Source organism: Actinotignum vesiculae, assembly GCF_051267215.1.
Classification (GTDB): Bacteria; Actinomycetota; Actinomycetes; order Actinomycetales; family Actinomycetaceae; genus Actinotignum; species Actinotignum schaalii.
In genome coordinates this window covers 1-57671 of sequence record NZ_JBOZGG010000012.1, presented here as the reverse complement: position 1 = coordinate 57671, position 57671 = coordinate 1, and the positions used below count along the sequence as shown (strand labels likewise).

Sequence of the window (57671 nt, the reverse complement as noted above, 5' to 3'; positions counted from 1 at the left end):
AAATCCTGGAGCGCCGCCACGAACTTTTCTTCTTCTTCGATTTTGCTTTTCTTAGAACGGCGCTTCTGTTCAATAAAGGATCCGATGGCGATCACCGGGGAGAAAAGCGCGATGAGGGCGAAGCGGAAGGAACCGAGCACCGCCACGAGCACCACGGCCATGAAAATCGGAGCCAGGATCGCAGCCCAGGAGAGACGTCCGGGTTTTTCCGGCATTTTCTTTTCCGGCGCTTCGAGTTGTTTGGGGTGTGCGGGCAGGGCTCGGCGCGGGGGCCGGTTAAAAGCGACCGTAGACACGGCGGTGAGCACGCCGTGAGCGGCGTCGTCGTTCTGTTGAGAAGTCTCCTCATCACGCCGGACCGCTTCGAGGTAGAAGGCCCCGATGCCGATCACGTCCCCGGGATGCACTTCGGTGGCGCCTTCCTCCCCTTTCAGAGCCGCGCCGTCCAGAATGGTGCCGTTCGAGGAGTTATCGTCACTGACCCACAGGCCGTCATCGCGCACTTCCACGAGGCAGTGCGACCACGAAACCGTAGGGGAATCAAGGTGGATATCGGCTTGCGGACTGCGGCCGATGCGCAGAGTACGGCCCGCGGGAAGGGAGATATAGCGCCCAGTATCCGGTCCCGCCGTGATGATGAAGCCCCATTCTTCGGCGGGCTGTTCCGGTTCGACGGCGGAAATGACGCTTCCCTCGTGCACCCCAGCGCGAGCCAGGGTGGTTGAGGGGGTGACCGCCACGCCGTCCACCCACATGGTGGCCCATTCGCGCCGGTCGAGGTGGGCGCCGTCGAGGATATCCCCGACGCGCGTCTCTTCTGTCACGTTTGTCAGAGAAAACAACCGATCCGAGTGATCGCTCCTAATGACAATACGCATATCGTTTTCCGCTGTGCCTTTACCTTCAGGGGCCGCACCTGGGGTGATGCGGGCGGCCCGCTCCGCTTTTTTCGGGGTGTTCCTTAGTGGGCACCCTCAGAGGAAATCCATTCGACGCGCCCGTCCACGATGGCTGCTTGCACCGGGCACGGACCGTCGCCCGCGCTGCCTGCGCCACTGCCACCGCTACTCCCGCTAGCAGCGCCGCCACCCGTGCTACCCGCGCTTCCCGCGCCGCAGCGCGCCACCCGTTCGGCTCCCGATACCGCAGCGTCGCGCGCTTCGGGGGTGGTGAGGGCCTGCATGATCTTGGCCGGGTCGGTGGAGTCGGCTACCGCGGCGGCGGCCACGAAGCTGAGCACCGCATCGTGGCTGAGGCCGTCGGCGTACTGCCAGCGCTCGCTGAACTCGGTGTCATCCCGCAGGGAGGGAAGCGCGCCGTTGGTGCGCATCACCTCCACGGCCTGGAGGAAACCGCCGGCCGGCAGCCCGCTGGCATCCGGTGACGTGAGGGATACTCCGCCCGGGGTGGGGAATCCGTAACTGTAAATACCGGCAATCGGGGTGCGTGCATCGGTGAGGCCCGTGCTGAGCACGCCGTTGAAAGCTTCCGGTCCCACGAGGATCGGGCCGTCGTATCGCGCCCCGCGCAAACCGGTGATTTGCTGGGCGATCGTGGATGCCGGAGCGTCGATAACCACGCAGGGATTGGGCCGCCCCAGGGTGGCTTCCAGCACCTGAGCACTCACGGTGGCCGGTTCGGCTAGGCCGATATGGGCATCGACCCCGCGCACGCCCCGCACCCCGTTGGCGAGCTCCCCGCCCACCGAAACCACGGTGGAACACTGGAGGTCACCGAGCTGGTTGGTCAGCCCGGTGATCCAGCCACCCGCCGTGGGAAGCTGGTAGTGCGCGCCCTCGGGAACATTGGTGGAGGGCTGGAGCTGGTAGGGGAAGATAATGGGAAGCCCGGCATCTGCGGCCGCATTCGCGAGCGCCAGGGTGTGGCTACCGGTAGTGAGGGCAATGACTCCGGAAACATCGCTATCGGATAATTCGGCGATGGCGGCGCGGGCGCCGTCGTCACTACCCTGATCGGAAACGGTCACAAGCTCCACCGGGGTACCACCCTGCGCGAGGCGCCATTGCGCTACTCGCACGCCTTCACCGCTGAGGTCCCAGCCCGGGCCCTGGGTGAGATCTTCCGTATAAGATACGACGACGCCGAGCTTGAGGCCCTCGGGCACATTCTCCACGGCGAGCTCCACGGAGGCCGGCGGGAAAGCCTCAAAATCGGGTTCACTGGCCGTCCGCGCCTTTTCTGATTGGTACCGGAAGAACCAGATCACGGCCGCGAGGAGGGCGATCAGCAGAAGAGCGGCAAGAATACCGAGTGCGGTACGGCGCTTATCGCGAGCGGGCTCGCCGCCCGCCGGATAGGCCCCGGAGGATTGAGTTTCGGCCTCGGTGTGCTTAGCGGATTCGCTCACTTTTCCTCCTCAGTAGGAATGACGTGGAAGGAGTACATTCCGATTTCCGCGTTGCCGGATGCCGGGAGTGTGGGCAGCTGTTCGAGGCGGGCCAGGGAAGCGCGCAGGCGCGCGGCCCCGAAGGCGTCCGCCCCGAGTGCTGAACGGTACCCGGATTGAATGGTTGTGGTGGTCGCGGTGGAATCGCTCAGCTTGGCATCGGCAATTCCAAGGTGGCCTTCGGAGGTCTTCATAGCTCCGAGTAGGCCGCCGCCACCGGGGGTATTGGTTCCGATATCCGCGAGCACGTTGACGAGGTCCTGCATAATGAGCGCGGACACGGCATCCGAATTGGTGATCGCGTTGCGGCTGGTTGTGCTCACGGTTGCGCTGTTCTCATCCATGAGCTGGTTGGTTTCCGCGTCCAGGGTGTTATTCGCGTCCGTAATCAGTCCGGTGGTGCTCCGCACCGCGCTGGATCCGGTAGTGCGCAGGTTTTCAGAGAATACCGTCAGCTGATTGGAGACGCTATCGAAAATCGCGCTGGAGGAACGTTCGGTGCGGTCCCGTGCGGTGGAAACCCCGGTGTAGAGGCGGTTGCGATTGGTAGTGCCCGTTTCATCGGTGCGGGTCTTCGATTTTCCAACGAAGCCGTCCAGTTCCGCGGCGAAGGCATCCAATTCACCCACCACGTCACGGGCCAGCGGGGCCAGATCCGCGTAAATATCAACGGTGGTGGCGATGTTCTTATTGAGTTCGTCAACCATCTGCGCGAGTTGTGCGGTGCGATCCTTGCGCTGATCATCGAGGCGTGCACGTTCAGCATCCAGGTCCGTGAGGATCTGCTGGGATTGCGTGAGGCTCTCGCGTAGCTGCGCGAGCCCGGCAATGGCCTCCGGCTGATTTTCTCCGCTCACCGATTGGCTTGCTTCCATAATCGAGGTGATGTGATCGCGGGTTTCCTGCCCGAGGAAACGCACGGATTGGCGATATTTACCCGCGCGGTTACCGATCATTCCCGCGGTATGCGGGCATTCGGCCCCGGTGAGATCACGAACAACCTCCCGCACTGCCTTTTTATCAAGCTTGGGATTGGCAATTGGTTCCTCGGAACCAACCTCGCGGGTCAGGCCCGCGTCAATACACATGGATTCCGTGATCTCGGTGAGGCGCTTATCCTGAGCCTGGTTGCGTTCAAAAGCCTTTCCGGCTTCTGCATTGACTCGGGCGAATTCCTTGTCCAGTGTCCCCACGAGCTTGAGTGCGGCATCGAAACGCTTCTTGAGTTCATCAATATAGGGCGTCATGGGCGCGCTGGAATCTACCGTTTCTGGCGGGATCTCTTGGGGAGCACCCGTACTGGACCCCGTGCTTGGCTCCGCAGTGGGCGCCGCGCTCGGTTCAGGCGAGCCAGAAGGTTCGGTTCCCGCGCTTGGGTCGGGCGCACCGGAAGGCTCGGTTCCCGGCCGCGGCGGGAAGCTCGGAGAAAGCCCCGGCGTGGGTTCCGGCTGCGGCAAGCGGCCCTCGTGCTGGTAGATCTGGAGGTCTTTCGCGAGGGTGTTCACGCTGCGCAGGGCGCCATCCAGTTGCTCAACCGTATCCAGGTTCTTGTGCTGGGAACCGCCACGCAGCTGCGTGACCAGCTCTTCACCTTCGGAACGCACCTGGTTGCTTAGCTCATTCAAATCGTGGTGAGCGCTGAGAACCGTGCAGGTCAAAGTGGTGGCAACAGCCGGATTCGCGCAGTCTTCCGGGGAGGGATTTTGCGGCCCGAGGATGCTGTCCAGATCGGAAAGAATATGTTCCTGGCAGCGGGTGGTGGTGGCGCTCAGCGCTTCCAAGCGGGCGGAGAGGCCGTTGATAACCCCGTACACCCCGCCGGCCGGAATCACTTCTTCCGGGTTGGTGACGGTGGGCAAGTCATCGCCCGCCGCCGGGCCGCTGGGTTTGGGCGCCGGCGAAAGCGTGGCCATGGGAATGGAGCTTGCCGTTGGCCTGGGGCTGGGATCCCCGTTCGGGAGGGTGGGCCACGGCGAAGGCGCGGCACCCGTACCCGCAGAAGCAGAAGGCGAGGGAGCTGGGGATGCCGGCGCGCTCGGCCCCTCCCCCGGGCTGGGAGCCGCCGGGGTGGGGGCCGCCGGGCTCGGCGTAGCCGGCAGGTCTTCCTCCAGACCGAAGTTGATTTCGCAGGTATCGGGGTTGATATCGATACGCGGCCGGGGAGCATCCGGGTTCCCCAAAAGGGTGCGCACAGTGGCGGTTGTTTCTGCCAGCGAGCTGGACATGGTGGAGCCCGTGCTGGCGAAGAGGCTATTGAGGCGCGATTCCAGGCTCTCCAGCGTGGATGAGACGGACTGCGCCGAATTCTCAATGCGCCCGCGCGACATCTCCAAATCCCGGATGGTGCGCGAACCAATGGAACCACCCGCATTGGCGAGCATGGCACGCGCATCCTCAAGGGCGGTCCCCGAATCCGCGAGGATATCCGCAGATTCTTGCAGGGTACGGATGGTTTGGGAAACGAGAAGGGTTTCCTCACGTTGATCGCGCGAATCCGGGTTAATACCGAATCCGGGCTGCGTCGCAATATTAATAACAGGCGTGACGAAATCCTGCGCCTCAACAACCAGCGTGAAATGCAGGAGCGAGGTGGTGGACCCTACTCCGGTGAGTCCAGCCCACTGCACCGTGGTGGTACCGCGGTCATTAACGGCGACGACGCCGTTGGTTGCTATGCCTTCACCGCCGGCCTGGGGAGTCCGAACAGCTTCGGGGGCGATACCGGGCAATTCCACACCGGCAGCAACCGACATCGGGGTGGCCACGAGCACCTCGTGACTAACCGCGCGCCCGTCAATATCCGCGTTCACCCGCTCCAATTTGCCTGTGATATTTTGCACAGTGACATCAATGCGAACCGGGCCGGTAGCCCCGGCAACACTGCTGGCATCTGAAGTGGTGACCCCGTTAAAGGTGTAGGAGGTAACCACCCGGATGGGGAGCTCCCCACCGGCGGCTGCCGGATCAATACGGTGACCATCACCGCCGGCCATTGCGGTAATGGCTCCGTCACCGCCCACCTGGATCGTGACAACTCCAGGGTCGGCCTGAGCCGGGACGGCCACGGCAACTCCGGCCACGGCCAGAGCGGGAACCGCCAGAACCAGAAGCGCTGGCCGGCATCGCTTCACAAAGTTGCGGACAGGAAACATTGGGCGCCTTTCGTACTGTGGTGAGCGCATGACGGCCACACCCTATCACCCTGCGATGACGGATTTCCGTGGCTTAAACCGCGCCAGATAGCCGTTTCCCGGGAATTTGGTTTTTATTTACCTTGGGGGCACATACTATGCGGATTTACCTTCGTTTCACGGTCCCGCGCGGCCGGAGAAGCGCCGTCGTCGTATATTCCACCGTGGCGCAGTCAAGCCCGCCGCAAGGTTAACGCAAGCCCTCCACCACCCTCGTAATTGTTATCAATTTGTAATATTTCACGTTACGGAGTATTTACCCGGGGTCAGTAGCGTCGAAGGCGTCGATGGCTAGACATGACAATGTCGCCCTGTCGGCACTGTCAGAACTCTTCTCTACCCAATAAGGAGACCAATCATGGCTCGTGTACTTACATCCAGTGAAGCCAAGCAGGCCATTCAGCAGATGCAGTCCATTATTAACGGTGGGCTGACCGATCAGATTTCGCAGCTTGATACCCAGGGGCAGACCCTCTCGGATGCGAATGTGTGGGATGGTCCGCTCGCTCAGCAGTTCCGTGGTGATGTGTGGCCGCAGACCAAGTCGGCTCTGGACAAGGCCAAGCAGGAACTCGAGGACCTGCGTAACCAGCTCGACCAGATCTCGACCAATATCTTCACCGCCGGCGGCGGCGAGTAAGCACCACACCACCACCAGTCCGATTTACGCGCAATCCGGGCGGTTCACCGCATTTGCGTGTCACCCACGCGGCGAACCGCCCGGATCTTGCGTTTCCTTGTATTTCATTTCTCCTCTATGACTTCTTCATCGCCCGCCCTGTCTCGCCTCGCCACCACAGCACACCGTCACGTGCCCCGCGAGGCGCTCACACTGAGCGCGCGAAACACAGCTTGCCCAGCCCGGATGTCGACTCATAACGATAGGTAGTTCCCATGCCAAGACCCAACGTATATACCGGTTTCGAAGCCGGTCTCGCGAGCAATTTAAAGAGCGCTATCACCAATGCGATTGAGGCGCTGAACTCCGCCCAGACCACTCTCAACGGCGGCATCGCCTACGCACAAATTGACTTCGCCGGGCGGTTCGCGGAGTTGTACGCGCAGAATATGGATATCCAGCGTGCGGATAAAGAGATGCTGGTCGCGTCTTTGCAGGCGCTGGAATCGGGTGTTACCGAACTGGAAGAAGCCGCGCGTGCCGAACAGAAGATGATCGACATCTTCAACGCCTGGGAAGCAGACCATAACCGCTGGCGCGCCCGGCGGCCCATGGATCCGGAGCTCATACCGCTGTGGTTGGCCAATGAACCGCGCCTCATCCCTCCGAGCGCGCGTTACCCGGGTACCCCGCCGGCGCGTTCCATCGAGCAACCTTCCTTACCCCAACACGACACCCCCATGCCGGGTAGCGGCGGTGGCGGCTCAGGCGGGCGTTCCTCCTGCTACCCCGCGAATCTGTACGAATACGTGCTAGCGGCCCGTTCGGCGCATGACATTCTTGAAAGTCATCCGCGTGCTTTGCAGACTGCCGTCAGTTCCTTTGTGAGCGGCTGGAAGTTCGGGAATCTTTCCGGTGGGGAAAGCATCGCGTGGGGCATCAACGATTACATTCGTAATAACGATAACGATGCCGAGTGGATTGACGTAGTACGCCAGGCTTTCAAGGAAGCCGGCGAGGGCGGTCCGGTACTTACGTTGCTGGATTCGTATATCGATGCGGTGCTCGATAACGCTGGTGTGGATGCGGGGCGTAAGGCTATTGGGGTGGCGTGGCCGGTTTTGACTGGTCAGGTTGTTCATTCGGCTTTGGTGTCTGATCCGGTTAATAGTGCGACGGGTAATTTCCTGGAGCCGGAGTTGGATATTAGTTTCCCGGACGGTTCCCAGGTGGGTGGCTTGTCGCGGGTGTATAACTCGATTCTGGCTCATATGCAGCTCGCGGGTAGTGATGATGCTCCCGTGCGGGGTGTTTTCGGCACGGGGTGGACGAGTGTGCTTGACCAGTGCGTGGTCGAGCGTGCTGATTGCCTGGTGTGGATGCGTGAGGATGGCCAGCATGTGTATTTCCCCGTGGATACCACCACGTTCGGGCTTGATAGTGCCCCGGTGCGTGCTGAGGGAGAAAATTTCTGGGTCCGCGCGGTCACCTTGCCTGACGATAGCGAAGGAGTGCTGCGCTGGGAAGTTTCGGATAATACTAGCCAGCGTTGGATCTTCACCCGAGGCGGGGCCTGGCTTGAAGTGTGTGGGCGTGAAGGTTTCGGGGTAAGCGTCGAGCGTGATCGCGATGGCCTGGTTACGGCTTTGGTCAGTGAGCGTGGCCGGCGTATCGAGGTGGAGTACCTGGATGGCCGGGTGGTTGTGGCTCGTGGCTGGGATGGTACCCGTTTCGAGTATCTTTACGAGGGCGAGCATTTGGTAGGCGCGAGTGGCCCGCATGGTACCCGGCGTTACGAGATTGATGATGCTGGTCTAGTTGCCCGCGTGGTTGCGGCAACAGGCGTGGTTGAGTGCGTGAATGTTTACGACGACGCAGCTCGCGTGGTCAAGCAGACCTCCGAGCATGGGCGGGATACTCGTTTTGCTTATCTACCGGGCCGGGTCACGGTGGTCAGTGATGTTGATGGTTCGCGTTCGAATACGTGGGTGGCTGATAGTCGGGGTCGTACTATCGCAGCCCAGGACTGTGATGGTAACCGCCAGACCATGTCTTATGACCGGCACGGGAACCTGTTGCGGTCCCGGGACCGGGATAATAAAGTAACCACGCATTTTTATGATGAGCGTGGGCACGTGGTTCGCACGGTTTCCCCCGCGGGTGGGGAACTAACCACCACTTATGACGGTCTGGATCGCCTGGTTGAGGCAGTGGGGCCTACCGGCCTGGTAGCCCGCTATGAGTATGAGGGCGAGAGTCGTAACCCGAGCCGTTTCATTGATGCGGCCGGCGGCATCACCACACTGGATTGGGAGGGCGGGCTCTTGGTGAGAGCCACGGACCCGATGGGAGTATTCCAGACTATTGGCTATAACGATGCCGGTGAGGTTATTTCCTTTGCTGACGCGTTGGGGAATACGTATCGCCTGGATCGTGATAGCGCGGGCCGTGTGGTTGGGATGGTCACGCCGCTTGGTTTGACTACCCGGCTTGTTTATAACACGGATGGTACGCTGTCTCGCCGTGTTGATCCGGATGGGGCTACCACCACGATTGATTACGATGCTTATGGGCGTCCGGTTGTGGTCACTGACCCGGGCGGGGCGAAAACAACGTTGGTGTATAGCGAGGTTGATGGCCGGGTAGAAAAGATTATTGACCCGCTGGGCCATAGCCTGGCTAATGATGTGGATGACTTGGGTAATCTGCGTTCCATCACTATGCCCGATGGGGATGAGTTCACTTTCGTTTTTGATGCTCTCTCGCGCCTGCGCGAGGTTGCTGACCCGGTGGGGCATGCGTGGAAGTTTGAGTATGACGCTGTTGGGGATCTTTCCACCGTGATTGACCCGGCTGGGGTTACTACCCGGACGGTTACGGATTCTAAAGAGCGTACTGCTACCGCAGTTGATAGCCATGGTCATGGTGCGGTTGTGCAGTTTGATGAGTTCGGGCGTCCGGTGGCTAGTTATGACACCGCGAAGAACGCTTCCGTGGTCGCTTACGATATCCGGGGTAATGTCACGGAAATGTTGGACGCTGATGGTGCTCTGACAACCCTGGATTATGACGCGGCCGGGCGTGTGGTGCGGATGACTAGCCCGGGAGGGAAGGTTACGGAGTATGCGTACGGGCCCTCGGGGCGCCTGGACGAGCTTACTACCCCGGAAGGCGTGACGCGTTTCGAATACGATGCTGACGGGCGTGTGGTTGCCACGGTGAATACTGCCCTAGAGCGTTCGACTTTCGAGTATGACTCGTGTGGGAGGTTGCTGCGGGCTAGGGTAGCCGGGCGGGGCACTTCCGAGTTCCGGTATGACGCGTGTGGGCGGGTAATTTATTCGCGGGATATCCTCACCGGTGTTCGTTATTTCCGGTACGACGCGGCGGGGAATCTTATCTCGGTGCGTAACGGCCTGGGCGGTATCACGCGTTATGAATACGATGTGCGTAACCGCCTGGTGCGGGTAGTTGACCCGGCCGGCGGGGTGACGGAACGCGTGTATGACAGTGTGGATAACCTCCTCTCGGTCACTGATCCGCTCGGGCGTAGCGTGTCGGTGTCTTATGACGAGCTGGGGAATCCGCTCTCGCGCACGAGTGCTGATGGGACCGTGACGAGTTTCGAGTATGAGGATGGCATGGTAAGCCAGGCTCGTATCGACGGCCGGGAAGCCTTCCGTTCCGAACTTGATTATGAAGACCGGACCCTTACCCTCACCGATGGTGAGGAGAATCGGTATGTGTTCACGTATGACCGCCTAGGCCGCCTGGTTTCCCACAACAGTATGGTGGCAGGAGCGGGGCGGTGTTCTACCTGGACGTACGGGAAAGACGGGGAGCGGACCTCTTATACCCCGGCAGGCGGGGCCACCTACCGTTATGGGTATGATGCGGTTGGTCATCTTGCCACGATCACGCATCCGGACCTGGATACGGTCCGTTTTGGTTACGATCCGATGGGCCGAGTCACCCTCATGGTTGCCGGTGAAGATACCCACCAGTGGTCCTATAGGGATGGTTTCGTCTCTCACCATACGCATACTCGTGATGGTGTGGAGGAAACTACCCGTGTTGAGCATGATTCGTGGGGTCGTGTTATCTCGATAACCACCAGGAGCGAGAAAGTCTCTTACGAGTACGGTGAGGACGGCCAGCTTACTGCTGCTATCTCAACCAGTGGTGTAAAGAAGACGTGGGAGTATGACGAGGCTGCTCGTATTATCCGCTTCACCGACGGTGATACGGTCAGTGAATACACCTATGATCAGGCGAGCCAGCTTGTTGAGCGTCGCCTCACTTCCCCGCAAGGCACGAGTCAGACGGTTTACGGCTATGACGCGGATGGGTATCGGGTTAGCCAGACCGTGGACGGGAAGCTTACACGCCGGTTGCGTTGGGATACGAGTGGGAGCCTGGCGGGTATTACTGACGTGGTTGATGGCCGTGAACGCGAGCTGACTATCACTCTGGACGGGTTGGGTAACCCGGTCAGTTTCGGGGATGAGACTCGCCTTGAGTGGGATTATGCTTCCCCTATCCCCACGGTCGGGGCGATGAATGGTAGCCCGTTCGTGCCTCTTCCTGGTGGTGTGATGCTCAGCGGCCAAGGTATTCAAACTCGGTCTGATACGAGCTGGCGGGCCGGGCGTGGGACCGACCCGATGGCCCCGTTCGCTAGCCCGGGCGTCGTGGCGGGTTTGAGTGAGTCTTTACCTGAGGGTGTTGACGTGCTCGGGACTGGGGCGTTGCGTGTTGGTGGTATGGAGTGGATGGGTGAGCGCCTGTATGACCCGGCTACTCAGGCGTTCTTGTCCCCGGACCCGCTCCCGGCACCGGCAGGGACGTCGTATCAGACTAATCCGTATAACTATGGTGCGAATAACCCGCTCGCGCTCATGGACCCACTCGGGCTGACCCCTGCTACCGATGGTTTCTTTGCGAGGCTGGGTAGAGGGTTTGATGCTGCGTTTGATGGTATTGGCAAGGCTTTGCGTACTGGGTGGGATTGGACCCGTGATAATATCCTCAAACCAGTCGGCAACTTCCTTAAGAATGGATGGAACTGGCTCAAGGGAGCGTTCAACGCAACTGTCAACTGGGTAAAGGTCCATTGGGAAGACATCAAGCGCGGAGCGCTCATTGTTGGTGGAATCGCTCTCGTTGCAGCCGGTGTTTTTCTAGCGCCCGCTGTATTTGGAACTGGGCTCGCAGCCGCAGTTATAGCGGGAGGAGCGGTAGCTGGCGGCGCTAATATGACCACTCAAGCGATATTCAAGCCAGCTAATCAATTTAGTTTATCGGAATTCGCCCTCAGTACTGTGGTCGGGGGAGCAACCGGAGGTTTAGGAAAATGGGTCGGAGACCTTGGTATCGTCAAGAACTTCGCCGGGCGTTTCGGTGCAGCCGCTCCAGATAAAGTCAATGGCGTAATTTCAGGAATGAACAAACTAGGACAACGATTCCTCGGTAAAACATCTCTCGCTAAAAACGCTATTCCGGACCTTTCTGCGGGCGGACGAGAGTTTGTTACTAACGTAGCTACAAATGGAATGAAGAGCTTCGCATCCGACGGTGCAAAAGAAACTGCATCCTGGTTCATGAACGGAACGTTTGAAACCTTTGCCGAGACCGGACAGTTCAAACCCAATTACGATGTCGGAAAACTTGCGGGAAATCTCGCAAAATCGGGCCTCGGAGCCACGGGAAGCGGCTTAGTCAAAACCAAGGGCCTGGACAAGATTGGTATTGACAAGCTTCCACAGAACCCCAAACTGAAGGATCTCGGCCAACGGGCGCTCAACGGTAGCGGACAGTTCGCGGTAGAAATGACCTCGAAGGAGATCAAGAACTTCGGTGGATACGTCCAAGATAGATTCCTGGACGGGGATCCTGCGATTAATAAACCGGAGTCACACGCCGAGAAGCAGATCAAGGCTGTTGGCGACTCACTATCGAAGATGACGCAGAAATAAGGACCATCTATGTAATCAATAAATTACCCCAGGTGGGAAAACGGTGGGTGGGATCATATACACGATTCCACCCACCGCTCTACCTTCTCAAACGTCAATATTTCTTGAAAGGAAAAGACCCGTGTCAGTTACATTCGCTCCATTCGCAGGATTTGTTACCGGCGCAATACAGTCCCCGTTGCAACGCCGCATCAGGAAGATGAGCGAATACCCGCGCCAAGAGCGAGTTTTCTCGATAGCCAAGCGGGCAGCTCCTGTCGGCGGCGTTTTCCTAGCAATCGGAATCCTCGGTCTTCTCGGCACCCTCATCGTGTCATCGGGAGCGGACCTTGGTGACTTTATCCCGGAACTCGTGGGATTTTCGATCAGTTTTATTATGGGTTTGCTACTGATATGGGTAGGTCTAGCTCGCCGATACGGCGTTAATCAGGTAAGCGTGTGGTCCCATCTGACCCCGTTTTTCCATCACGACATCCCATACTCTCAAATCACCAGTATCACCACTGCCGGCAATGACGGCTGGAAGGTTTATGGGAACAGCACCCAACTCACCCTCTCCAAAGATGTTTTCGATTACACCCTTGCCTACCTACGGATCCTTGAGGAACTCAAGTACCGCCGTTTCACCGCCAACCATGTTGAACCCCACGACCCGCGTTGGCCCGAAGCCGCACAAAACCTACGTTACGAACTAGCCGCGGAAACCTACCGCAACCACCAGAAGTACTACAACAGCCACCCGGCAGAATTACAAGAACTCATCGCACTGTCCGAGGGACGTTAGTCACCAAACCCCGCTCCCCTTGGTAGAAAAGGATTCCCCTGATGACTAGCTTTATCGGACCAGCGGCCAGTTTCACCGCGGGTGTTGCAGCACCAACTATCCAGCGGCGATTCCGAAAGATAAGCAAATACCCGCGACAACCAAGAGTATTCTCTCAAGCACCGCTTCTTTTGCCGCTTGGTGGAGTGATGACCTTTGCCTCAGCGTTGGGGTTTGCATCGCTGGTATTCGAACCACCGTCAGAACGCCCCGATGACGCAATTGTCGGAATCGTCATGTTTGCAATCATGCTTCCCATTAGTTTGCTCATAGTGTGGATGGGATTCGCGCGCCGGTTCGGCGTTGATAACCACAAGCTGTGGTCCCGTTTCACGCCGGTCTTTTATCGAGAGATTTCATTCACACAAATCACCAGAGTCACTATGAACGCTGCGGGCTTTCGCTTATACGGTAGCCATAAGCCGCTCGGAGTAGCCATCAACCGTTTCGATTACACCCTCGCTTACTTGCGAATCCTTGAAGAGCTGAAGTACCGCCGTTTTACGGTGGGCGACGTCGCCCCGCACGACCCGCGCTGGCCGCAAGCCGCACAGGAACTACGCAACGCGCTAGCCGCGGAAGCCTATCGCAACCACCAGAACTACTACGACACACATCTCGTCGAACTCCACGAACTCACTTCCCTCGCTCAAGGACGCTAGTCATCACCGTTTCCGCGGAAGGAGCCGCTGCCATGTCCATACCTTTTGTCTCCGCTGCCGGACTCGCCACCAACGTTATGCAATCCTCGGTACAACGCAGACTCCGGAAGATGAGTATGTACCCGCGTGAAGGACGCATCTTCTCTCAAGCGAAATTGGCTCTTTCTCTTGGCGGCATCATAACTAGTTGCTCCGCCTTGGGTCTTCTTGTCCTTTCTGTTGTGGATCCAGAAGAGCGAACTTCCAATTTCACCAGTCTCATCGCTATTCTCGCCGCCACGTGTTTTATCGGATTGCTTTGCCTATGGCTGGGAATCGGGCGCCGTCTTGGTGTGGACAATTATAGAATGTGGTCGCGCTTTACTCCCATTTTCTACCGCGAGATACCTTTCGCGAACATCACTCAGATAACACCTGCGGGGAATAATGGATGGCGCATTTACGAAGGTAATTCCCGTCTCGTGATCGACAAGGCGCGTTTCGATTACACCCTCGCTTACTTGCGAATCCTTGAAGAGCTGAAGTACCGCCGTTTCACGGTGGACGACGTCGCCCCGCACGACCCGCGCTGGCCGCAAGCCGCACAAAACCTACGTTATGAACTAGCCGCGGAAGCCTATCGCAACCACCAGAACTACTACGACACACATCCCGCGGACCTTCAGGAACTTATTGCGCTTTCCGAGGAACGCTAAAAGCCCACGGGATAACGGCCTAGCGCCAATGCGTTCAATTCTTCTAATTCGGCGGGGTGGGAATCATAGTAATTTTGGTGGTTCCGGTATGCCTCGGCCGCCAACCGATTACGCATGTCCTGCCACGCCTCCGGCCACCGCGGATCATGGGGCTCGATTTTCCCAACCGTGAACCGCCGGATCCGCATCTCCTCCAGGATCCGCAGGTAGGCCAGGGTGTAATCGAAAACGTTAATGGCGATTCCAATGGTGTTCTTTTTCTTGGCGAAGAACTTACTCTTCTCGCCGGCGTAAAGCCCAAAAGAAACTCCGGTATAAACGATCCGCGTTATATCAGCGAAGTAGACCTCTCGATAGGGAAATGGCGGGAACCTATACCAGGTCTTTTCATTATCCACACCCAGCCGCCGTTTGTACCCCATCCACAGGAACCAAAAACAAAAAACCATCATGCCGGAGCAGCAAATGATTCCGAGGGTGGCGTCATCGGGACGGCTTTCCTCATCAGCGGTTGCCAACGCAATTATGGTCACCGCCATTACGATTTCGCCTGTCCACCCAAATGTAAGGCCTATCTTTTTGTGCGAGAACACCCGCGGCTCGCGCGGATACTTGCTCATTTTCCGCAAACGGCGCTGGATCGAGGGCGCCGCAGCAGTAAATGCACCAACAGGAAGGGACATAGAAACCTCCATAACCAGGAGCCGCTGCGGCTACCGTGTTTCAGTCGAATGATCGATTGGACGTGGCTACCGATGCCGCGCACCATCCACCACTAACGGTACGATGCGAAGCTTCTCCCGCGCTACCCCGTTTTGCCACCTACTATTCACGCGCTGCCCCGCGCACCACCGCCAGATCACCTACTCACAAGCCACTGACCTGCATCTTTACACATTTTATTATGCAAGCGCCCGTTTCGTCCGTTCCATCGAACTCATTTACTTCTACGCAGCTACGTCACACAAACAGCTACTTCACGCGGATGGTGTTTCTGAAATATGTATTACATCGGAGCCCCCGGCAGGACTCGAACCTGTGACCTGCTGTTTACAAGACAGCTGCTCTACCAACTGAGCTACGGAGGCAATTCTTGCCCGGCACACCCGCCGAGCAAGGAACCAGAGTTTATCATGCCAGAATCCCCCCTCTGGAACAAATAGGGATCCCGGGAGCTAGCACCCAGCGGGGCGGCGCGAAGCGACCGCCCCGCTGCGGCGTCGTCGTACCGAAAGGGCACGCGACGCCGAGGCCAGCTTTACTTGAGGGCGTCGAGTGCGGCGCTGAGCTTGCCGTCAGTCCAGTCCGCCACCTGCTTGCCGTTGAGGAGCACGGTGGGGGTGCCGGTGAAGCCGTCGGCGCTGAACTGCTGGAGCGACTGGCCCAGCAGCTCGGAGTACATGGCGGGCTTGCCGTCCCCAACGGCGATATCCGCGATCATTTGCTCGGCTTCGGCATCGGTGAGGCCGGCCTTCTTACCGAGTTCGGCCAGCTGCGCGGTTTGCGGCACCGGCACCTTTTCCTTCGATTCGAAGAGCGGGGCCGTCATCGCGAAAATTTCGTTGTGGTAGGCCGCGAAAACATCGGGGCGATGCTCGGCCACCCACAGCGCCGAAGCGGAAGCCGTGTGGGAGAATTCGTACTGGGATTCCACCACGAGCGGGTGGTAGACCAGCGTGATTTCGCCGTTCTTCGCGCGCTGGGTGAGCTCCTCCGCGTAGGAGGTTTCCAGGCGGTTGCACCACACGCACAGGTAGTCGAAGTAAATATCAACAACCGGCTTACCTTCGTTCACGGTGCCGGCCGCCAGCGAGCTCCCCACGCTCACCCCCACATCCGGGGTCACGTTTTTCGGCAGCTGCGCGGTGACCTTCGGGGCGGAGCGCTCGGCCAGCGCGGTAGCCGGCGCACTCGGGTACGCGGCCGCGGAACTTTCCTGCGTGGCCGGGGCGCCCGCATCATCCTTCTTATTCGAGAGGATGAACCACACGGCCGCCGCGATGAGCGCCACCACCACAACAGCCGCCACAACCGCGAGCGCGCGATTGCGCCGCGCCCGCTTCTTTTCCTGTTCCTGGAGCCGGGCCGCCGCCGCGCGCGCGGTTTCACGCCGCTGCGCCGCGGAGCTTTGCCGGTTATTCTTCTGAGTCTGTGCCATTCACTTTCCCTCGGTTACGACGACGCGCCTGCGGCCAGCCGGCCACTGCGCCTTTCACCCTGACTTTAACATGTCAATTATCGCCGCTTTCCCTGGGAAAAGTGAGGGCCGGCCGGGTGACATTGCCCGCGCGGGCGGTTTGGTGGCGGTTTGGTGGGCTGCGCTGGCGGTTTGGTGGGCTGCGCTGCCGGGTGCGCCGGCCGTTTAGCGCCCCGCGCCGCCCACAATATCCTTGACCATCGTGACCAGCGGTTCGCCGAAGTACCCGAAGCTGAGCGGGGTATGCGCGGGTACGCTCAGCACGCCGGAGAGCGCCAGGAGCGCGAGTGCGGCCGCGCCGGCAGCCAACACCACGACCCAAAAGGCCCGGTAGGGGCGGGTGGGGGCGAGCTTGGCGAAGATGACCACGCTGCCGCCGCGCGCTACCCGCCCACTCGGGCCGAGCCAGGAGATTCCCACGCCCGCGAGGGCCGCTACGGCTCCCGCGCCCGGCCCGGTGAGCCCGCCCAGCCGCGCCGCAACAAAACCGAGCGTAACCGCGAGGAGCCCGACGCCGTGTAGCGGAATCACGCTGAGGGCGCTTTCCGCGAGGGTGAGCGGAGCGCGCAGAATTTGCCCCAGGTGTTCGCCGCGGAACGGCCCGCCTTCTTCTGCACGACGCCGCCGCAGCCGCGCCGCGTTCTTCTCCGCGAAGGCCAGGCACACCGTAACGAGCGCATATCCCACATATCCGGCGATCTGCCCGGCAGCCACCAGCGCGCATAGCAACCCGCCCAGCACGAAGCTGAGGACCGGGGTGCGCCGAGGCGGACGGGCCCACAGCGGGAGCGGGGCGGGTTCTAGCGGTGCGGCATCCGGATAGGGCGCGGCTTCCGGATAACCGCCGGCTTGCGGGTAGGGAGTGGTGGCGGGCGCCGCAGCACCCGGCCCCGCTTGCGAATAAGCAGCAACTTCCGGGTAGGGCGCCGTGGCCGATCCTGCGTAAATGGGTTGGGGCCAGGTTTCCGGGAACGCACTGGGAACACTATCCGTGGCGTTATAACTCGGCGCCTGGTTATAACTCTGCGTTGGATTACTGCTCGGCTCGGTGTTGTGACCCGGCTCTGGGTTGTGACCCGGCTCTGGGTTATAGCCCAGCACTGTGGTCTCCGGTTCCGACGCCGCCGCCCCGGGAAGGGCCGCCGGCACGGTTGCATCCAGCTGGGTGGGCAGGGCGCGGGGTGCGGTAGCGGCGTCGTCGTACCATGAAACCGGATCCGCGAGGGCCGCCACCACCTCATCAATCCCCCACCGCTGCTCCACCGGCTCGGCAAGCGCGGCGCGCAGGGCGTGGGCGATACGCGGCGGCACGCCGGTCACGTCCACGTCCCCCTCCAGGACGCGACGCATGATCACCGCCGGGTTCGCGCCCGGATAGGGATCGTGACCGGTGGCGGCGAAAGCGATGACCGCGGCGAGCGCCCACAGGTCAGCGGCTTCGTCCGGGGCGTGGCCGCGCAGCACCCGCGGGTCGAGGTAGCCGGGAGTGTGGGTGACCGCGCCGGACATAGTCAGGCGGCTATCGGCGCCCGTTTGCGCGATGCCGAAATCGATGAGGACCGGGCCGTTCGCGCCGAGCATGACGTTCGAGGGTTTGAGATCGCGGTGAAGCACCCCGAGGCGATGCACGGAGGTGACCGCGGCGTGGAGCTGGCGGGCAAGGGTAACTAATTCCGCGGGCGGGTAAGGGCCGTCCACACGAACGTCTTCCGCGAGAGTGGGGCCTTCCACCAGTTGGGTGACGATAAAAGCATCCTCGTCATCCGTTTCGGCATCGAGGACTTCGGCAACGTAGGGCCCGCGCACCCGCTGCAACATCGCAACTTCGCGGCGCAGGCGTTCGCGTCCGGCCGCCCCATCCACGGCCGCCGGGTGGAGGAGTTTCAGGGCCACGCGGGTGCCGGCGCCGTCCACCGCCTCGTAGACCGTGGACATGCCGCCGAAGCCAATGCGCCGCACCAGCCGATAGCCACCAATTTCCTCCCGCATACCTCAAAAATACCGAAGTGTGCCGGCCCGCGCATTTTTAGCGGGAATTCACTCTCGTATTCCCGTTCCTGACGTGGCATAATAGTGGATGAGCGTGTCAATGCCGACCGCTATAACTGATGGAGAATTCCCATGGCTTCTGTGTCACTCGTCAATGCGACACTGTACTATCCCGATGCGCCTGCGCCAGCGGTGGACCACGTGAATCTCCATATCAACGACGGCGAATTTTTCGCCCTCACCGGCCCGGTCAGCTCCGGAAAATCCACGGTTTTACGCATGATTGCGGGGCTGGAGGATGTGGATTACGGGGCGGTGCTGCTGGACGGTGAAGATGTGACCGCGCTGCCGCCGTCCATGCGCGATGTAGTGATCGTATTTCAGAATTACGCCCTGTATCCGCATATGACGGTCGCGGATAATATGGGCTTCCACCTGAAAATTGCCGGGGCGGACCCGGATGATATCGCCGCGCGGGTGGCGCAGGCGGCAGATATTTTGGAACTCACCGAGTTTCTGGACGCGAAACCCGCCCAGCTCACCCGCGCCGAACGCCAGCGGGTCTCCATGGGACGGGCGGTGGTGCGCCGGCCCCGAATTTTCCTCATGGATGAGCCGCTGAAAAATATGGATGTGGAAATTCGCGATGAGATTCGCGAACAGATTGCCGTGCTCCAGGAGCGCACCGGCATCACCACGGTGTACGTAACAAACGATCCGCGCGAAGCTTTCAGCTGCGCCCATCGGGTGGGCGTCATGGTGGATGGCGCCCTCCAGCAGGTGGGGACCCCCGCGGAAATTCTAGCGGATCTCACCCCGCCCGTGCGGGCTTTCCTGGAGGAAGCCGGGATGGTGGAGGCGGGGGCGCTGGTTGATGGTGCACCGGGCTCTCGAGCTTTCGGCTACGATTAAGCCGCAGCTACTCCCCGGAAAGGACACTCATGCGATCCTCGCTATCCATTATGGCGGCTAGCGTTGAACCTGATCTCCTCAATCTGCCGTGGAACGTGGCGCTCGAAGAGTGGCCGCGTGATCTCATCGCTGCGCTCCCGCGCGGTATTTCCCGCCACACCGTGCGTTTCGTGCGGCTCTCCGGGCGGATCATCGCCATTAAAGAGATTTCCGAACTGGTGGCGGTACGCGAATACGAACTGCTACGCACCCTCAAGCGCCTCGGGGCACCCTCGGTGGAACCGGTGGCGGTGGTCTCCAAACGCACCGACGCGGAAGGCAATGCCCTCAACGCCTGCCTCATCACCGAGCACCTCCCCTTCTCCCTGCCCTACCGCGCGATTTTCGGGCAGCAACACCGGCGTGCCACCATCGCCCAGCTCATCGACGGGCTCGCTGTGCTGCTGGTGCGCCTCCACCTCCTCGGATTCTTCTGGGGTGATGTATCGCTGTCGAATACCCTCTTCCGCCGCGACGCGGGAACTTTCGCCGCGTATTTGGTGGACGCGGAAACCGGAGAACTTTACAGCCCCATCACCCAGCGCAAACGCGAATACGATATCGACGTGGCCCGCACGAATATTATTGGCGAGCTCATGGACTTGCAGGCCGGCGGGGTACTTCCCGAAGATTTCGACACCATCGGGGTGGGCGATACGTTCTCGGATCGCTACTTCGAGCTGTGGGAGGAAATCACCGCGCAGGTGGCCATCGGCCCGGATGAAAAGTGGAAGGTGACGGAGCGGGTGCGCCGCCTCAACGACCTGGGCTTTGACGTTGACGAGATCGCCATCGATTCCGGCCCGGACGAAGACCGCCTCCTCATCCAACCGAAGATCGTGGAAGCCGGGCACTATTCGCGCAAGGTGTGGCGCCTGACCGGCCTGGATGTGGAAGAAAACCAGGCCCGCCGCATCCTCAACGATATTGACGAATACGCCGCCCTCCATAACAAGAGCGGCAAATCCGATATGATGATCGCCCACGATTGGCTCGCCGATGTTTATGAACCGACCGTGGCCGCGATCCCGCCCGAGCTCACCGCGAAACTGGAGCCGGCCGAGCTTTTCCACGAAATCCTGGAACACCGCTGGTTCATTTCCGAAGACCAGCAGCGCGATGTGCCGCAGGCCGAGGCCGTGGCCTCCTTCGTGGAGAAAGTGCTGCGCCACCGGCGTGACGAGTCCACCTTCCTGGACGGGGAAACCGGGGAGATCCCCGCGGTCACGGCCACGCCGGAATAAGGCGCGCTTATTGCGCAGGTCCCGCCCACTGCACGGGCGCCGTAGCCGCGCGCTTATTGCGCAAGTCGCGACTGCTGCGCCCAATGCCGCCCCCAGCAGCTAGGCCGCGCTGTTCTCCGTGAGCTCCTTGATGACCAGCTCCGCGAGCTGAATGGTATTGAGGGCCGCGCCCTTGCGCAGGTTATCCGCCACGCAGAAGAAGGCCAGCCCGCGCCCGCCCGGCACCGAAGGATCGCGGCGGATGCGCCCCACGAAACAGGCATCCTTCCCAGCCGCATCAAGCGGATTGGGCAGGTCCACCACTTCTACACCGGGAGCGTCTTTAAGGAGCTCGATTGCAGCTGCGACGTCGACCTCCTTCTCAAATTCCGCGTTGACGGACATCCCGTGCGCGGTGTACACCGGCACGCGCACGCACGTCCCGGCTACCGCGAGGTCCGGGATGCCGAGGATTTTGCGCGATTCGTTGCGTAGTTTTTGTTCTTCGTCGGTTTCGCCACTGCCATCCTCAGCGAGGTTCCCGGCAAAAGCGACCGCGTTGAAGGCGATGGGCGCCCGGTACACCTCAGGTTCGGGCAGTTCCACGGCGTGCCCGTCCAAGGCGAGGGCTTCCACGTCACCATCCAGCGCTGCGCGCACCCCGGTGGTCAGCTCGTGCACGCCCCGCACCCCGGACCCGGACACCGCCTGGTAGGAGGAGGCAATCAGGCGAGTGAGCCCGTAGGCATCGTGCAGCGGCTTGAGGATGGGCATCGCGGCCATGGTGGTGCAATTCGGGTTGGCGATAATGCCCTTGGGGCGGCGCGCGATATCCTGCGGATTGACTTCGGAGACGACGAGCGGCACGTCCGGGTCACGGCGCCACGCGGAAGAATTATCGACGACGACGGCACCTGCCGCAACGAACTTCGGCGCGTAGGTGCGCGAGGCATCCCCGCCGGCGGAGAACACCGCGATGTCAATACCGGCCAGATCAGCGGTGGCAATATCTTCCACCACGATGCTTTCGCCCCGGAAGGGCAGTTCGGTGCCGGCTGAGCGCGCCGTCGCAAAGAATCGCACGCGGTCCACCGGAACGTCGCGTTCTTCCAGCAGGGCGCGCATAACCCGCCCGACCTGCCCGGTTGCTCCCACTACTGCCAAGGTGATGCTCATCTGCCTGTCCCTCCGTAAACGATTGCTTCTTCGCTGGCGTCCAGCCCGAAGGCGGTGTGGACCGCGCGGGCGGCCGCGTCCAGCACATTCGGGTCCACCACCACGGAAATGCGGATTTCCGAGGTGCTGATCATATCCACGTTCACGCCGTTATCCCCCAGGGTTTTGAACAGTTTGGAGGAGACGCCGCTGTGGGAGCGCATGCCCGCGCCCACGATGGAGAGGATACCGATTTCCGAGGTGACGGCGATGTCTTCGAAACCGAATTCGGCCTGGTTGGCGCGCAGCGCGGCGACGGCGAGGTCCACCTGGTCACGGGGAACCGTGAAGGAAATATTGCTCAGGCCCACCCGGGTAAGCGCGGTGTTCTGCACGATCATGTCAATATTGCAGTCCGCTTCGGCCACGCAGGAGAAGATTTTCGCGGCGGATCCGGGAAGATTGGGCACGCCCGTGACCGAGATTTTGCCCTGGTTGCGGTCGTGTGCCACTCCGACGACGACGGCGTCTTCATATCCGCCCTGTTTCGCGGTTTCTTCCACTATCCACGTCCCTTCGTTCTCGGAGAATGATGATCGTACGTGCAAGGCCACATTGAATTTCCGGGCGAATTCCACCGCCCGCAGGTGGAGCACTTTCGCTCCGTGTGCCGCTAATTCTAGCGTTTCTTCGTAGCTGAGTTCGCGGCGTTGGCTGGCCGCGGGGACGATGCGCGGGTCCGCGGAGAGCACGCCATCTACATCCGTGTAGATTTCGCATACATCCGCGCCGAGGGCGGCGGCGAAGGCCACGGCGGTGGTATCGGAGCCGCCCCGCCCGAGGGTGGTGACGTCATTGGTGTCGTTCACGCCTTGGAATCCGGCAATAATGGCGACGGCGCCGTCTTGCACGGTCCGGAAAATGCGTTCGGGAACGATCCCGGTGATGGAGGCATTGCCGTAGCGCGCATCGGTGTGGAGGCCGGCTTGCTGGCCGGTGAAGGAGTGCGCCGCGACGCCTTCATCATTGACGGCCATGGCGAGGAGGGCCATGGAGATGCGTTCCCCCGCGGTGAGGAGGATATCGAGTTCCCGCGCGGGCGGGTTGTCGGTGACATTGTGGGCGAGGTCCAAGAGGTTATCGGTGGTGTCTCCCATGGCGGAAACCACAACGACGACTTTGTTTCCGGCTTTGCTGGTCTGGGCAATTCGTTTCGCCACTCGTCTGAGTCCGACGGGATCGGCGACCGAGGATCCCCCGAACTTCTGCACGATGAGTGCCACATTAACTCCTATTTTTCCGAGACTTACTAATGGTATCTGGAAGCGCGGGGCCGCCTGCGGGGCATTCCGAGATTTTCAGGTGAGATTGTTCTCCTGCTCGGTGCTCATGTATGCGAGGCAGCGCATTATGCGAAGTGTCGCTTTATGCGAAGTACCGCTCTGTGCGAGGTGCCTCATTGGGGCGGGGCGCTGTGCTTTACGGTGATCCCGGACTGAGCTGTTTAGTTGTGCTCGCCGTGCGTTTCCGCGACTGGGGCGGAAGGCGTGGTGCCCGGAATCACCGAGGGCATTCGTCCCGTGTCTGTCATGCCTGTTCCGGGCGTGCTCATGGTTTCCGTGCCCGTGCCGGGTGTGTTCGTGGTACCCGTGCCGGTGGTTTCTGTACTTGTGGTGGTGCCGGTTTCTGTACCGGTGGTCATCGTATCCGCGGGGATGGTACCTGTGCCGGCGCCAGTGGTGGTGGGCGCGGTGGTGCCGCTGGTAATGCGGGTGCGGCCTTCGAAGGCGCGCGAGAGCGTGATTTCGTCAGCGTATTCGAGATCTCCGCCTACGGGGAGTCCGGAGGCGAGGCGGGAGAGTGCGACTCCGATGGGGGTGAGAAGGCGGATGAGGTAGGCCGCTGTGGCATCGCCTTCAATATTGGGGTCGGTGGCGATAATGACTTCGGTGACGCGGCCATCCTGGAGTCGGGTGAGGAGTTCACGGATGCGCAGGTCTTCCGGGCCGATACCTTGGATCGGGTTGATGGAGCCGCCTAGCACGTGGTAGCGCCCGCGGTATTCGCGGGTGCGTTCGATGACCATAATGTCTTTGGCTTCTTCGACGACGCAGATCACGGCATCACTACGCCGGGTATCTGAGCACAACGAACAGATATCGGCTTCGGTCACATTGCCGCAGATCTGACAGAAGTGAACCCGTTCCTTAACACGAAGCATGGCTTCCGCGAGCGCCCGCACTTCAGGTTCTTCTTGTTCGAGGAGGAAGAAGGCGATGCGTTGGGCGCTTTTCGGGCCGATGCCCGGCAGGCGCCCGAGCTCATCAATGAGCTCCTGCACGGCGCCGTCATACACCCCCGCCACTACATTCCTCCTTGTGCGGTATCAATTTCTTCAACGATGGTTCCCGAGAGCATTTCCACCACAACTTGCAGCCCGACAACATTGCTCTGCTCGATTGTGGGATCGTCTAAGGAGACATCATCCTCCTCAGTAGAATACCCCACCCCCGCCTGCGGCGCGGAATTACGCGGGCTGTTCGGACCGTCTGGCACGGGGCTGGCCGGCACGGTGGGTGCATTGACACTGGGCCCAGGACCCACGGCTCCCCCACCGCCGGACATGCTCCCTGCGGGCGCGTTACCACCCGCTGCTCCGTGACGAAGCTGGCGCAGGTGTTCCCGGGCATCATAGGTGGGGACTTCCTGGGTGCGCTGCGGCGGGCGCGGGATATGGAAATCCTGCGTGGGCTCAGGCGCGCCTGGCTGCCCCGCAGCGGGCTGCCCCGCAGCGGGCTGCCCCGCTGCGGGCAGGCTTGCGCCCGGTGCCGGGCTTCCCGGAGATACCGGCATATCGCCCGGGCCGGCGAAAGGCTGCGGCATGGGCATGTTTTGAAGATAGAAGGGAATCTCCCCGCCGGGGTTAGCTGATCCGGAATTAGCCGGGCCAGGGCTGGCCGTGCTCGCACTGACCGCGCCAGAACTCGCGACCCCGGGCGCAGTGGCGCCGCGGCTGGGAGGGTAGTCTTCCACATCATCCGGATCGGAGAGTTCTTCAGGTTCAGGCCACTCATCATCCGCGACCGTGCTGCCAGCACCGCGGACTGCTTCCTGCCGTGCGGGAGCACCGGCGGCGCTGGCGGGAGCACCGGCAGGGCTGGAGGGAAGGGGAGCGGGAGCGGCCGCCGCGGTGGCGGCACTAGCTTTTGGGCGGGCACCACCGCCATCGGGACCGCTCGGGCGCGGCTGAGCGGCCGCTGGTGATTGGGGATTCTCCACAATCGCTGCGTTACCCGGCTGCCCCGGGACATCGGCCTGCTGAGCCGCCGCGGCAATGACCCGCACGGTGACAGGAACCGAGGTGAAATGCGAAAGATGGGCGCTCAAACGCTCCACATTGCGCGGATCTTGGAGGGCACCGAGGACCTTCTCTGAAGAAAACTCCAGGGCAACCTGGTTTCCCCGCGAGCCGAGCACCCGAGTAGGCCCGGAGAAAATCGCTTGGGCGAAACGCCCGGATGAGGTTACCTCCGCCCACCTGGCCGTGAGCTCGGCAGCGTGATCCGGCCCTGATTCTTCCGGAGCGGCCGGCTGCTCCACGCTAACTTCGCGCGGTTGCTGCACTGCTGCTGGTTCACCGGCTGGCTGAACGGCCTGCTGAGCCGGGCGTTCTTCCGGTTGCGGAGCACGCTGCTGCGCGGGTTGCTCCACCGGCTGAGCCGCGGCTGGCGCCGCGGGCGATTCCTTAGCCTGTTGAGGAGCGGGCTGGGCGGGAGTTGCGGCGTCGTCGTTCTGTACTGAAACGGAAGTAACAGACTGCGGTGCGGACGCAGACGGAACGCTAGCAGAACCCGGAGCCACCGGGGCCCCGCGCTGCGCTGCGGCCGCGGCGGCTGCTGCCCGTGCCTTTTCCCGCGCGATGTCCTGCGGAGATTTCCGCGCGTTTCCACCACTTGCCGCGGGTCCAGTAACCGGCCGCGCCGCGCCACTAGAACCGCTCCCTGAAGGAGCCGCCGCACTACTGCCGGGAAGCAAAAGCCGAGCACAGAGCAATTCCAGCTGCAAGCGCGGCGAGGTAGCACCCACCATCGCGGAAAGCGCCTCGTTCGCACGCTCGGCACTTTCAGTAGCGCGCGCCGCACCCAGAGCCTGCGCCTGGGTGCGCATAGCCGCCAGCTGATCCTGCGGTAATTCACCCAAAGCGTCCGCCGCGGCCTCCCCCGCCAAATCGATGACGATCAGATCACGCAGGCGCTGGAGCAGATCTTCCACGAAACGGCGCGGTTCATGCCCGGCACCGATAAGTTCTTCGACGACGCCGAAAAGCTGGCTGCCCGAACTTTCGGCAATGGCGGTGACCGCGCGATCCAGCAGGCCGCTATCCGTATAACCCAGCAGCGCAACCGCCTGAGAATAGGACAGCGTGGACGTTTCCGAACCGCCCATGAGCTGGTCCAGAACCGAGAGGGAATCACGCACCGAGCCCCCGCCCGCGCGCACCACCAAACCGAGCACCCCCGGTTCCGGGGTGATGCCTTCCTCCGCGCAAATCTGCGAGAGGTATTCCTCCATGCGCGCCGGGGACACCAGGCGGAACGGATAGTGGTGGGTACGCGAACGGATGGTACCGATAACTTTTTCCGGTTCCGTAGTGGCGAAAATGAACTTAATATGAGCCGGAGGTTCCTCCACAAGTTTGAGCAGGGCGTTGAAACCCTGGGTGGTGACCATATGGGCTTCGTCAATAATGAAAATCTTGTAGCGATCCCGGCTGGGGGCAAAAGCTGCACGTTCGACCAGGTCACGGGCATCATCCACCCCGCCGTGGCTGGCCGCGTCCATTTCCACCACGTCCAGCGAACCGGGGCCATCCCCCGCCAACTCCCGGCACGAGGCACATTCCCCACACGGCGTATCCGTGGGCGCCTGCGCACAATTCAAGCAACGGGCGAGGATGCGCGCCGAGGTAGTTTTCCCGCACCCGCGCGGGCCGGAGAAGAGATAGGCGTGCACCGTGCGCTCCCCGCGCAACGCAGCCATGAGGGGACGAGTTACCTGCTCCTGGCCGATAACATCTTGAAAACGCTCCGGGCGATACCGCCGATACAATGCCATGCTCACGAGTATCAGTCTACGGGGTACCTACGACACGAATCACGCGCGCGAAAAACCTGTGGATACCCGATGGTGGATAGCGGCTACAAGACGCCCCACGCACCCGTCAGAGCCCGCATACCCTTGCTGCCTTCCGGCCCTGGGGGAGTTTTGCAAGATGACGCCACGTGGGGAGTCAGGTGCCAGTCTAAACGAGTTCGCGGGGAATGCAAAACACAGGGAGAAACACGGGGAGATTACCCGGCTTCATTTTCACCATTTTTTGTGTCGGAGGCCCGCGGTACACTCTCTAGCGTGAGTGGGCGGTCCCCGCGGTGGCGGGAGTATCGCCGTCGTCCACAACAACAGGGAGAATCAATGGCTTTCCTTACCGAAGATCTATTGGAAACACTGCGCTCGCGGGCGGCGGCGGTGGATGCCGCCAATGAATTCCCGCGTGAGGACTACGAAGATTTGAAGCAGGCCGGCTACTACGGCGCTTTCGTCCCCAAGGAATACGGCGGGGCCGGCTTGAGCCTGGTGGAGATTTGCGCCGAACAGACCCGTTTGGCGAAGTACGCTCCGGCCACCGCGCTGGGGATTAATATGCACCAGATTATTGTGGGGCTCGGCCGCCACCTGGTGCGCAACGGCGTGGCCGCCGGTGAAAAGATTTTGCGCGAAGCCGCGGCCGGTAAGCTGTTCGCTTTCGGCATTTCCGAACCGGGTAACGACCTGGTACTTTTCGGTTCGCTCACCCGAGCCGAACGCGATGAGGCGGGGTACCGGCTGTACGGCACCAAAGTTTTCACGTCCCTCGCGCCCGCGTGGGATTACCTCATGACTTTCGGCGCACTCAAGGATGACTCCGGGGTGCGTGACGTTTTCGGCCTGGTCGAACGGGGCGACGGCGGCTTCGCCATCAAGGACGATTGGAACACCCTCGGGATGCGGGCCACCCAATCCAATTCCACGGTTTTGGACGGCGCGCTGCTTCGCGATGAAAACGTGCTGGGGATCGTGGCGCCGGGCCCGAATAAGGAACCGGTTGTTTACGGCATTTTCTCCAATTTTGAGATTCTGCTCGGGGCTACCTATCAGGGCATTGGTGAGCGCGCCATTGAGGTTGCGGTGGAGCATGTGAAGAAGCGCCGCTCGGTCCTCCACAATGATGTTTACGCAAATGATCCCGATATTCGCTGGCGTATTGCGGAAGCCGCGCTCACAATGAACGCGGTGGGTCCGCAGCTGCGCGAACTGGCCGCGCATATTGACAGCGGGGAGCTGGGCGGGGCGGATGAATACCCGCGTTTCTCCGCGGCCAAGAATGTGGCGGCGGAAGCGTCGCTGCGCACCGTGGAAGAATGCATCCGTGCCTGCGGGGGAAGCTCGTATTACGCGGGTCATGAACTTTCGCGTCTCTACCGCGATGTGCTGGCCGGGCTTTTCCAGCCTTCCGATCAGGAATCCCTGCACGGTTCCTGGGCCAGCCTGGTGCTCGGGCCCGTCACGCCTAAGGAGAACTAGCCCCAGAAATCAAGGAGTATCTATATGAGTGAATCCGTACCCGAAACTTCTTACAGCGCGAACGTGGATCGCGCGCTGCTCGGTGATCTTCCCTGGCAGCCCGCGCTTGAGCATCTCGATTTGCTGGCCGCTCCAGTGGCGGCGGGGTTGCAGGCCGTTGCACAGAACCATCCTGAACTGGGCGCGCAAGCCCTGGTCACGGAGATTGATCCGGAGTTCGCGGATACCGAACCGATGACGGGGCATTACGGGCTCGATTTGGCGGTGTCATGTAATTGCGTGCTGGTGGCCGGCAAGCGTGAAGGTGAGGAACGGGTGGCGGCCTGCGTGGTGCGGGCAACTACCCGCGCGGATGTGAACCACGTGGTGAAGAAGTTCCTCAACGTTCGCAAGGCTTCGTTCTGGCCTACCGAGCTGGCGGTGGAAGCTTCGGGTATGGAGTACGGCGGGATTTCCCCGGTTGGGGTTCCGGCCGCATGGAATCTCCTCATTGATGAGCGGGTGGCTGCCGGGACGGCCCTTATTGGCTCGGGGCTGCGCCGCTCGAAGCTCGTGGTGCCGGGGGCGCTGCTCGCGCAGCTACCCGGCGCGCACGTACTAAGCAACTTGGCGATTGAGTAATTGGGAATTGAGCAGTCGGCAATCACGCAGTTCGCAATCGAGTAATCGGTGATCGAACTGACTGGCGACTGAATAATCGGCGATCAAACTAGCTGGTGATCGAATAACGTGGGCATCACCTCATCATGCTGAGTGGTGCTCGCGCCCGAATCTACGCTAAGCTGTACAGGCAGTTTAAAACTGCCCTGGAGGATTCGCCTAGTGGCCTATGGCGCACGCTTGGAAAGCGTGTTGGGTGCAAGCCCTCGGGGGTTCGAATCCCCCATCCTCCGCATGTGATCTAACTCTCAGGTCGAGAAATCGGCCTGGGAGCTAGTTTTTTGTTGATAGACCGCCGAAAAATCGGGGTCCAGTGAGGCTCTGAGCGCTCTCCCGGTTGCCGTTCTTCATCGGCCTTGAGGGGTACTTATGGGTGCCTTGGGGGTACATTCAGGGGTACTCGTTCGGGGTACAAAGTAGTACCCCCAAAGCTAGGCAGCAAGCTGGCTGACACGCCCCGCAGTAATACCGAGAGCGGATGCGATATCCCGCGTCGAGTACCCCTCCTCCCGCAAAGCATGAATCGAACGCAAGGTTGCTTCTTGCAGACGGGCCTGTTCAGCTTGGAGTTCGAGTCGCTTCTTGGCGATTGCGAATGCCGTTCCAATTTCCGTGCTTAAGCCTTCGCCGGCTTCTAGCTGGATGTTGAATGTGGCGCCGTCTGGTAGATCTGCAGAGAGGATGATTGCGTCGGTCATTCCCTTGCAGAGTTTTTTGAGGGTGGGAGCGAAGCCGAGTGCACCGGGATACTCAACCCCTTGACCAAGCCAGTCACCATCCTCCCTAGTTACAGTCACACGGTAGGTTTCCATTTTGCGAGCTGCCCTTCCCCCAAGTATTGGTGCGAGTTACTTTTCGACCGTCGCTAACATTTCGATGCGCTTGTTGATTTCCCTCGCCTTCACACCTACGAATTTAGTCGATAAACAATATAGTGTCAAGCGACTAAACATCCCGAGTTTCGCGGACATCAGTGGCACAAGCGGTGTTTTTCCGAGATGTACTGCGCGCGTACAACAAATGCAGTACAGCTCCGAAAAGACATAGCTCCCCCGCCGGGGCACGTGTGACTGCTGAGTATCTTGGGACTACAGCACTTCCCACACAGTACGACTTAGAACTCCTCACACCCCTCGTGCGCAAATTAACAGCTATTGGCGCAGTAGGAATGTCCAACCTCGTTTGGAAGATATCTGAGGGGACCATGCGAACGAAAACCAAGGGCGGCAAACTTGCCACTTACCACAACTCCGGTAAGGACGTGAAGGAAAAACCCAATTTGTTTACCCCCATAGACGGAGCATGTTTACAGGGGTAAACTCTCCGTTATGAAACGGGCCCACCTCTTGAACGAGCTCAAGAAAATCGCGAAACAGACCGGCCACACGCTCGTAACCACTGAAGGCACTCGCCACACGCGCGTTACCATCGGCAACGTAAGCGACATCGTGGGGCGCCACCGCGACATTCCAGAGGAAACCGCAAAGGCCACAATCCGTAAATTCAGGAAAGGACTAGGACTATGAGCAGGACGCACGTGAGAGCCTTCCGCGACCACGGATGGTGGGGGCTCGAACTTACAGTAAACGGGGAAATCTACCATTCCCAAGCCCGCAGACTCGACGAAATTAGCGATATCGTCGCCGATGCACTCAATCTTCTTAATGTTGAAAACCACGGGTTCGATTTAGTCATAGACGTTGGCTCAACCGCTGAAACTATTGCTCAGGCCAAGAAACTATCCCAGCAAGCTCACGAACTTCAATCACGCGCATCGCAAGCTACACGAGAAGCCGCTACCAGCTTGCGATCTTCGGGTATGACCGTCCGTGAAGTTGCAGAAATTATGGAGCTCTCACCCGGACGCATTTCCAAGATTCTACAAACAGCCTAGGAACCACGAAATCTCACAGAACACCCACGCTTTGACTAGCGTGCTGTGCGATGCTTATCCATAACCGCCGCGGGGCGGGAAGCTTCTTCGGCTTCCCGCCCCACGTGCATCCATTTATTTTTTGAGACCGGCGCAGTCCTCGGCAGAGTTCCGGTCAAGCCCGGCCGAGTTTCAGCCAGATTCCGATCCAGATCCCGGTCCAGTCCCGACCAGCTCCCGCCCCGGACCGCCACATCGTGAGCGAAAGTCCGGGGCGCTTAGCTGCGCCGTCGTACTAAGTCGTACTAAGTCGTACTACAAGGTGCCGCTAGTTGCTGGCGGGCGTTCCGTCCGCACCGCGCGAAGCATCGCGCGAAACGTCCGCGCCGCTCGCGTGATCCGCACCGGCGGAACCGCCCGCGTGCGTCGCGCCTTCAGCATTCCCCGCAATCCCCGCGATTTCCGCGAGCTCCGCAAGGTCCGGCGCGCTCTGCACCCGCTGGCTCGCCGGCGTGCGCGCCAGCTTCCCATCAGGCTGAACATCCCAGGACCGCTCCAGGTGACCTTCCGCAAGTTCCGCACCCGCGGGGGCCGAGGCCGGCGTCGCCGGTTCAAGAGACGTACCGCGCAGGCGCGAAACCGCGCGCATGCAGTGGTAGATGATAATGGCACCGAAGGAACCGAGCGCGATCCCCTCGAAGACCATGTCCCCCACCGTCCAGGTGTAATTCGCGATCGCCACCACCATCGCCACCGCGGCGGTATTGAGGTTGACCGGGTCGGAGAAGTCCACGCGGTTCTGCACCCAGATACGCACCCCGAGCATGCCGATCATGCCGTAGAGGATCGTGGCCGCGCCGCCCAGCACCCCGGGAGGAATCGTCGCAACAACCACGCCGAACTTCGGGAACATGGACAGCACCAGGGCCGTGACCGCCGCCACGATGTAGGCCGCGGTCGAGTAGACGCGGGTCGCGGCCATCACGCCGATGTTTTCCGCGTACGTCGTGGTACCCGAGCCCCCGCCCGCACCGGCGAAAACCGTGGACAGACCGTCCGCGAAGAGCGCCCGGCCGGTCACGCCGTCCAGATTGCGCCCGGTCATCGCGGACACCGACTTCACGTGGCCCACGTTTTCCGCGATGAGCACCAGCACCACCGGGACGAACAGCCCCAGGGTAGATACATCGAAGGCCGGGGCGTGGAAGGTGGGGATGCCTACCCAGCTGGCGTCGCCAATCGCGGAGAAGTCCACTTCGCCGCGGATGCAGGCGCATACATAACCGATAATCACACCGATCAAAATGGACAGGCGCCCGATAATTCCCTTGAAGAGGACCGTCACCGCGAGCACCGCCACGATGGTCACCACCGCGGTCACCGGCGCGGCCTTGACGTTATTCCAGGCCGCGGGGGCCAGGTTGAAACCGATGAGCGCCACGATTGTGCCGGTCACCACCGGGGGCATGAGCTTGTCGATCCACCCCGCGCCGAAGACCATCACAATGAGGCCGACCAGCAGCAGGGCCGCGCCCGTCGAAATAATGCCACCCTGCGCGAGCGCCATCCCGTGCGAATCGATGGGGCCGCCACCCTGGGTGTAGCCGGTCACCGCACCGATGGGCGCAATGAGGGCAAAAGAAGAGCCCAGGTAACTGGGCAATTTTCCGGCGGTAATAAGGATAAAAAGAAGGGTTCCGCATCCCGTGAAGAACAATGTCGTCGAAGGATCGAAACCCGTTAGTAAGGGAACGAGGAACGTTGCGCCAAACATTGCAACAACGTGCTGCATTCCAATGCCGATTGTGGCTGGCCACCCCAGCCGTTCGTCCGGTTGAACCACCTCACCCGGCGCGATGCGCACACCGTCGCCGTGAAGTTTCCATACTTGTGCCATGAATGCTCTCCTCGTTGCTCTTCGCGCGGGCTTACCCGCGCATAGAAGGAATGGGTTCGCAATCTCGCAGTGGCGCGACCGGGATACCGCGTGGCGACCGGCCCGCCCACACTCGTTTGAACCTGAATTAGTGTATGGCTTTTTGCGGACGGTGCAAGTCCCGCGCGGCTCGCTTCACAGGGGCGACGACGCCGCTACCGCTCAAAAACTAGGTAAACTCTACGTAAACAAGGTGACATGGGATGTGTCACACCTCCGGGCTTGGCGAGACGGTTGGCGACGGATGCGGCGGTCGCGGGGTTGGCCACGGGCTTGGCCGCGGGGCGGCAGCACTGCTTGGCAACGGGCTTGCCGAACAGTGCGGGCTATCTCCCAGCGCGCGCAGCTGCTTTTTCGGGGCCGGTGAACTAGCGTTAAACCCGTGACCCAGCAGCATCTTGGGCCCCGCGAGGCCTACCGTCGTAAGATCCAGCAGCGCCAGACCGTGGTGTTCAGCATCGTGTCCGGGGCGCTCGCACTTGTTTTTGCTCTCTGCCTGCTCATTTGGCTCGGCATTATCCCCTCCCCGATCAATAAGGAATTCGCGGCGGACCCGGATCCCGATGAGGTCACTATCCCCTGCCTGAGCGGCCCCACCGCGCCGCTGGAGCTTTCGAAAATTAACGCGAATGTGTATAACTCGACATCGTCGAGCGGACTTGCGGCGGAGGTTGCGCATAACCTCGCGGAAATGGGTGTCACGGTAGGGACGACGGCGAACTGGCCAGCCGGTGTAGATAAATACGGTGCGATTGTGCAGGCTGGACCCGATGGCCTGGCTGCGGCCTACACCCTGGCAACCTTCATTCCCGATTCGGTGGTGGGATTCTCTAATGACACCACGGGCCAAACGGTCACGGTGATCCTGGGTGAGAAATTCGATGCACTGCGCAGCCCGGAAGATGCTGCCGCCCAGCTCACCGACGGGCAGCTCACGTCCCCGGGCAATTGCGTGCCGGTGAGCGAAGCGCGGAAGTAGACGGCTTTAGCTACGCGAGCGGGGCGGATTAGCGCCCCGCCCCACCGCGCGCCTTCGGGGCCTGGGTTGCTGGCGCTTTATACGCGGCTAGCTCGCGCGGCCACGCTACTTGCCTGCCACCGCGCCTGGCCCGAGGTGATCATCGCGGTCCGAGTAGAGCACGGTGAAGCGCTCCACCACCACATCTCCGGCCGGATCAAATTCCAGCCCGGCCGCTGCCGCTTCCGCCCGGAAGAATTCCGTGTGGGCGGCGCGCCAGCTCTCCAAGCTGCAATCCCCTTCGCCTTCAGCCTGCGCGATCTGCGCGCTGACCTCCGCAAAAGGCATGACCTCCACGCTATCGGTGCGAATAAGGGCACGCGGGCGTTCCTCCCCATCCAGCACAATCGCCAAATCGCCTTTTTCGGGAAGCGGCACATTTTCGGCGCGGTAGCTATCCGCCCAGCTTGACGTGGCAGTTTTCTTCCCCGCCACGATGAGTTCAGCGATCTCGGTAGCCTCTTCGGAGGTCAAACCGAAGCTAAATGCCGGGGGCCGGAAAGCGGAAATTGATTCGCCACCGGTGATGACCTCAAGCGGGTTGATTTTCCCGCGCGTGACCGCGCGGGCCCAAAAAGCTTCGAGGAAGCCTTCTACCTGGGTGTTCTCACTCATGAGCGCCCTCCTCGGACGGTCCGGATAGTTCGGACGGTTCAGACAGTTCGGACGGTTCGGATGCGTGTTTCGCGGCCCCCGGGTTCAAACCTTCGGCTTCCAGTGCGGCGTTAAGCCACTGGGTGGTAAGAATACGCACCAGAGCATTAGCCCCCAGGGCCCCGCCCGCGATGGTCAGCGCGCGATACCCGCGTTTATTCCAGCGCCGCGCCCCGGCGATAACCATCGCCAAGCCCAGCCCGGCCTGCGCGGAAGAAATAATCTCCAGCAGCCGCGGATGGTCCAGGTAGAGGCGCCGATACACTTTCCACATTCCGGCCGGGGCCGAACCGTAACCGGATACCTCATAGGCCAGGGATGCTTTCATGCGTTCCGGGAAAGCCTGCGGGGTAAACACAGTTGCTTCCGGAAGATCCGCCGGAATATCCGCAGCTTCCCGCGCCCCGCGCAGCACTTCACCCACCGCGGCCGGCAGGCCCAGCACTTCGAGGAAGCGCGGCACCGCTTCGGATACCGGGGCGGTGAGTGCCTCGGTGAGGTCCCCGGCATCCACCTCCGGGAAATCGTCAAGAATACGCCGCACCCGCGCCCCCGCTCCCAGTTCTTCCCGGGAGAAGGCCGCGGCGGCGCTATTGGCTTCCACGTGCGGAAGATCCTGGAGGGTATCCAGCCACTTCCAGTAGGTGATCCCCGAGTTTTGCCGGATCACCAAGACCGGGTTGCGCCAGCTGGGCGCCGCTCCCGCGGTGGAAAGCACGATCACGAATCCGGGCCGCCGCCCGATTTCCGCATCGCGAGCCAGAGGCACATCAGCCACCATGACATTGGCGTTCCCGTGCGCGAAAACAGCCACCGGTTTTTTGATGCGAGCCGCCAGGCCCGGCACCCGCGCGAAAGGCACATCGGAAATAGCCACCATGGGCCCGTCGTGCATGGTCGGGATTTTGCCTTCATCGCCGGGCAGCAGCGGGGAATCGGAAACCGGAGCGAAAGCCTGAGGTTCCTCCACTATCGGGTTCGCCGCGGCCGGTTCCGCCGCGTGAGCGGCGGCGTCGTCGTGCTGAAGGTGCGCATCCGCGTACGCGAGATCCGCTTCCGTGACATCCACTTCACCCAAATCAATATTCGGGTACACCACGTAACCATCCACCTCGATGTGGATTTTGCGCAGCTCGTGATCCATTTTTTGGGCGAAATCCACGAGGTTGAGGCCGGGCACGATGCCGGGTTCTTCCTCCCGAGTGCTCGCGCCGGTATCGGCGTCCGCACCGGCTTCGGGATCCTCACCGCTTCCGGAATGCTCCGCGCTTTCCTCGCCAGCCGGCGCCGGCGTGCCGCTGGACCCACTCGATTCGGCTGCTTCCAGCACGCTCCGGATCGTGGCGACGCGGCGCCGCTTGCCGGTCACCGCGATTTCAAAACGGAAAATATCGCCGTCGTGATCCCCGCGGACCACCACGCCTTCGCGCGCGAAGAATTCCTCGAGCTGGGCGGGGCTGGTCAGGCTCTGGTCGAGCCGCTGCACCTCACCGCGAACCGGCCTCCACTGATACATTGTCCCCTCCGTTCATCCGTGCCCGGATCCGATCGACCTGGTAGAGCGAAATTCCCGTGGCGACCGCGGCGTTGAGCGATTCCATGCGCGCGGCAATCGGAATCGAGGCAATCACATCGCATTTATCGCGAATGAGCCGCGCCAGCCCGCGCCCTTCCGAGCCGGTCACCAGCACCAGCGGCGTATCGGCCAGGCTGAGGTTCTCCACCGTGGTGGAGCCGCCGCCATCCAAACCGACCACGAAATAGCCCATTTTCTTCAGCTCATCAAGCGTGGAAGCCAGGTTCGTAACCCGCGCGGTCGGCACAATCGACACCGCACCGGCCGACACCTTCCACACGGTGGCATTCACGCCAGCCGCGCGGCGCTCCGGCACAATGACCGCGTCCGCGTTGAAAGCCGCCGCGCTGCGCAGCACCGCCCCCAGATTATGCGGGTCGGTCACCGAATCGAGAGCCACAAAAAGCGGCAGCGGCCCGCCCGCTTCGTGGCGCTCCAGGGCCGCGCTCGCTTCCTCAATGGCATCCGCGTACTCGTAGGGCGGCACTTCGATGGCCACGCCCTGGTGCACGGCGTTATCCGTCATCCGGTCGAGCTCCCCGTGGGAAACCTCCACCAGCGGGGCGCCCAGCGCGGTTGCCTGCGCCGCAAGCTCCGCCAGGCGCTCATCGCCCACCGCGGAAGTCTGCATAAAGACCCTGGTCAGGGGCACGCTGGCCCGCACCGCTTCGCGTACCGGGTTGCGCCCGCAAATCAGTTCGTGCCCGGGGGCGAGATGCAGATCGCGGCGCAGCTTGAAACTGGAACGCTCGCGCGCTTCGGCTTGCGCCTTGCGGGCATCGCGCACCTGCTTTTCCTTATAGGCCTTGTGGTAGACCCGTTCCTCCGCTTTCGGGGTGGGGCCCTTGCCCTCCAGGCGCCGGCGGTTATTCCCGCCCGAGCCGACCGTGGCGCGCTTCTTGCCCTTGGGGCGCCGGGTGCGTCCGTCTCCCATATTTCTCCTACTTTTCTTCCGCGCCGGTGGCGGGCTTTGCTGTTGCGGTGGCGGGCTTTTCCGTGCCGGTGGCGGGCACTTTCGCCGCGGTGGCGGGCTTTTGCGTGTTTTCTAGGTGCCAGTGCGCGCCGTCCGCGGAATCTTCCACCGCAATGCCGGCCGCGTGCAAAGCATCGCGGAGCGCATCGGCCCGGGCCCAGTCTTTCGCGGCGCGCGCGGCCGCGCGTTCCTCCAGCATGGTATCGACGACGGCGCCCAGCGCCCGCGCGGTTGCTTTGTCAGCCCCACTGGAATTACGCCAGGGAGCGGCCAAGGGATCCAGCCCGAGCACATCGAGCATGGCCCGCACCCGCACCTGGGCGGCGCGCACTCCGGCGCTGTCCCGCTCCGCGAGCGCGGCGTTCCCGCGGCGCACCTCCTCATGGATCGCGGCCAGCCCACTCGAGACATTGAGGTCATCATCGAGGGCCCGCACGAATGCTTCGGGTAGATCCGCCGGACCCACCGCCGCGATTTCTTCCGCCGGTACTTCTTCAGTGGCAGCCACCGAGCGTTCCACGAAGCCGGCCAGGCGCTCCCACACCGCCCCGGCTTCCGCCAGGTTTTGCGGCGAGTAATCCACGGTGGAGCGGTAATGCACCGTTCCCAGCGCGAAACGCACCACCGCCGGGGATACCTGCGCGGTAACATCCTCCAAAGAGATGACATTCCCCAGCGACTTACTTATTTTTTCGCCATTAACGGTCACCCAGGCGTTATGCATCCAGTACCGCGCGAAATTCCGCCCGGCAGCATGCGCCTGCGCTTGCTCATTTTCATGGTGCGGGAAACGCAAATCGATCCCGCCGCCGTGAATATCAAATTCCTTACCCAGGTAGTGGGTGGACATCGCGGTGCACTCCAGGTGCCAGCCCGGCCGCCCGCGCCCCCAGGGAGTATCCCAAGCCGCGCTTTCCGGTTCGCCCGGCTTGGGGGCCTTCCACAGCGCAAAATCATGCGGATTGCGCTTATCAGCTTCCCCGCCTTCCTCATCCACCACCATATTTTCGAGCTTTTGGCGGGTGAGGGAACCGTAATCGGGTAGCGATGCGACGTCGAAATACACATTGCCGGGCTTGCCCACATAGGCGTGGCCGGCGTCGATAATCTCCTGAATAAGCGTGATCATCTGCGGGATATGCCCGGTAGCGCGCGGTTCGTACGTGGGATCCAGGATGCCGAGAGTGCGGTAGGCGGCGCTGAATTCCTTTTCGAAACGGTAGGCCCAGGCCCACCACGGGGCACCGGCCTGCGCTGATTTATCGAGGATCTTATCGTCAATATCGGTGACGTTACGCACCAGGCGCACCTCATTGCCGCAGCGGCGCAGCCACCGCACCAGCACATCGAAGGCCAGGGCGGAGCGAATATGCCCGATATGCGGGGACCCCTGCACCGTAGCGCCGCACAGGTACACACTGACCTTCCCGGGTTCCAGGGGAACGAAATCCCGGACGGCACGGGCTGACGAATCATAGATCTTGAAGCTCACGTAGTCAGTTTACCCGCTCCCTGCCGGCCAGGCAGCGCCCTTCCTCTGCTGGTGTACCGAGACTGCGCAACTGCGCCGTGGCCGAAGCTGCGTCGTCGTACCTATCCCCGTACTACTCCCCCGCGAGCGCCGTTCAACGCCTCGTTACCCTCCTCGCCTACGATGAAGCCATGCACAACACTTCCGCGACGCCAGGCGCGAGCATGCCGCGGGCCGCCTCGCAAGACAGCCCGCAGACCAGCGCATCCGCTATCCCGCCGGCCACCCCGCCCGCGCGTTCCGTTCTTTTCAACCGCCGCGTGCTCCCGTGGGCGCTGTGGGATTGGGGTTCGGCAGCTTTTAACGCCGTCGTCACGACCTTCGTTTTCACCCCGTATCTTTCTAACGAAAAATTCTTCGGAACCCAAGCCAATGCTTTGATCGGCTGGGGCCTGGCGCTGGCCGGGCTGCTCGTGGCGCTTATCGCCCCGGCGGTGGGGCAATGGGCAGACCGCTCGGGGAAGAAAAATTCCCTCCTCACCCTCACCACGCTCGTCACGATTGTGTGCATGGCGCTGCTGTTCCTGGTGGCGCCCTCGCCTTCCTACCTGTGGCTCGGGGTGGTGCTGCTAGCCGTGGGCAATATTGTTTTCGAGATTGGTTCCGTGGTCTACAACGCAATGGTCACCGATATTTCCACGCCGGCCACCCTGGGCCGCATCTCCGGTTTCGGCTGGGGCATGGGGTACGTGGGCGGTATCGTGCTGCTCCTTATTCTGTTTATTGGTTTCATCAGCCCGGATACCGGCTGGTTCGGGGTGACGAGCGCGAACGGCATGAACATCCGCGTATGCATGATCGCGTGCGCGCTGTGGACGCTTGTTTTTTCCGCACCGCTCATGGTGCTGTCCCGCGACGAAGCCCCGCGCGGGGAACAATCCCGCGGCGTCATCGCCGCCTACCGGGCGATTTTCCGCTCTATTGCACGGCTGTGGCGCGCGGATCGCTCCACGTTCTGGTTCCTCATTTCTTCCGCGATTTACCGCGACGGCCTGGCCGGCGTCTTCGCCTTCGGCGGAGTGCTCGCGGCCCGCGTTTTCGGTTTCACGCCCGGGGAAGTCATGATCTTCGGCATCGCGGCGAACGTCATCGCGGGGGTTGCGACCATTGCGTTCGGGTGGTTGGAAGATATTATCGGCGCGCGCCGCGTTATTTTGATGTCGCTCACTTTGATGATCGCGTGCGGCTGCGTGTTGTTCTTTATGCACGACGCCGGAAAATCCCTCTTCTGGGTCTTTGGCTCCCTGCTGTGCATTTTCGTGGGGCCGGTCCAGAGTTCTTCGCGTACCTACCTGGCGCGGCGTGCCGGCAAAGAAAATAGCGGCGAGCTTTTTGGCCTCTATGCAACCACCGGCCGCGCGGTTTCTTTCCTCACCCCGGCCCTCTATTCGGCTGCGATTATGAGCTTCGGTTCCCTGGCAGGGGTGAGCGGGGATGCCGCGGCCCACTACGGAATCCTCGGGATTATCGCGGTGCTCGCGGTGGGGCTGGCCGCTTTCTACGGTTCGCTGCGCGCCGGGCGGCGATAACTCTGGCATCGGCCGCCGGGGAGCCCAGCGCTAATCTGCGGCGAGCCACCGCAGTCCCAGCGGGGCACTATATGTTTTCAGACCTGTAGTGCATTTGTCGTACATGCGAAGTACACCCCAGAAAACACACCGCCTCCGCCGGTGCGGCGTAGGTGGAGCGAGTCGTTCTCAAGCGCCGATGCTGCACAACATGCATTTTGGACCGTTGGGTGCGCAGAATGTACGGTCCTGACAATAAAACAGGGAAAAACTGTCACCCACGTACATTCCGTTAGCCGGCCTAGTCTCTCATCTCCTCGAAGTGAGCATTACAGACAACACACCCCGCGTAGTGTGCATATGAAACACGAAATCGCCCCGAAACGGTGCTCTCCTACGCACTTTCTTTCGTGGGTCGGCTTGAAGCGGGTCAGGGGCGTACTCGGCGAGGCGGATGCCGGATCGGGGTGGTGGGGCTGGCCTCCAGCCCCACGATGTGGCGCCAAAGTGGTACTAGAGAACATCGGACTGCACAGAGTGGTACTACACGACAGAAAACCGTGCTTTGACCGTAGCTCCAGTACCACTCTGTTCGTGATCGCCGAGTGCCGAGGCCACGCTGGTGTAAGCAGCGATCACAAAGTGTAAATCCCGGACGGTCGGGCTCGCGTAGTGCAAGCCCAGAGCAGAAATCGGGCCAAAATGGTGCGTGGATTTGCACCCTGTTGTGAACTGAGGACAGCCCGCCAAGAGCGATTCATTTTTCTATCCCAGAGGCGCCCCGGGCCAGCTGGCGGCGTCGTCGAACCTTAATACGTGAAGCGGCCCGGGAGAATTCCCGGACCGCTTCATTCACACGGATCTCAAAACGTGCCTGTGCCTCAAAACGAGCGTGCGCCGTGAAACAAAGGCGCCACGCACCTGAGGCGAACTAGGCGGAAGCCTCGGTACCTTCTTCTGAGCTGCTTTCCCGGCCTTCGTTGCCTTCGGCGAGGATCTCATCGAGGAGTTCCCCGGCTTCTTCTTCGCTCAATTCGCGGGCGAGGGCAATCTCCGAGCAGAGGATCTGGCGGGCGCGCTGAAGCATCCGCTTCTCCCCCGCCGAAAGGTGGCGGTCGGTATCCCGGCGGGTCAGGTCGCGCACCACTTCGGCTACCTTATTGACATCCCCCGAGGTGAGCTTTTCGGTATTCGCCTTGAAACGCCGGCTCCAATTGGAGGGTTCTTCCACATCTTGTTCGCGCAGGACCCGGAACACCACTTCAAGCTGATCTTCGTTGGAGACATCACGGACCCCAACTTCCTCAATGGATTCGGCCGGAACCTGAATGACCATATCGCCCTGCATGACGTTAAGCGTGAGATAGGTGCGCTTTTCACCCCTGATAATCTTGTCCGAAATATCAGTAATTTCCGCTGCCCCGTGATGCGGGTAAATAACGGTTTCTCCGACCTTGAACGGCATTGAATCAGAACCCTTTCTCCGCTGCGCGTTCGCGCAATATGCGCATATCCGATAGACATTTTACCATTGACGGTGTAGTCTCTGATCTTTTTTGCGCTGCAAGCCACAAAGCGCTGAGGTGCGGGCCACAAGTTCGCAGGCAGGCGGGCCGCCTATAGTTCGCAGGCAGACCGGCCGTCCGCTCACCGGCACGCGGGCACGCGGGCAGCCGCCCGCGCTCACGCCCGGCCGCGACTACTCAGAAACCAGCTTGTAGCCGAGCCCGCGCACCGTCACTAGCGCGGTGGGCGCGGAGGGATCCACCTCGATCTTCGAGCGAATCCGCTTGACGTGCACATCCAGAGTCTTGGTGTCACCCATATAGTCGAGGCCCCAAATGCGGTCGAGGATCTGGGGGCGGGTAAGCACCCGGTCCGGGTTACGCAAGAAGAGTTCGAGGAGTTCGAATTCCCGCAGCGGCATGCTGATGAGTTCCCCGCCCACGTAGACTTCGTGCTTATCGGTATCCATTTCGACCCGGCCCACCCGCAGCACATCTTCGTCCACGTCGTCCGCGGCCCCGGTGCTGGCCCGGCGCAGCACCGCCCGCACCCGCGCCACGAGTTCCCGGTAGGAATACGGTTTGGTCACGTAATCATCCGCGCCGACTTCCAAGCCGACCACCTTATCAATTTCAGAATCCTTGGCGGTGAGCATAATGATGGGCACATCTGAGGTGGCCCGAATCCGGCGGCATATTTCCTCCCCGGACATCCCGGGAAGCATGAGGTCAAGAAGCACCACATCGGGGCGTGCCACCCGGAATTGTTCGAGAGCCGCGGTGCCGTCCGCGGCGGTGACCACCTCGTAACCGTCCCGGCCCAGGTTGAATGCGAGGGTATCGCGGTAGGTCGGTTCGTCATCAACAACAAGAATCGTGGTCATGGTGTTTCGTTACTTCCTCTCCGAATGCTCGAGCAGATCGGTTTCAAGACTAGGAGCCGGCGCAGAATTTCCATCAAGCTCGGTGTTCCCGGCCAACGCAGCGCTACCAGCCGGCACAGAACTACCCGCCGGCTCAGAACCAGCAGCAGTGTCAGGAATATAGGGCTCGGGCAGGCAGATGGTGAAGGTAGAACCCTGGCCTACCTTGCTCCACAATTTGATGCGCCCGCCGTGGTCCTGGACCACGTGCTTGACGATAGCGAGGCCGATCCCGGAGCCCCCGGAATTGCGGTCCCGGGCAGCGTCCCCGCGGTAGAACCGTTCAAAAATACGCTCGCGTTGCGCCGCCTCAATTCCTTCACCTTGGTCGACGACGGAAATAAGCACCCGCCCATCCGCCAGCGATGTTGCTATCGAAACCCGCCCGTGCGGCCGGGTGTAGCGCACCGCATTATCCAGAAGATTGCGGATCGCGGTGGCGAGCATGCGCCTATCGCCATACACCGTCAGGCCCGGCTGCCCGCCACTCACAATTTTCACCCCGCGATTGGCGGCTTCCACATCCATCCGCGCAACCGATTCCGCCACCACCGCATCAACATCCACGAGCTCCGTGGTGGTCAGCGCATTACCCTCTTGGAGGCGCGAAAGCTCAATAATGTCCTGGACCAGGCCGCGCAGGCGCACCACTTCGGTATCCAGCTGAGCGGTGAAATGACGCACCGCCTGCGGATCATCCGCCGCGCTTTCCAGGGTTTCCACCAACAAAGAAATCGCCCCCACCGGGGTTTTCAGCTCGTGGGACACATTGGCCACGAAATCCCGCCGAGTTTCCTCCAGTTTGAGCTTCTCAGTATTGTCCTCGAAAAGCACGAGCACCCGCCCGCCGGATAGCGGCGCCGCGTAAACCATCAAGCGGGTATCGCTCTGATTTTTCAGCGTGGAGCGCTTAATGGAGAGCGGGCGGGAGAGTACCTCCCCGGTATCGCGCACCCGCGCCACCAGCTGGATGAACTCCGGGCGCACCAGGCGATCATCACGCACCAGCCCGAAACTGTAGGCCTGGGTGGAGGCACGTTCCACCACATCGAGCGCGGACACCAGCACAAAGAATTGCGGAATCGCCTCGAGGACTTTCACGGCATCCTCCACCGGCTCCACCGTGGTGGTCACCCGCAGCGGGCGCAGGGAGCGCTGCGAATAGGCGAAAGCCAGAGAGGCGATAATGCCCACGGCGATGCCTCCGCACACCGCAGCAAGAACAGCGATTCCTTCTACCATGGTTCCAGATTAGCCTGTCCAAGCTCAGCCTGGCACGCCCCACAGCCCCGAAACCCCGCTATTTACCTACTGTTTACGCAATATGCCGCTAGTGTTAACCCCGTACTGCTGAAATGAAACCTGTGGTGCGCCGCCGTGCGCTACGAACGCGCCCGCGGGCGCACAGACATGAGGAGCTTTAATGCGTCAAGAATTCCGCAACGAAATGAAGACGCTCGAGGAAACGCTTGCCAAGCAGGCTCGCAGCGCCGCTCGGGCGATGGAACACGCCGCAGATTCGCTGCGGAACGCCAACCTGGCCCTGGCGGAGTCGGTTATCGATGCCGATGCGAATATTGATGAGCTGCAGCGTCAGATTGAGGATATGGCTATTTCGCTGCTGGCGCGCCAGGCGCCGGTCGCCTCGGATTTGCGGACCGTGGTGACCGCCATGCGCATCGCCATCACCCTGGAGCGCATGGGCGATCTGGCCCGCCACGTTGCCTATATTGCGCGCGGGCGTTTCCCCGAGCGCGTGGTGGGCGGCCCCGGCTACGACCTGCTGGTACGCATGGCCGATGAGGCCGTGCGGGTGGGCCGCCAGGTGGAAGAGCTGGTGCGCAAGCAGGACCTCGCCATCGCTGATGACATCGATGAACGCGATGAGGTTCTTGATGATCTGCACCGCCAGTCCTTCCAGCTGGTGCTCGACGAAGATAACGGCATGAGCCACCAGGAAATCGTGGACGTGGTGCTGCTGGGTCGCTTCCTGGAACGCTACGGGGATCACGGGGTGACCGTGGCGCGCCGCATGCACTTCCTGGTCACCGGCCTGCGCGTGGATGTGGAATCCACCCCCGGCACCGAAGAAGAAATGCTCGGTGGCGACTTCCCCGAAGGTTTCTCCGCCGGGGACATGGAAGACTAATCGCCGCCTCGCCGCTCCGGCCAGGTTCGCGGGCCAGCTCAGCTCACTAGCCAGCTAGGCTCCCGCGGCCGGCCGGCCGCGGCGGCGTCGTTCGGGCCTGTACTACACGCGGTCGCTGACGCGTGCGGTGCGGGCCCGCACTAGTTTCCCGCGCACCGGAACACTCAACCACACGAGGGCGAAGAGCGCCGTCGTCACTAAAACAATGGCCGCGCCCGCCGGAATATCCGCCGCCCAGGACAGCCACACCCCCACGAAAGCGCTCGCGCACCCGAGGAGCGGGGCGAGGAGCATCATCGTGCCCACGCGGTCGGTGAGGAGGCGCGCGGTGGCGGCCGGGGTGACGAGCAGGGCCAGCACCAAAATATTGCCGATGGACTGCACGGAAATCACCACCGCGAGCGCCACGGTGAGGTAGAGGCACACGTCCACGAGCAGCACGCGGGTGCCGGTGGCGCGCGCGAAATCGCGGTCCACGCTCACGGAAAGCAGTGCCGGGTGGAGCACGGCCAGGAACAGCAGCACGGCCGCGGCCACCACCGCGGAGGTGAGCACGTCGGAACTATCCACGCCGGTGAGCGACCCGAACAGGAAAGATTCGAGGGACCCGGTGTAGCCGGGGATGCGCGCGATGAGCGCCACGCCGAAGGCGAAAGCCGCGGCCATAAAGATCCCGATAATGGAGTCTTCGCGCAGGTTGCGATTTTGCGAGGCGAGCGCGATAAGAAGGGCGACGACGCCGCCCGCGACCGCTCCGCCCACCAGAATGGACCCCTGGAGCGCGAAAGCGATAACGATGCCGGGGAAAACGGCGTGGGCCAGGGCATCCCCGAGGAAGGACATGCCGCGCAGCACCACGTGTACGCCCACCGCCCCGCAGACCACCGCGGAGAGCATGGCGACCAGCAGCGCACGCGGGAGGAAGCCGAGGACCGGATTGGACAGGTCGGCCAGGAAATCAAAGAAACTCATGCTTTCACCATTCCGAGGACGCGCAGCAGCGGCGAGGAGGCCCGCACCTGGAACGTTTCCATCCACAGGTCGGCGCGGAGGATATCGGCGGGCGGGCCGGCCGCGATAATTGTGCGGTTGAGGAGGGCCACGCGGGTGGAAATATCGACGGCCTGGGTGAGGTCGTGGGTGGACATAATAATTCCGGCCCCGCCGGCGCGCAGCGAAAGGAAAAGATCGGCCAGGGAATCCTGGGTGGGGTGGTCGAGCCCGGTGAAGGGTTCGTCCAGGAGGAGGATGGCCGGGTCGCGCACGAGGGCGCGCGCGATGAGGATGCGCTGTTGCTGCCCGCCGGATAGCTGCCCGATGGGACGACGGCGCATCTCGAATAAATCGACCCTATCGAGCGCCGCATAGACTTTTTCCCACGCGCTCCGCCCCAGGCGCGCCCGGGCGAGCAACCCGCGGCGTTCCAGCCCGGTGGCCACCAGTTCCTCCACGCTCATGGGGTAGCCCCATTGGGTGGCGCGGGACTGGGGCACGTAGCCGATGGCACGGTGCGGGCGGCCGGGTCGGACCCGCTCCCCGCGCACCTCGACCGTGCCGGCTGCCGGGGTGAGCAGGCCCATAATGCTGCGCATGAGGGTGGTTTTTCCGGCACCGTTCGGACCGATGAGGCCAACGAGCTCGCCGGCGGCGACCTCCAGATTCACATCGCGCAGCACCCGCGCTCCCCCAAGCACAACCGCGAGGTCACGGACCCGCAGCGCCGTTTGTTCCGGTTCTGCTGCCACGGCTACTTCCCTTCCGGCGCGGTGGAGCCGGATTGCGAGGTGCTAGCGGGGGCCGCATCGGCGGCACTGTCGTCGAGGGCGCCGTCTCCATCTTCCCGAGCCTGTGAGCGGGCCGCGAGCGCGGCGTCCTGGTGGCGGCGGCGCGAGGCGCGCGCCCCGATGAAGCCGGCGGCAATGAGGATCACCGCGCCGGCGCAACCGATGACCACCCACCGCAGCGGGATTTCCGCCTCGCCGGCGGCCGAGTTCTGGGAACCCTGAGCGCCGGATTGCGCGGTGCCGGATTGGCCCGCGGCGGATTGACCGGCCTGCGCGTTATCCGCGGCCGAGCCGCTGGCAGCTGCGCCGTCGCTCCCGGCCGGCCACTGGGCCGCGCGGGCGTCGTCGGCAGAAGTATTTGCCCCCACCGCGAAACGCAAGGTTACGGTTTTCTCCACCTGGGTACCGTCCGTGAGCTGGGCGGATACCGTGAGGCGCACCAGGTGCACGCCGGGCTGGGTGAAGACCCAATTGGCGTGGGTGTGAGTATTGAGGGAGACGTGCACCGGCTGCGAGGTGGCAACTTCGGAATTCCACAGCAGGGTGGGCCCGGAGAAATTACCCGAATCGACGAAGGCGGTGAACTGGCCTTCACCCGCATGCCCGCCGTAGGTGAGAGCCACATCGCCGTTGACGCGGCTGACCACGCCCGGGTCCTGGGTATTCCAGCCGAGCCAGGGCACGTCGGCGAGCTGCTGCTGCGGGATCACGTAGGCCGGGCCGGAGGCGTGAATAAAGGAATAGGCATCGGTGGCGGGCACCTCCATGCGGGCGGCCTCCCCCACCCGGAAGACCACATCATCCACGGAGCGCCACACCGGCGCGGGGCCCGAGTCATCGCGCACCAGGAAATCCCAGCCGGCATCGGTGAGCCGCGGGCCCATATCCACGTGGCCGGAGCTGATCTCCACCGGAGTGCCGGCCGGGGCCAGCTGCTCGTCCCCGCTCACCGTTTGGGTGAGGGCCGGATCGACGGCGGTGCTGGAGCCGCTCCCGCTAGTGGAGCCCGGCGCGGCTGAGGGCTGCGCGGGCGCCGGGTCCGGATGGGCGAAGGCCCGCGCGGGCATGGCCAGCACCAGGGCGCAGCTGACCGCCACCAAGGTCAGGGCGGCGAGCAGGCGGGCGCAAATAGGGCGGACGGCGGCAAAGCGCGCAACGCCGGAACGTGCGCTCAGGTGCGCGGTAGAGAATCGAGTCATGAGTTGTCCTTCGTGGGTTCGGAAGATGTAGGCAGGGGCAGCCGCGGGACCTGGTAATCGGGAGGCCAGGCCGGCAGCGCGCCCGGGTCAAGGCAGCTTTTCAGGGCGCGGCCATTGGCGATCATCATGGCTTCGTAGGTGGTGGCGGCGCCGTCGAAAGAATCAGAATAGAGCTGGCAGACCGCCACGCCCGCCGCGCCCGCCACGGCCCGCAACTCCCCGGCGTGCGAAGCCGTGGTCGGCTCCCCGAATACCGCGGGAACGCGCAGGTCCAGGAGCGTGTGAGTGAGATTGGCGAGCTGGCGCGCGGAAGGCTCAAGCGCCGGATTCGGGGTGACGAAACCGACCGTGTCCAGCCCGTAGGCACGCGCCAAATACCCGAAGCCGTCATGCGCGGTTACGAGCTTGCGCTGCCGCGCCGGAATAGAGGCGACGACGCCGCGCAGCCACTCATCCACGCCTCGCAATCTGGCAATATACGCCTGCGCATTAGCCGCGTAGGTGGGTGCACCCTGCGGGTCCAGGGCGCTGAGTTCGGCCGCGATGGTTTCCACATAGGCGATGGCATTCGAGGCATCCAACCACAGGTGCGGATCAACATCGCCGTGCACGTGTTCGCCGAGCACCGCCTGGGCCAGCACCCAGCTGGTCTCCCCGGCCCGCCCTAGGAAACGCCAGGTGGGATCGCCGGGAATCTGGGTGGCCACGGTATGCGGCACCGCCACAACCGCGCTATCCGGGGAAACTTCGGTAGTGCGGGCCGATTCGATTTCCCCGCGCAGGGTAATGGCGCCGCTATCGGCCATGGTGATATCCACGTGGCCGGCATCGATCACCCGGCTGCGCCCGGTGCTGGCGGGGTCCACGCCAACGGCGAAGACCACCGTACCCTCCCCGAGGCTGCGGCTCTGGCCGTTCTCCTGCACTTCGGCGCGCATGCGCAATTCGTAGATGCCGGGGGCGGAAAAAGCCCAGGACATATGGGTGTGGGCCTGGGCGGGGAGATCCACGTGGCCGAGGTCCTCGCGCGAGGAATCAATATAGACCTTGGGTTGCCCGAACGTTCCGGTGGTGAAAGCGGCGAGGGTGCCCGGGCCGGTGACCGAGACCGCGCGCAGCGAAACGATGGGAGCCGAAGTGGTGGGGGCGGAAGGGGCGGCGTCGTCGTTCCCCTCCCGCGATTGTGCCGCAACGGGCGCCCCGGCACGGAAACCGAGCCACACGGTGCTGAGGGCTGCGTCTTCCACAAGCGCGATGTGGCGTGCGCCGTACGCGACGGCCGCCTCACCCAAACCGACGTTTTTTACGCCGGGGCGCCTGGTAGCATCCATGGTGGCGAGCAGCGCTTGGTCCTCCAGCAGCAGTTGGTTGGAGAAGACGATGTCCGCCCGGGCCAGTTCCCGCAAGGACCGCAGTGACGGTTCAAAAGAATGCGGATCTGCCCCGGGCGGCACAAGGGAGGTCACCTCACCCCGCTCGCCCAGAACATTCTGGGCGAGGTCCGCGAGTATCGGAGTGGAGGCGACAACCCGTGGCGCATCGGAATTCCGATCGCCAGTTTCGGCGCGGGTCCTCACTCCCGCGGCCGAAACACTACCCGCCAGCGCTTCCTGGCTCCCACCGGAAGGGATACCGGCAGGGCAGACCATCGCGACGATGGACGCGATGGCGGGTAGCAGCTTCATCATGCTCGGACACACACCTCCGGATACGTGAATCCAGGCCGCCGGGCGGCGGCGCTGCGCTCGGCTTTCAGGCCGGGCGCTTCCCAGGCAGCGGCCGAGCCGCTCACAAGCCGTAACGATAACCGTTATCATTACCAGCTCAATGGTAAGGGGTGGTGCGGGGATGGACAAGTCCCGGTCGTGCTGCCGTGACTGAGTTAACAGCAACAGGGCCCCGGTTTGACCGGAGCCCTGCTACCTAGCTTGCCTAGCTCAGCGCTAGCAGCTGCGAATTACGTGCGCATCGCTCGCGAGTTACTTGCCCTGGTTGGCAACTTCTGCGATCTTCTTCTGCGCTTCGGGATCGAGGTAGGTGCCACCCTTCTTCACGGGCTTGAGGGTTTCCTCATCAAGCTCGTAGACCAGCGGAATGCCGGTGGGGATGTTCACGCCCACGATGTCATCATCGGAGATGTCGTCGAGGTACTTGACGATACCGCGCAGCGAATTGCCGTGCGCCGCGATCATGACGGTCTTGCCGGTCTTGATGGCGGGGACGATATCGGATTCCCAGTAGGGCAGCGCGCGCGCCAGCACATCCTTGAGGCATTCCGAGCGCGGGATCGGCTCACCAGCGTAGCGAGGATCCTGATCCTGCGACCATTCCGAACCGAGCTCAATGGCCGGCGGCGGAACATCGTAGGAGCGGCGCCACTGCATGAACTGCTCTTCGCCGTATTCGTCGCGGATTTCCTTCTTGTTCTTGCCCTGCAGCGCGCCGTAGTGGCGTTCGTTGAGGTGCCAGGAACGCTGCACCGGAATCCAGTGGCGGTCACATTCATCCAGGGCAATATTCGCCGTGGTGATCGCGCGCCGGAGCAGCGAAGTAAAGAGGAGGTCGGGGAGGATGTTGTTCTCCTTGAGGAGCTTGCCGCCGTGAGCGGCTTCCGCGCGCCCCTTTTCCGAGAGCGGCACATCAACCCAACCGGTGAACAGGTTCTTTGCGTTCCAATCGCTCTCACCGTGGCGGAGCAATACCAGTGTGTAGGTCATATTGTTATTCTTTCATGTCGCGGCGCGGGTTACCACGCCCTTTGCCTAGAACTTAAAGGGGAACGACGACGCCGTGCGCCCGCGCCCGGCATCACTGCCGGCCGCGTGCGCGGGGCTGGGCCACCAGCGGCTTAGCAGCCCGGCGCGTTCGATTCCACCGAGCAGGATCCGGGGCCCGAGGAGCTCGGGTCGGAACTGGGGTTATCCGAAGGGGATGAGGAACACGAGGCCAGGGCCAGGGAGCACAGCAGTGCGCCCGCCACAGTCAGTAGTTTCTTCTTCACCTTACCCACTCTACCGATGGAAGCTCGCCGCGGGCGAGCCTTGAGGCCTAGCGCGGCGGGCGCCGGACTGCGTGTCCCCGGCGCCCGCCACCTGCCAGGCTGGCTTTGCCGGCTTAGTTCGCCGCGCCTTCAGCTGCGCCGTTGTTCTTCTTTTCCGCCTTGGCGCCCTTCCCGGAAGCCTTTGCGGAAGCGGGCGAGGCGCCCTCGAGCTGGGTATCGACGAGCTCTTCAGCGGCCGGATCATCCTGATCGGCCTCGGCGTGTTCGAGGCTGGCCTTGGCCTTGTGATCGTAGAGCTCTACCTGGGCGTTCGTGGCCGATTGCGAGGCCGAGGGCCGCGAGGAGTCACCCTTGCGTGCCTTCGCGGCCCTGCGGCGGGCCGCCTCACCGGTGCCGAGGTCGGCGAGCACATCCACGCCGCGCGAAGCGGTGTAACCCACTTCGCCTTCGAAGGCATCCACGATGAGGGTGCGCAGCTCGGAAACGAGCGGGGCCTTCGGGTTGGCCGGGGTGCACTGGTCCTCCAGGGCGCGGTCGGCCAGCCAGTCAAGCTTGGGCTCAAGCGCTTCCCAGGTCACCCCGTTGGCCTTGAGGCTCATCTCGATACCGAGATCCTCGGCGAGCTTGGTGACCTCGTCGATGAGGGACTGCACGCCCTCTTCGGTGGTCGAGGCCGGGAAGCCCATGTACCGCGCGAATTCCGCGAGGTCTTCGTCGGCGCGGTAGTGCTCGTAGGCCGGGAAGATGGAGTGCTTGTAGGGCTTGGTGGCGTTGTAGCGGATAACATGCGGCAGGAAGATCGCGTTGGTGCGACCGTGCGCAATATCAAATTCACCGCCAACCTTGTGCGAGAGCGAGTGGACAATGCCCAGGAACGCGTTCGCGAAAGCCATACCGGCCATAGCCGAAGCGTTGTGAACCTTTTCCTTCGCTTCCATATCGCCATCCAGCACGGACTTGCGCAGGTTCGCGAAGATGAGCTGGGCGGCGCGGATAGACAGGCCGCGGGTGTAATCGCTGGCCATCGTGGACACGTACGATTCAATCGCGTGCGTGAGCGCGTCCATGCCGGAATCGGCGGCGGTGCGCGCGGGCACCGAATCCACGTACTGCGCGTCCACAATCGCCACATTCGGGGTAATCGCGTAATCGGCGAAGGGGTACTTGACGTGGGTTTCGGCGTCGGTAATCACCGCGAAAGGCGTACATTCCGAACCGGTACCCGAGGTGGTCGGGATGGCCACGAACTGGGCCTTGCGCCCCAGCTTCGGGAAGCGGTAGGTGCGCTTGCGGATATCCATGAACTTCTGCTTCATGCCGAAGTACGAGGATTCGGGGTGTTCATAGAAGAGCCACATGGCCTTCGCGGCGTCCATGGGAGAACCTCCGCCCAGGGCGATAATGCAATCGGGCTGGAATTCTTCCATGAGTTTCGCCCCGCGGAACACCGTGGTTGAGGAGGGGTTGGGTTCCACATCCTGGAAGATGTTCCAGGCGACGTCGTCCCGGCGGGCCTTGAGGTGATCGATAATAACGTCCACGTAACCGTTCATGACCATGCCCGGGTCGGTGACGATGAAGACACGCGAGATCGCGGGCATCTTCTGCAGGTACTGCGTGGAGTACCGCTCGAAGTACGTCTTCGGCGGAACCTTGAACCACTGCATATTGTTACGCCTTTCCGCAATTCGCTTGATATTAATGAGGTCGACGGCGCTGACGTTATGCGAGACGGAATTCCGCCCGTAGGAGCCGCACCCGAGCGTCATGGAGGGGATGAGGCCGTTGTAAACGTCGCCGATGCCACCCAGCGCGGAAGGAGCGTTGACGATAATGCGGCAGGCCTTCATGCGCAGGCCGTATTCGCGCGCCACGTCCTTATCTTCCGTGTGGATCACCGCGGTGTGGCCCAGACCGCCGAAACGCAGCAGCTTTTCGGCCACGTCGAAACCTTCGGCGTCGTTTTCCACGGTGGTGTAGCCGAGCACCGGGCACAGCTTCTCACGCGAGAAGGGTTCTTCGGGGCCTAGGCCCTCCAGCTCAACGAGGAGGATCTTCGTTCCGGTGGGAACGTCAATACCCGCACCTTCGGCGATGCGGTCCGCGTTCATACCCACAACGTCGGCGCTGATCGTGCCATCCGCCTTGACCATGAACTTAGCGAGCTTCTTCTTTTCCTCCGGGGTGACGATATGGCAGCCCATGTGCTCGAATTCGGCGAGCAGTTCTTCACGGATCGAGGCATCGATCACGAGGGACTGTTCGGAGGCGCAGATCATGCCGTTATCGAAGGTCTTCGAGAGGATGAGGTCGTTAACGGTGCGCTTGATCTTGGCGGTCTTGTGCACGTACACCGGGGCGTTGCCCGGGCCCACGCCCAGGGCCGGCTTGCCGGTGGAGTAGGCGGAGGCCACCATGCCCGCTCCCCCGGTGGCGAGGGCCAGGGAGATGGAATCGTGGTTGAGCAGGGTCTTCGTGGCTTCCAGGGAGGGAGTTTCGATCCACTGGATGCAGTGTTCGGGGGCGCCGGCGGCAATCGCGGCGTCCAGCATGACCTGCGCGGCCAGTGCCGAGGACTTTTGCGCACTGGGATGGAACGCAAAAATAATCGGGTTGCGGGTCATAATCGAGATGATGCACTTGAACATCGTGGTGGACGTCGGGTTGGTCACCGGGGTCACCCCGGCGATGACGCCCACGGGCTCGGCAATTTCGATAATGCCCTTTTGCTTATCCTGGCGAATAATTCCCACGGTGCGGTCATACTTGATGGAGTTCCAGATATATTCCGTGGCGAAAAGATTCTTGATGCACTTATCTTCGTAGAGGCCGCGGCCAGTTTCTTCAATGGCGGCCTTGGCGAGCACCATGTGCTGATCAACCCCGGCGAGGGCCATCGCGTGCACAATCGCATTAATCTTTTCTTGATCGAAGGCATCGAATTCTTCGAGGGCGGATATTGCCTGCGATGCCAAGCGATCGATCATGTCACCAACGTCGGTGCGGTCACCAATTTGCTGAGTGGTAGCCATAGTTCGCTTTCTCCCGATGGATCCGCGCCTGTGTCACCTTCGGCATATAGCGTTGCCCCGCGCTGCGGGAGGCCCGCCGTGCGGGAGAACGCCGGCTCTTGACGAACCACGCGCGTTTCCGTGCGAGCCGTGATGCCGGTTGCCGGCTCCATCGTCGCTCGCGCCTTTACCTTAGCGAATGAAAGATGCTTGCGTTGTAGCGCAGCTCGCACCGGGCGCGCCGCCGGATGAGCGCGGCGAAAGTCGGGACTTTCTGCCTGTTACCTGCGGTTTTACGCGCGGAAAACGCGCTGAAAAGCCCTGAAAATTCCTCAGAAAATCGCGGCTCGCGCGCGCGGCGCGACGCGAAAAGTAAAAGTCAGACAACTTCGCGGGACTGATGTCCCCTTCTTCGCCTCCCACAAAGTTATTTTTTTCACGACGGCGCTAGCCGGGCGCGGGGTGCTTCGGCGGGCGGAGCGGCTCCGAGCTGATTCGCAAAGCGGTCTCAGCGTGACGCTTTCGTTTTGCTCGTCTTACCGATCAAACCCTTAGTCGTCTAACTCCTCCTCGTAATCCTCCCGGACCGCACCAGTAGAGCCCGTAAGAAGAACACCGCCATCAACAATAGAACCGGGTTGCGGTGCCGGCTCAATATCAATAGGGAGAGCTAGCTTGATGGGGAAGCCACAATCAGCGTCGATGCTGTACCACTTTTTGCCTGTGCGGCTATTCGTGACAATCTCAACGTTCTCGCACACTGCCGCGAAGAGGGCGCTGGGACTGGCTTCATCGGGCTCGCACTCACCCTCGTATAGATCGAAAAGATCTGGACTCATGATGAGTTTCGGTCCGAAAGTGAAACTGTCGTCACCGATAGATTCCTTAGCTTTCTCCCATTCCTCAAGGTTCGGAAATACCTCCACGGCCACCCCAATAGCGGCTAGGTGATAGTTAGTGTAGTGAGCCAGGTCGCCAGTGCTGTAGGCATAACGAACGGAATGGTGGATGGGATACATATGGGGATCATCCACGCACACGAGCAGGCGCGTGAGGAGCCACTTGTCAGCATCTTCCTCGTTGCAGTCCGGATCATCGAAGATACCTGGATCGTCTAAGAAAGCCGGATCGTATACATCTACGAGCGCAAGCCCCGGCGCCAACTGGAAAGCACTCACCACGTGCCCAGCGGAACCGAGAAGCGCCATTGTTTCAGCGAAGAAACCATCCGCAGTTTTAAAGAATCCCACGCATACGTTCGAAGGATCATCGTGAATAACAAGGAATTCGTAGTAGGGATCACCGACCAACATTTTCATGGTGCTCAGACCCAAGCACTTCTTCAGCTCGGTAGTATCTGCCGGAAAACCCACTACCTCTAATGCACTCATTGGTTCCATGCGCTTATTTTTTCACAGAATATCTATGCAAACAATGGCATGTCGCAGTCCGCGAGCACATAGCCCGGTAACACTTTTTGTAATACGATAATTCTATGGATGAAACGATCAAGGGAATGCCGGTTACCGAAGAACAAATACAGGCATGGGCCGCTGAAGCGGAAACTGGCTACGATGTCGACGCTCTTACCAAACGGGGGCGGGGACGCCCCGGGCGAGGTGCTGCTCCCAGCCAGGTGGTTGCCGTCCGTTTCACGCCAGAAGAAATCAAAGCCATTGACGCCCGCGCTCGGGAGCTCAATGTGACACGCTCCGAATTGATTCGCGACGCCGTCTTAGCATGACAATTTCACTCCATGCCTCAGCCCGGAAACACGCATCACAACAGTGCCTATCAGATGACGATATTCTGCATGCAGCTACCTGGCCACAGTGGGTTGAACCCCTAGATGAAGAGAATCCTCAACGAGAATTGAGGCTCGGGTTCGATCTCGCTGGACGTTTACTGGAGACTGTTGTTTTGATTTTCGACAGCGGCAACGAACTCGTTATTCACGCCATGAAAGCACGACCTCAGTACGTACGTTTACTTGGGTGACCCTTTGTTCACCTTACTGATCGAATTCTTCGTCACTGTACTTCATTTTCACAGCTCGTAGCCGATGGGCAACAGCGAGCGTGAGGGCGTAGAAACCCAACAGTGCAGGTGCGCATGACAGCGCTTCCGTATCACACATCACGAACAAACTCGCCTTGGCCCTGGTAAACACAAACCACGGTTACCAGGGCCAGGGCTTTCGCGAATACACTCAGTGCAGCACTACAGCATGAAGCCACCTCTACTTGCGTCGGTACACATCCGCAATAAATTTAGCTGCTTTCTTGGCTTCTTCAACTGTTGCGATACCCGTGAGGCTCCCCGGTGCCGAGGACCTGATGCTGATATTGAACCCTTGCGCCTTCGCATTTTCCTGAGACTCCAAGAAAACGTTCTTAGCCAAGTGGCTTCCGAACTCGACACGAATTACGTTCTGGAAATAGTAAACGGCGCAAAATCTCTTAGTTTTGACGGTATCAATTAGAAGCTCAGGCTTGTTAGAGGCATAGCTCCAGTAAGTACCGGTATCCCCCGCGACAATACTGCCCTCACCAAGTTCATAATTGATAACCCCATCGAAGGCTTCTAGGAGTTCCTTCACCTTCTCAAATTTGGCGGGCATCTCTCGGAGTCGCGTATCAAGATCTTCCAGAACCGAAGCGCCACTCCGGCGCAATGCCGAATCGGCAATGTCGCCGGCACCGACAGCCGTCACTGCTGCAACGCCGAGTGCATCGGCGATGCGCTGAGCAGCCTTCGCGCGAACGTCTTCGCTCCCCTTTTTCTTATCACTCGGCACAGCGAAGTGGTTCATGAATTCCTTAAAGAACATTGCCGCTGAGCCGATGCGCGAATGGTCAATCCCCCATTCTTCAAGTTGATCGGTTACACCTGGGTCCGTTCGAGCCTTGGACAATTGCTGCTTAACATCATCGAGAAACTCAAGAGCTTCTTTACCCGATAGCATCTCCCGCATCAGGTCCTCAAAAATCTGAGGGAACGCGGTCTGGAACGCAAGAGCCGCAAGGAGATCAAGGGGTGAAAGTTGAGATTCGCGCTCCCCCTCACGTGAAAGACTGTCACTCCCAACACCTTCAACCGACGAAGCTGACGTTCGAGCTTCAGTGTTGCTTTCAGGCGAAAGCTGGGTGTCATACTTGTTCTTCCCGTTTTCCGTCTTCACACTTACATCTTGAATCGTTTTCAGAAGACCAAAGGTGTTGATGAGACGCTTAATTGAGCGTGGATTGGTACCGACCGAGAAAAGAACGAGATTTCTAAAGCCTTCAAACTCAGGTCCTTCTCTGTCGATCTCAATTCCGATAGCCTTGAGACCTTCCCCGAGCAGTCCTTCGATGGAATAAGAACCAACAGGAAGATTGAACGGAATTTGGATGATTTTATCGAAGAATGCGCGCGCCTTAGATTCTTGGAAATCGTTCCCGTACTTGGCTTTAACCCCGCTGGCAACCACGGAAAAGTCAATAGCCAGCACGAATACACAGCCCTTGATATTGAGGAAGACTTTGAGGGCTTCCATGACTTCTACGGCACGCGCGGGCTCCAGACGATCCAAGTCGTCAATAAATACGAACAACCGTTTTGCAAGCGGCTCTCCATGTTCCCCAGCCGTAACAATGCTGTCTACGAGTTCCTGGAGGGCGGTACGCAGGTCTGAAATCGACCGTGTGAGGTCGCTAGTTTCGTCCGCGGTCTGGCTGGATTTGACGCTATCTATCCCAGTTTTCAGTTGGTCAACAACTTCCACGACCAGGCTCGCACCTAAAAGAGTGTGTCAAGTTGTTTGTGTGTGAGCATTGTTTATAAATACTTATTAAACCGGTCAGGGTAGGCCACGGACATC

General features: G+C 61.4%; 41 protein-coding genes, 2 tRNA genes, 1 other RNA gene and 1 pseudogene (1 of these 45 running past the window's edge). 15 read left to right on the top strand and 30 right to left on the bottom strand.

The genetic code is table 11. The features are described from left to right. From ACRQHG_RS07230 to ACRQHG_RS07220, 3 genes are all read right to left on the bottom strand, one after another. Nucleotides 1–824 carry the 5' end (the start) of a type VII secretion EssC family protein gene (locus tag ACRQHG_RS07230; protein ID WP_435713166.1) on the bottom strand. The gene continues 3382 nt to the left of window position 1, outside the view, so only the first 824 of its 4206 coding nucleotides appear in the window; it begins with the start codon at nt 822–824; its stop codon lies beyond the left edge, outside the window. 137 nt (nt 825–961) lie between these two features. Beyond that, nucleotides 962–2368 carry an ABC transporter substrate-binding protein gene (locus ACRQHG_RS07225; RefSeq protein ID WP_435713167.1) on the bottom strand — a complete coding sequence of 469 codons (1407 nt, stop codon included), beginning with the start codon at nt 2366–2368 and terminating at the stop codon, nt 962–964. Further along, nucleotides 2365–5487 carry a hypothetical protein gene (locus ACRQHG_RS07220; protein ID WP_435713168.1) on the bottom strand — a complete coding sequence of 1041 codons (3123 nt, stop codon included), beginning with the start codon at nt 5485–5487 and terminating at the stop codon, nt 2365–2367. Before ACRQHG_RS07220 ends, ACRQHG_RS07225 begins: the two co-directional genes overlap by 4 nt. Nucleotides 5488–5956: 469 nt before the next feature. On the opposite strand from ACRQHG_RS07220, the gene ACRQHG_RS07215 reads away from it, so the two are divergent. The 5 genes from ACRQHG_RS07215 (at nt 5957) to ACRQHG_RS07195 (ending at nt 14372) form a co-directional block, all read left to right on the top strand. After that, complete coding sequence (locus ACRQHG_RS07215; RefSeq protein ID WP_087070350.1) at nt 5957–6238, top strand: pyrophosphorylase; 282 nt, start codon at nt 5957–5959, stop codon at nt 6236–6238. Between the two features lie 254 nt (nt 6239–6492). Then, entirely contained in the window at nt 6493–12192 is a 5700-nt protein-coding gene (locus ACRQHG_RS07210) for a DUF6531 domain-containing protein (protein WP_435713169.1), read from the top strand. A 121-nt stretch (nt 12193–12313) separates the two neighbouring features. Further along, nucleotides 12314–12976, top strand: a complete 663-nt coding sequence (locus ACRQHG_RS07205; RefSeq protein ID WP_435713170.1) for a hypothetical protein — start codon at nt 12314–12316, stop codon at nt 12974–12976. A gap of 41 nt (nt 12977–13017) precedes the next feature. Further along, on the top strand, nt 13018–13677 hold the full coding sequence (locus ACRQHG_RS07200) for a hypothetical protein (RefSeq protein ID WP_435713171.1): 660 nt from the start codon (nt 13018–13020) through the stop codon (nt 13675–13677). A 32-nt stretch (nt 13678–13709) separates the two neighbouring features. After that, entirely contained in the window at nt 13710–14372 is a 663-nt protein-coding gene (locus ACRQHG_RS07195; protein WP_435713172.1) for a hypothetical protein, read from the top strand. On the opposite strand, the gene ACRQHG_RS07190 is transcribed toward ACRQHG_RS07195, so the two are convergent. From ACRQHG_RS07190 to ACRQHG_RS07175, 4 genes are all read right to left on the bottom strand, one after another. Beyond that, nucleotides 14369–15055, bottom strand: coding sequence for a hypothetical protein (locus tag ACRQHG_RS07190; RefSeq protein WP_435713173.1), 687 nt, complete (start codon nt 15053–15055; stop codon nt 14369–14371). The genes ACRQHG_RS07195 and ACRQHG_RS07190 overlap by 4 nt on opposite strands. Before the next feature lie 332 nt (nt 15056–15387). Beyond that, nucleotides 15388–15460 (bottom strand) — tRNA-Thr (locus ACRQHG_RS07185). A 170-nt stretch (nt 15461–15630) separates the two neighbouring features. Continuing rightward, the gene (locus ACRQHG_RS07180; RefSeq protein WP_435713174.1) at nt 15631–16530 is read right to left on the bottom strand and encodes a DsbA family protein; all 900 of its coding nucleotides are present in this window, start codon (nt 16528–16530) and stop codon (nt 15631–15633) included. A gap of 204 nt (nt 16531–16734) precedes the next feature. After that, nucleotides 16735–18558: a serine/threonine-protein kinase gene (locus ACRQHG_RS07175; protein ID WP_435713175.1), complete on the bottom strand. Its 1824-nt coding sequence runs from the start codon at nt 18556–18558 to the stop codon at nt 16735–16737. A 132-nt stretch (nt 18559–18690) separates the two neighbouring features. Here ACRQHG_RS07175 and ACRQHG_RS07170 point away from each other — a divergent pair, with 132 nt between their 5' ends. After that, on the top strand, nt 18691–19470 hold the full coding sequence (locus ACRQHG_RS07170; protein WP_284889493.1) for an ABC transporter ATP-binding protein: 780 nt from the start codon (nt 18691–18693) through the stop codon (nt 19468–19470). A gap of 29 nt (nt 19471–19499) precedes the next feature. Continuing rightward, the gene (locus ACRQHG_RS07165; RefSeq protein WP_435713176.1) at nt 19500–20753 is read left to right on the top strand and encodes a DUF4032 domain-containing protein; all 1254 of its coding nucleotides are present in this window, start codon (nt 19500–19502) and stop codon (nt 20751–20753) included. A 99-nt stretch (nt 20754–20852) separates the two neighbouring features. Here ACRQHG_RS07165 and ACRQHG_RS07160 read toward each other — a convergent pair whose 3' ends face one another. From ACRQHG_RS07160 to ffs, 5 genes and pseudogenes are all read right to left on the bottom strand, one after another. After that, nucleotides 20853–21908, bottom strand: coding sequence for an aspartate-semialdehyde dehydrogenase (locus ACRQHG_RS07160; protein WP_435713177.1), 1056 nt, complete (start codon nt 21906–21908; stop codon nt 20853–20855). Further along, nucleotides 21905–23170 (bottom strand): aspartate kinase, encoded by a 1266-nt coding sequence (locus ACRQHG_RS07155; RefSeq protein ID WP_026429019.1) that lies wholly within the window; start codon nt 23168–23170, stop codon nt 21905–21907. Before ACRQHG_RS07155 ends, ACRQHG_RS07160 begins: the two co-directional genes overlap by 4 nt. Before the next feature lie 476 nt (nt 23171–23646). After that, nucleotides 23647–24252 (bottom strand): annotated as a pseudogene (gene recR, locus ACRQHG_RS07150) (recombination mediator RecR); the annotation flags it as partial. Then, entirely contained in the window at nt 24252–27002 is a 2751-nt protein-coding gene (locus tag ACRQHG_RS07145; RefSeq protein ID WP_435713185.1) for a DNA polymerase III subunit gamma and tau, read from the bottom strand. The gene ACRQHG_RS07145 and the pseudogene recR, both read right to left, overlap by 1 nt. 83 nt (nt 27003–27085) lie before the next feature. Further along, nucleotides 27086–27182: signal recognition particle sRNA small type (gene ffs / locus ACRQHG_RS07140), an RNA gene on the bottom strand. A 177-nt stretch (nt 27183–27359) separates the two neighbouring features. Here ffs and ACRQHG_RS07135 point away from each other — a divergent pair. The 3 genes from ACRQHG_RS07135 (at nt 27360) to ACRQHG_RS07125 (ending at nt 29401) form a co-directional block, all read left to right on the top strand. Further along, nucleotides 27360–28508 carry an acyl-CoA dehydrogenase family protein gene (locus ACRQHG_RS07135; protein WP_435713178.1) on the top strand — a complete coding sequence of 383 codons (1149 nt, stop codon included), beginning with the start codon at nt 27360–27362 and terminating at the stop codon, nt 28506–28508. 24 nt (nt 28509–28532) lie between these two features. Further along, the gene (locus ACRQHG_RS07130; RefSeq protein ID WP_435713179.1) at nt 28533–29129 is read left to right on the top strand and encodes a YbaK/EbsC family protein; all 597 of its coding nucleotides are present in this window, start codon (nt 28533–28535) and stop codon (nt 29127–29129) included. Nucleotides 29130–29316: 187 nt separating this feature from the next. Continuing rightward, a tRNA-Ser gene (locus ACRQHG_RS07125) sits at nt 29317–29401 on the top strand. Between the two features lie 198 nt (nt 29402–29599). Here ACRQHG_RS07125 and ACRQHG_RS07120 read toward each other — a convergent pair. Beyond that, on the bottom strand, nt 29600–29980 hold the full coding sequence (locus ACRQHG_RS07120; protein WP_435713180.1) for a hypothetical protein: 381 nt from the start codon (nt 29978–29980) through the stop codon (nt 29600–29602). Nucleotides 29981–30690: 710 nt separating this feature from the next. Between ACRQHG_RS07120 and ACRQHG_RS07115 the strand changes: the two genes are divergently transcribed. Then, nucleotides 30691–31062, top strand: coding sequence for a hypothetical protein (locus ACRQHG_RS07115; protein ID WP_435719854.1), 372 nt, complete (start codon nt 30691–30693; stop codon nt 31060–31062). Between the two features lie 307 nt (nt 31063–31369). Here the strand turns inward: ACRQHG_RS07115 and ACRQHG_RS07110 are convergent, their stop codons facing one another. Next, nucleotides 31370–32938 (bottom strand): uracil-xanthine permease family protein, encoded by a 1569-nt coding sequence (locus ACRQHG_RS07110; RefSeq protein WP_435713492.1) that lies wholly within the window; start codon nt 32936–32938, stop codon nt 31370–31372. Between the two features lie 421 nt (nt 32939–33359). Between ACRQHG_RS07110 and ACRQHG_RS07105 the strand changes: the two genes are divergently transcribed. After that, nucleotides 33360–33956 (top strand): LytR C-terminal domain-containing protein, encoded by a 597-nt coding sequence (locus ACRQHG_RS07105; protein ID WP_026429025.1) that lies wholly within the window; start codon nt 33360–33362, stop codon nt 33954–33956. A 105-nt stretch (nt 33957–34061) separates the two neighbouring features. Here the strand turns inward: ACRQHG_RS07105 and ACRQHG_RS07100 are convergent, their stop codons facing one another. From ACRQHG_RS07100 to cysS, 4 genes are read right to left on the bottom strand one after another with little or no spacing between them, the layout of a single operon-like run. Then, complete coding sequence (locus ACRQHG_RS07100) at nt 34062–34610, bottom strand: ASCH domain-containing protein (RefSeq protein WP_435713491.1); 549 nt, start codon at nt 34608–34610, stop codon at nt 34062–34064. Next, nucleotides 34603–36165 carry a hypothetical protein gene (locus ACRQHG_RS07095; RefSeq protein ID WP_435713490.1) on the bottom strand — a complete coding sequence of 521 codons (1563 nt, stop codon included), beginning with the start codon at nt 36163–36165 and terminating at the stop codon, nt 34603–34605. The genes ACRQHG_RS07100 and ACRQHG_RS07095 overlap by 8 nt, the downstream gene beginning before the upstream one ends. Next, a complete protein-coding gene (gene rlmB / locus ACRQHG_RS07090; protein WP_435713489.1) occupies nt 36137–37159 on the bottom strand; it encodes a 23S rRNA (guanosine(2251)-2'-O)-methyltransferase RlmB in 1023 nt (340 codons plus the stop codon). Before rlmB ends, ACRQHG_RS07095 begins: the two co-directional genes overlap by 29 nt. Nucleotides 37160–37166: 7 nt before the next feature. Continuing rightward, a complete protein-coding gene (gene cysS, locus ACRQHG_RS07085) occupies nt 37167–38690 on the bottom strand; it encodes a cysteine--tRNA ligase (protein WP_435713488.1) in 1524 nt (507 codons plus the stop codon). Nucleotides 38691–38860: 170 nt separating this feature from the next. Here cysS and ACRQHG_RS07080 point away from each other — a divergent pair, with 170 nt between their 5' ends. Then, nucleotides 38861–40258 (top strand): MFS transporter, encoded by a 1398-nt coding sequence (locus ACRQHG_RS07080; RefSeq protein WP_435713487.1) that lies wholly within the window; start codon nt 38861–38863, stop codon nt 40256–40258. A gap of 910 nt (nt 40259–41168) precedes the next feature. On the opposite strand, the gene ACRQHG_RS07075 is transcribed toward ACRQHG_RS07080, so the two are convergent. The 3 genes from ACRQHG_RS07075 to ACRQHG_RS07065 all read right to left on the bottom strand — a co-directional run bounded on the left by ACRQHG_RS07075 (nt 41169) and on the right by ACRQHG_RS07065 (nt 43907). After that, nucleotides 41169–41702 carry a CarD family transcriptional regulator gene (locus ACRQHG_RS07075; RefSeq protein WP_284890381.1) on the bottom strand — a complete coding sequence of 178 codons (534 nt, stop codon included), beginning with the start codon at nt 41700–41702 and terminating at the stop codon, nt 41169–41171. Between the two features lie 234 nt (nt 41703–41936). Beyond that, entirely contained in the window at nt 41937–42626 is a 690-nt protein-coding gene (locus tag ACRQHG_RS07070; protein ID WP_026429031.1) for a response regulator, read from the bottom strand. Nucleotides 42627–42635: 9 nt separating this feature from the next. Next, a complete protein-coding gene (locus ACRQHG_RS07065; RefSeq protein ID WP_435719853.1) occupies nt 42636–43907 on the bottom strand; it encodes a sensor histidine kinase in 1272 nt (423 codons plus the stop codon). 181 nt (nt 43908–44088) lie between these two features. On the opposite strand from ACRQHG_RS07065, the gene phoU reads away from it, so the two are divergent. Continuing rightward, nucleotides 44089–44814 (top strand): phosphate signaling complex protein PhoU, encoded by a 726-nt coding sequence (gene phoU / locus ACRQHG_RS07060; RefSeq protein ID WP_035277027.1) that lies wholly within the window; start codon nt 44089–44091, stop codon nt 44812–44814. Nucleotides 44815–44916: 102 nt separating this feature from the next. On the opposite strand, the gene ACRQHG_RS07055 is transcribed toward phoU, so the two are convergent. From ACRQHG_RS07055 to ACRQHG_RS07020, 8 genes are all read right to left on the bottom strand, one after another. Next, entirely contained in the window at nt 44917–45786 is an 870-nt protein-coding gene (locus ACRQHG_RS07055) for an anchored repeat-type ABC transporter permease subunit (RefSeq protein ID WP_087070323.1), read from the bottom strand. Further along, nucleotides 45783–46559 (bottom strand): anchored repeat-type ABC transporter ATP-binding subunit, encoded by a 777-nt coding sequence (locus ACRQHG_RS07050; RefSeq protein ID WP_435713485.1) that lies wholly within the window; start codon nt 46557–46559, stop codon nt 45783–45785. The genes ACRQHG_RS07055 and ACRQHG_RS07050 overlap by 4 nt, the downstream gene beginning before the upstream one ends. A gap of 2 nt (nt 46560–46561) precedes the next feature. Beyond that, nucleotides 46562–47797 carry a choice-of-anchor M domain-containing protein gene (locus ACRQHG_RS07045; RefSeq protein WP_435713484.1) on the bottom strand — a complete coding sequence of 412 codons (1236 nt, stop codon included), beginning with the start codon at nt 47795–47797 and terminating at the stop codon, nt 46562–46564. Next, nucleotides 47794–49485: an anchored repeat ABC transporter, substrate-binding protein gene (locus ACRQHG_RS07040; protein ID WP_435713483.1), complete on the bottom strand. Its 1692-nt coding sequence runs from the start codon at nt 49483–49485 to the stop codon at nt 47794–47796. The genes ACRQHG_RS07045 and ACRQHG_RS07040 overlap by 4 nt, the downstream gene beginning before the upstream one ends. A 291-nt stretch (nt 49486–49776) precedes the next feature. Then, on the bottom strand, nt 49777–50514 hold the full coding sequence (locus ACRQHG_RS07035) for a phosphoglyceromutase (RefSeq protein ID WP_016443345.1): 738 nt from the start codon (nt 50512–50514) through the stop codon (nt 49777–49779). 131 nt (nt 50515–50645) lie between these two features. Then, nucleotides 50646–50798: a hypothetical protein gene (locus ACRQHG_RS07030; protein WP_154653577.1), complete on the bottom strand. Its 153-nt coding sequence runs from the start codon at nt 50796–50798 to the stop codon at nt 50646–50648. Between the two features lie 113 nt (nt 50799–50911). After that, nucleotides 50912–53830, bottom strand: coding sequence for a bifunctional acetaldehyde-CoA/alcohol dehydrogenase (gene adhE / locus ACRQHG_RS07025; RefSeq protein ID WP_435713482.1), 2919 nt, complete (start codon nt 53828–53830; stop codon nt 50912–50914). 530 nt (nt 53831–54360) lie between these two features. Continuing rightward, complete coding sequence (locus tag ACRQHG_RS07020; protein ID WP_435719852.1) at nt 54361–55209, bottom strand: hypothetical protein; 849 nt, start codon at nt 55207–55209, stop codon at nt 54361–54363. 95 nt (nt 55210–55304) lie between these two features. Here ACRQHG_RS07020 and ACRQHG_RS07015 point away from each other — a divergent pair, with 95 nt between their 5' ends. After that, a complete protein-coding gene (locus ACRQHG_RS07015; protein ID WP_435713480.1) occupies nt 55305–55553 on the top strand; it encodes a plasmid mobilization protein in 249 nt (82 codons plus the stop codon). Nucleotides 55554–56048: 495 nt separating this feature from the next. On the opposite strand, the gene ACRQHG_RS07010 is transcribed toward ACRQHG_RS07015, so the two are convergent. After that, on the bottom strand, nt 56049–57575 hold the full coding sequence (locus ACRQHG_RS07010; RefSeq protein ID WP_435719851.1) for a KAP family P-loop NTPase fold protein: 1527 nt from the start codon (nt 57573–57575) through the stop codon (nt 56049–56051). Nucleotides 57576–57671: the final 96 nt, after the last annotated feature.

Bases quoted from the DNA above. Each gene is read 5' to 3' on its own strand.
- ACRQHG_RS07070 (WP_026429031.1), bottom strand. From the start codon at position 42,626: ATGACCACGATTCTTGTTGTTGATGACGAACCGACCTACCGCGATACC.
- ACRQHG_RS07195 (WP_435713172.1), top strand. From the start codon at position 13,710: ATGTCCATACCTTTTGTCTCCGCTGCCGGACTCGCCACCAACGTTATG.
- ACRQHG_RS07210 (WP_435713169.1), top strand. From the start codon at position 6,493: ATGCCAAGACCCAACGTATATACCGGTTTCGAAGCCGGTCTCGCGAGC.
- ACRQHG_RS07215 (WP_087070350.1), top strand. From the start codon at position 5,957: ATGGCTCGTGTACTTACATCCAGTGAAGCCAAGCAGGCCATTCAGCAG.
- ACRQHG_RS07165 (WP_435713176.1), top strand. From the start codon at position 19,500: ATGCGATCCTCGCTATCCATTATGGCGGCTAGCGTTGAACCTGATCTC.
- ACRQHG_RS07180 (WP_435713174.1), bottom strand. From the start codon at position 16,530: ATGGCACAGACTCAGAAGAATAACCGGCAAAGCTCCGCGGCGCAGCGG.
- ACRQHG_RS07080 (WP_435713487.1), top strand. From the start codon at position 38,861: ATGCACAACACTTCCGCGACGCCAGGCGCGAGCATGCCGCGGGCCGCC.
- ACRQHG_RS07130 (WP_435713179.1), top strand. From the start codon at position 28,533: ATGAGTGAATCCGTACCCGAAACTTCTTACAGCGCGAACGTGGATCGC.
- ACRQHG_RS07015 (WP_435713480.1), top strand. From the start codon at position 55,305: ATGGATGAAACGATCAAGGGAATGCCGGTTACCGAAGAACAAATACAG.
- adhE (WP_435713482.1), bottom strand. From the start codon at position 53,830: ATGGCTACCACTCAGCAAATTGGTGACCGCACCGACGTTGGTGACATG.
- ACRQHG_RS07145 (WP_435713185.1), bottom strand. From the start codon at position 27,002: ATGGCATTGTATCGGCGGTATCGCCCGGAGCGTTTTCAAGATGTTATC.
- ACRQHG_RS07170 (WP_284889493.1), top strand. From the start codon at position 18,691: ATGGCTTCTGTGTCACTCGTCAATGCGACACTGTACTATCCCGATGCG.
- ACRQHG_RS07120 (WP_435713180.1), bottom strand. From the start codon at position 29,980: ATGGAAACCTACCGTGTGACTGTAACTAGGGAGGATGGTGACTGGCTT.
- ACRQHG_RS07200 (WP_435713171.1), top strand. From the start codon at position 13,018: ATGACTAGCTTTATCGGACCAGCGGCCAGTTTCACCGCGGGTGTTGCA.
- ACRQHG_RS07100 (WP_435713491.1), bottom strand. From the start codon at position 34,610: ATGAGTGAGAACACCCAGGTAGAAGGCTTCCTCGAAGCTTTTTGGGCC.
- ACRQHG_RS07135 (WP_435713178.1), top strand. From the start codon at position 27,360: ATGGCTTTCCTTACCGAAGATCTATTGGAAACACTGCGCTCGCGGGCG.
- ACRQHG_RS07065 (WP_435719853.1), bottom strand. From the start codon at position 43,907: ATGGTAGAAGGAATCGCTGTTCTTGCTGCGGTGTGCGGAGGCATCGCC.
- ACRQHG_RS07045 (WP_435713484.1), bottom strand. From the start codon at position 47,797: ATGACTCGATTCTCTACCGCGCACCTGAGCGCACGTTCCGGCGTTGCG.
- ACRQHG_RS07160 (WP_435713177.1), bottom strand. From the start codon at position 21,908: ATGAGCATCACCTTGGCAGTAGTGGGAGCAACCGGGCAGGTCGGGCGG.
- phoU (WP_035277027.1), top strand. From the start codon at position 44,089: ATGCGTCAAGAATTCCGCAACGAAATGAAGACGCTCGAGGAAACGCTT.
- rlmB (WP_435713489.1), bottom strand. From the start codon at position 37,159: ATGGGAGACGGACGCACCCGGCGCCCCAAGGGCAAGAAGCGCGCCACG.
- ACRQHG_RS07115 (WP_435719854.1), top strand. From the start codon at position 30,691: ATGAGCAGGACGCACGTGAGAGCCTTCCGCGACCACGGATGGTGGGGG.
- ACRQHG_RS07055 (WP_087070323.1), bottom strand. From the start codon at position 45,786: ATGAGTTTCTTTGATTTCCTGGCCGACCTGTCCAATCCGGTCCTCGGC.
- ACRQHG_RS07040 (WP_435713483.1), bottom strand. From the start codon at position 49,485: ATGATGAAGCTGCTACCCGCCATCGCGTCCATCGTCGCGATGGTCTGC.
- ACRQHG_RS07175 (WP_435713175.1), bottom strand. From the start codon at position 18,558: ATGCGGGAGGAAATTGGTGGCTATCGGCTGGTGCGGCGCATTGGCTTC.
- ACRQHG_RS07095 (WP_435713490.1), bottom strand. From the start codon at position 36,165: ATGTATCAGTGGAGGCCGGTTCGCGGTGAGGTGCAGCGGCTCGACCAG.
- ACRQHG_RS07110 (WP_435713492.1), bottom strand. From the start codon at position 32,938: ATGGCACAAGTATGGAAACTTCACGGCGACGGTGTGCGCATCGCGCCG.
- ACRQHG_RS07020 (WP_435719852.1), bottom strand. From the start codon at position 55,209: ATGGAACCAATGAGTGCATTAGAGGTAGTGGGTTTTCCGGCAGATACT.
- ACRQHG_RS07075 (WP_284890381.1), bottom strand. From the start codon at position 41,702: ATGCCGTTCAAGGTCGGAGAAACCGTTATTTACCCGCATCACGGGGCA.
- ACRQHG_RS07035 (WP_016443345.1), bottom strand. From the start codon at position 50,514: ATGACCTACACACTGGTATTGCTCCGCCACGGTGAGAGCGATTGGAAC.
- ACRQHG_RS07190 (WP_435713173.1), bottom strand. From the start codon at position 15,055: ATGTCCCTTCCTGTTGGTGCATTTACTGCTGCGGCGCCCTCGATCCAG.